The organism is Pedobacter ghigonis, from assembly GCF_903166585.1.
Lineage (GTDB): Bacteria > Bacteroidota > Bacteroidia > Sphingobacteriales > Sphingobacteriaceae > Pedobacter > Pedobacter ghigonis.
In genome coordinates this window covers 57,672-115,342 of the sequence record NZ_CAESCM010000007.1, presented here as the reverse complement: position 1 = coordinate 115,342, position 57,671 = coordinate 57,672, and the positions used below count along the sequence as shown (strand labels likewise).

The window sequence follows — 57,671 nt, the reverse complement described above, 5'->3', positions numbered from 1 at the left end:
GCGGGCCTATTGTTGGGCCGGGTGAACCTACTGTATTAATAGGGAAATTACCAGCAGCCAGGGTAGGCGATATGCTGGTTTGCGTTGGCCCACCCGATAGCATTGTTAAAGGATCTGCTACGGTAATGATTGGTGGAATGCCAGCTGCCAGATTGGGCGACCAAACCGCACATGGCGGAACAATTTTGTTAGGCGCATTTAACGTAATGATAGGAGGCTAAGCCTACCTTAAACCTGAAGTTAAATCTGCTCTTCTGAAACAGATGAGCAGATTTAAATTCTGTTTTAAAGTCTGAGATCAGAAAAACCATTTTTCTGCCGCCTGCCTGATTAATTTTTCATCAGGTTCGCCATCAGTAGCCCAGGCTACGAAACCATCCGGACGAACCAGTACAACACTTAAGCCCAATTGTACTTTTGCCTTTGCCGAAAGGTATTTCAATTGCTGGCCATAAGTTTCGGCTAAAGCCTGCAATGAAGCATGCTTACCAAAATCGAGTAAAATTCCCCTGCCATCATACATCCATTCGCCTATGGTTGTTCCATCTTCAAATTCGAAGTTGGGTACACTGTAACCTACCAGCGGGTGATCGCCACCAAGGTTGTATTGCAGGTTAAGGCCCCAAATGCGCGAAGCCATGTAAGTTGCACCGTCACGGGTGTGCATCAGATCGCGCATAATGGCGTTCAATGCCTGAGATGGGGGTTCGGGTTTCATGATAGCCACCTGTGCACGCGACCACTCCAAAACTTTTATGCCTATGGGGTGCCTTTCAGTGTAATAACTGTCCAGTAATCCTTCAGGTGCGGCATCTTTAATGGTGGCTGCAAGTTTCCAGCCCAGGTTCATGGCATCGCCCAACCCCAGGTTTAAACCCTGGCCACCCAAAGGTGCGTGGATATGGGCCGCATCGCCTGCTAAAAGCACCCTGCCATTGCGGTAAGTAGTGGTTTGGCGGGCACGATCAGTCCAGGTAGTGGCAATGTGCAGGGCGCTGATAGTTACATCGGTATCAGAAATGCGGCGGAGTACCTCCTGCAAATGTTGGGCAGTTATTGGCGCAGCTGACTGATGAAATGCACCTTGATCAAAATCTTGTATAATGAGGTAGCCGGGCTGAGATTGCAGGTACATGCCTCTGGCGGTTACATTACGGCCTGGTTTAAGTTTTTCGGGATCTAAAATATCAACCTGTGCACTGTAACCGGTAAATTCAGGTTCGGTACCTGCAAACTCAAAACCGCCAGCCTTACGCACCTGGCTACGACTTCCGTCGCAACCTACCAGCCATTTGGCTTTAAAAGATTGGGCATTTGTAAATACCGTTACCGCTTCATGCGTTTGCTGAAAATTGGTGATGGCCAGACCATGCCTGATATTTACACCTAGTGCTGTGGCACGATTGGTTAATACGGTTTCTAGTTCCTCCATTTCAGAAAGCATAATGGCAGCTGTAGCACTTGGTAAACGGTATTTCCATTTCGAAGCATCAATGTGGTCAGCATAAAATGGAATCCCGGCAAAATGCCCTGCCTGACGGTTTTCTTGTCCGGCATGAGGGTTTTTATAGCGCTTATGGATTTCCAGTCCCGACAATAATCCGCGGCGGTAAAGTGTCTCAATGGTCGGTGCCGAAAGTCCGCGCATACCAAAGGGGAGTCGTTTTAGCGGAGAATCGGAGTTTTCAGCTTTTTCGAGTATCAGCACGGTGCATTGTGCCAGGGCAAGTTCGCAGGCAAGAAAAAGACCTACCGGTCCTCCACCTGCAATAATTACATCGTAAACAGGAGGTGTAGATAAGGGTATATCATTTTGAAGTATGGTGTTCATATTGGTATTATTTGAACACAAAGTTCCGCAATGGCAGCGGATCAGGCTTGTACAAATGCGACAAAATCGCCTTCAACTATCGCTTGTCCTTGTTTCGCTTTTCGGGCAAATGCTGCTGGGGTAGTACCACTGTAGTGTTTAAAATCACGGCTCAGGTGAGCCTGATCGGTGTAGCCCCGTTGATAGGCGAGGCCTGAGAGATTGGCATTAGGGTAAAGCCACAAATGGTTGCGAACCTGTTCAAAGCGCATTAGTCCCGATACATCTTTAACCGTATAGCCCGACGATTGTTTAAACTTGCGTTCCAGTGTACGTACTGTGGTATGCGCCGCGGCAGCAACCTGGCTTACGGGCAAAGTACCCTTGGCCTCGCGCATGGCAATACCGGCTTTAAACAACAAACTGTTAGCCGCAATTTGCGATTTTGCCTTCAGAAAATATTGTTCTACCTGATTAATCGCTTCTGCTACTCTGCCGCTGCGGATATGTGCCTCCAATATGGACTGTAAATGTGCTATCGGATGTTCGAGTACATGCAGATGTTGTTTGCACGAAGGCAAGCCCAGCAAATCGAACACTGTCCATGGATAGCACCTGATAGCAATAATTTCGAAGCAATTTTGGGTATGGAAGGTAATTGGCCGATTGAGCAGTCCCATCATAAAGGGCGATGGAAGTGGTTCTAAAATTCCGTCCTGAATAGTACTGCAGGCGTTTCCAAAATGAAAGATAATTTCGGCATAACCATCGGGCAAAACCTCAAAAGTTTCAGGTGTTACCGATTCCCTTTTATTGTACCAAAAACACCTGATCGTATCGCGTAGCATTTCAGGAGGTTCATATTCACGGTGTAGCATTTCTAAAGAAAATACATTTGGTCTGTGTTTATTTGAAAGTGAACTGGATTATTACTATTAAAAAGGCCAAAATCTTCCAATACAACAATTTTTGGTCTATTGCATTGGAAGTTATTTTTTATGTTTAGTTTTAAGTCGTTCACTATTATAGTTTTATTCCAATTTTCTTCTCAAATTAAAAAATCTTTGAAAATGAAAAATAGATGAATACCTCATCTTATTCAATCCACCTTCCAATATGCATTGTCGGTGGCGTAGAACCGGAATTATTAATAAGAAACTGACGATCAATATTTAAATCGCGGGCACCAAATTGAGTAAAAATAGCAAAGCCATAAATCTGAAAGGATGCTAGATCGCTCGTGAAGCTTAACGCAATCCCACCTTTTATTTCTGCATCCTGAATCCAGATAGATGTGTTAAGGATTCCTTCACTATGTGGTTCTATTGTTACAACAGCATCTATTGGGGCGCCAGAAGGAGAAATTGCTGTAGGCCCATATACTGTTACAGCACTTTCCGTTTCGTTAACAAATCTGATACTGTACGATTTTCTCCAAGGTTCATCTTTAACTGCATAAGCACTTTTTTCTAAAACTACTTGTGGAGTTTGTTTTTGAGGAATAATACTTGTTTCTGGTTTAGCTTTCGACACAAGTAAAAGCGGTAAGAGATAAGTTAAGCTTTTCATAGTTTTTTTCAATTATAGATAAGTGAATTTAGAAATAGCAATATATTCAAGAAATATCTTAATATTAAAGTTAATAATTAGCAAATACAAGTGAATAAACATCTTGACCCTTTAAAGATCTAGATAGAAGAGAGGAATTTCTTTAAATAATTTAATATTAAAGTGATCAAATAATAAAAGAGTAATAAATCAGAATTTTTGTATTGTTTTTTTTAACTCTATTGCAAAATTCTATCCATTATTGTTTCAAATTACAAACCGTATTTCATAGTTTTGAGGTATGCAGGAGCTTTCGATGTCGTTACAGATAGATTTGATGGAACTTAAGGCCAGATATAGCTTTATTATGGAAGAGCTTGATGCGCTTTTTGCCGATGCATACTTGTCTAAAATTGGTGCAAAGCAAAAACTGGCCGATCAGATGTTGCGTGAAATCGAACGCATATTGAGCCAGACCGAATAATCCGGCAATGCCATTTAAAAATAATCCTAAATGAACTTATACAGAAAAGCACTAACCGCGGTCTTGCTTCTTGCTTGTAATTATACTTATGCTCAGGTAGAGCAGGATGGGCCTTATGTTACCCGTTCGGCAAATAAAATATTAGTAAGCTATGTGTTAAGCAACGAGGTAATAACCGATACATTGGCGGGAAATGAGGCTATACAGGTAAGGTTTGCCCAGCATAGCGATTGGGATTTTAGTTTTAAACTACATGCCGATATTGCAGTTCAGCCAGTTGCATATAAGCCGGTAGATAAGTTAATGGTGCTTTCAGATATTGAAGGCGAATTTGAGGCTTTCAGATCGCTTATGCTTGCCAATAAAGTTATTGATAAAAAATACAACTGGATCTACGGTAAAGGGCATATGATAATTTGTGGCGATCTTTTCGACCGTGGAAAAGAAGTGATGCCTTACCTTTGGCTCCTTTATAAACTAGAGGAAGATGCCCGGCGTAAAGGAGGTTTTGTACATGTATTACTCGGTAACCACGATGTAATGAACCTGGCCGGAGATCTGCGTTATGTTGCACCAAAATACCAGGCTTCAGAAAAGCTGTTGGGCTTAAGCCACGCACAGTTAATTTCGCCCGAAACCGAAATTGGTAAATGGCTAAGAAGTAAGAATGCAATAGAGAAAATAGGAGATAAGCTCTTTTTGCATGGCGGAATATCGCCCGAAATTAACGCATTAAGTCTCAACTTACAAGCCATTAACGAAAAATGCCGTAGCTATTATGGAATACCAACGAAAAAGCTTGATGAGGAAGGAAAGTTATTTATGAGTGCCAGCGGACCGTTTTGGTATCGGGGTTATTTCGGCAAAAACAGAACAAACATTGCAACGGTTGATTCGACCTTGATTAAGTTTGATGTAAAACAAATCATTGTAGGGCATACCATTACTGCGCAGAATATTGCGGCATACTATGGAGGGAAAGTGGTCGGTGTGGATGTAGATCAGCACCGTGGAAACCGCAAAGCCCTGCTTTTTAAGGGTAAGCAAACTTTTGTGGTAGATGATAAGCAACAACAAAAAATATTGACGCTCGCCGGCGATTCAGGAGAGATTGAGTAGGCTACGCGCTCTGAATTTAAGTATTCCAAATTTGTATTGAGCACCCATAATGCCCCAAAATTGCTCGGCTTTTTGGGGCTTTTAGTTATGATTTGAAATCATTTTCTGTAAGAAATACCAGAAGACAGTACCAGTGACGTTCAGCAGTTGGTCGTTTAAGGTGTACGTATGATAAATTACGGTACGATTATAATAAAGTCGGGTGCGTTAATCATAAAACCGGGTACGTTAATCATAAAGTCAGGTACGTTAATCATAAAGTCGGGTACGGTTATAATAAAATCAGGTGCAGCTTTGATAACTGAAATACGATGGATTAAATCGCTTCGGCATTAACAGGCTTGGCTAGCAGTTTATTAAGCAGGCTGTGCAATAAGCTTACCGCAAAAAAAAGTGTTGAGTTAAGTTTTTGTCAATTTCTAGTTAATAAAAACATTTTATCTTCAGATTGAAAAGTGCTCGAAAAATTAAAAATCCCCTTTTTATTAATCGTTTTCTGTCAAAAAGTGATCTAATCCGTTTGTTTTTAACTTGTTTTGGTTGAAATCACGATCAAATTTCCAATTTGTCGCTCCATTCCATTCTTTTTAGCTTAAAAGCTAATGCTGCGTAGTTCAATTCTGAAGATCAACTTCATTTAAACTTCATAAATCTGTATTTATTTCGCTATCGAATTAAATCATTGCGTAACCCTGAATTATTGATCCAATATGGTGCTGTTTAACAGTATATTAATGATAAACCGGTTGGCAAAGGAAAACTAATGAAAAAAAATAAATCAGATAACTAGTCAAAAAAACAAGATGAAGAGAAATGTAATGTGCCTCGGTTTGAGTGCTTTGCTTTACCTAACAGCGTGTACATCTAAAAAAGAAGAAAAAGAAGAAGTAGCCACTTATGCGGTAACCAGTCCGATCAGAATGGATACTTCGTTTACCAAAGAATATGTTTCGCAAATCAAATCTGTGCGGAATATTGAAGTAAGAGCCCAGGAGAAGGGTTATCTTCAGAATATATATGTGGATGAAGGTCAGCATGTAAAGGCCGGTCAGCTTTTGTTTAAAATTATGCCTAAGGCAGCACAGTCAGAACTGGCCAAAGCACAGGCAGAAACAAAATCGGCACAAATCGAACTCGAAAACACCAAATTACTCTCAGATAAAAATATTGTTTCGAAAAACGAACTGGCTATGGCCAAAGCTAAACTGCAATCGGCCAATGCCGAAACCTCTCTGGCAAAATTTCATTTATCGAATACCGAAATCAGGGCACCATTTGATGGTACCATCGATCGTATTCCTTTAAAATTAGGGAGTTTGGTTGATGAGGGGGCATTGTTAACCAGCCTTTCAGATAATAGTCAGGTGTTTGCCTATTTTAACGTATCGGAGCCCGAGTATCTTAACTACCAGAGTGCTGCCAAAGTAAAAGGCCAGCAAGAGGTTAGCCTGTTATTGGCCAATAACGAACTGCTTAAAGCCAAAGGTAAGGTAGAGCTGATCGAAAGTGAATTTGATAACGAAACCGGAAACATTGCCTTTAGGGCCAGGTTTAACAATGCAGATAACCTGCTTAGAAACGGCGAAACCGGTAAAATCCAAATGGTAGTGCCTTTAAAAAATGCATTGGTTATCCCACAAAAAGCTACCTACGATATTCAGGATAAAACCTATGTTTTTGTGATCGATAAAAACAATAAAGTACACTCCAAAGCCATTACCATAGCAGGCGATTTACCCGATTTATACATTGTAGGCGATGGCATTACGGTAGACGATAAAATCCTGCTTGAAGGTGTACAGAAAGTTAAAGATGATGATAAGATCGCTTTTAAATTCCAGCAGCCTCAGGATGTGATGAAACAATTGAGACTGAAAACAGAATAATCTAAATCCTCCATACTTATTTTATGTTTAGTAAATTCATACAAAGGCCAGTCCTTTCTATCGTAATATCGCTTGTTATTGTGTTTCTGGGGGTGTTGGCCATTAGCTACCTGCCTGTTACGCAATTCCCTTCTATTTCGCCGCCTAAAGTAAATATTACGGCCGAGTATCCCGGGGCTAACAACGAGCTCTTAATTAAATCGGTGGTTATTCCCTTAGAGCGTGCGCTTAACGGGGTACCCGGAATGAAATATATTGCATCCGATGCCGGTAATGATGGTGAGGCCTCTATTCAGGTGGTATTTAACCTGGGTACCGATCCCAATCAGGCTTCGCTTAACGTGCAAAACCGGGTAGCAGCTGTAACCAATAAACTTCCTCCTTTGGTGGTTCGCGAAGGGGTAAAGATTACGCGTGAGGAGTCTAACATGTTAATGTACATCAACCTGTACAGTAAAGACCCTAAAATGAACCAGAATTTCCTGTACAACTATGCCGATATCAACCTGCTTTCGGAGCTGAAAAGGGTAGATGGGGTAGGTTTTGCCGATATTTTGGGCGACAGGGATTATGCGATGCGCATCTGGTTAAAGCCCGATCGCATGCAGGCTTATAAAATCTCGGTTGATGAGGTAATGAAAGCACTTGATGAACAGAGTTTAGAAGCTTCGCCGGGTAAAACGGGTGAAAGCTCTGGTAAACGTTCGCAGGCATTCGAATACGTGTTGAAATATTCGGGTCGTTTCAATACCAAAGAAGGTTACGAGAATATTGTACTCAGGGCAAGTGCCAACGGCGAATTACTCCGTTTAAAAGATGTTGCCGACGTAGATTTTAGTGCAGCAGCTTATAATTTGTACTCTACTTTAAACGGAAAAGCATCTGCCGCAATCGTATTAAAGCAATCGTATGGTAGTAATGCCACCCAGGTAATTAAGGATGTAAAAGCCAAAATGGCTGAAATTAAAGCCAGTTCATTTCCAAAAGGACTGGATTACGAAATCAGTTACGACGTTTCTAAATTCCTCGATGCCTCTATAGAAAAGGTAATCCATACGCTGGTAGAAGCTTTTATTCTGGTAGGCTTAGTAGTATTCCTGTTTCTTGGCGACTGGCGTTCGACACTGATCCCGGCAATTGCGGTTCCGGTATCGTTGATTGGTACTTTCGTTTTTATGCAGTTCTTTGGTATTACGCTCAACTTAATCACTTTGTTTGCTTTGGTGCTCGCCATTGGGGTAGTAGTAGATGATGCCATTGTGGTAATTGAGGCGGTGCATGCCAAGATGGAGCACGACAGGAGGCTTTCGGTGCTAAAAGCTACACAACAGGCCATGAAAGAGATTGGCGGGGCAATTATTGCCATTACCTTCTTAATGGCATCGGTATTTATTCCGGTAGCGTTTATGTCTGGTCCTGTAGGTATATTTTATCGTCAGTTCTCTATTACCATGGCTACGGCTATTATCCTTTCGGGTATCGTAGCTTTAACGCTTACACCGGCCTTGTGTGCCATCATGCTTAAAAATAACCATGGTAAAAAAGGCAAGAAAACCATGATCGATCGCTTTTTGGATGGCTTTAACAATGGTTTCGCTAAACTTTCGGGTAAATATGAATTTGTGCTGAGCAAAGTGGTAAGCCGCAGAATATTAACCTTTGGCGTGCTGGTTGCCTTCTGTTTAGGTGTTTGGGGTTTAAGTGGTACGGTACCATCAGGCTTTATTCCGAATGAGGACCAGGGAATGGTTTATGCCATTATCCAAACGCCTCCGGGATCTACTTTAGAGCGTACCGACCAGATTGCTGAAAAACTGCAGAAAATGTGCGAAGAGATTGATGGCGTTAAGTCTGTTTCCTCGTTGGCAGGATATGAGATTCTTACCGAAGGTACGGGCTCTAACTCGGGTACCTGTTTAATTAACCTGAAAGACTGGAACGAACGTAAACATTCGGCAGTAGAGATTATCGAAGAACTGGAAGAAAAATCTAAATCTATACCAGGGGCAACTATCGAGTTTTTCCAGCCACCAGCGGTGCCGGGTTATGGTGCGGCAGGCGGTTTCGAACTTCGTTTACTGGATAAAGCGGGTAGCGGCGACTATAAAAAAATGGAAACTGTTGCTAACGATTTCGTAAAAGAGCTGAATAAACGGAAAGAACTTTCATCTGTATTTACTTTCTACAGTGCCAGTTTTCCACAGTATATGCTTAATGTAGATAACGACATTGCGCAGCAAAAAGGCGTGAGCATTGATAATGCCATGAATACGCTTTCTACTTTTGTGGGTAGTAATTACGAAACCAGTTTTATTAAATACGACAGGCAGTATAAAGTAATTGTGCAGGCTTTGCCACAATACAGGGCACTTCCGGAAGATATCCTGAAGCTATCGGTAAAGAACGACCGCGATGAAATGGTACCTTTCTCTGCCTTTATCAAGATGCAAAGGGTTTATGGTCTTTCGGAGATTACCCGACACAACATGTACAACGCTTCGGAGATCAGTGGTCAGTCGGCTCCGGGTTACAGCTCGGGCGAAGCCATTAAAGCCATTACCGAAGTAGCCAAGAAAACATTGCCAAGGGGATTTGGTATTGACTGGGCTGGTATTTCTAAAGATGAGGTATCGAGAGGTAATGAGGCGATCTACATCTTCCTGATTTGTTTGGGCTTCGTTTATCTGGTACTTGCGGCACAATATGAAAGTTTCATTTTACCACTTTCGGTAATCCTTTCTTTACCTGCGGGTATTTTCGGGGCTTTTGTATTCCTTAAATTATTGGGATTGGAAAACAACATCTACGCCCAGGTAGCCATGGTTATGCTTATTGGTTTGCTGGGTAAAAATGCAGTATTGATTGTAGAGTTCGCTACACAGCGGCATGCCCAGGGTGCATCGGTATTTAAGGCCGCTATGGAAGGTGCTACCGTGCGTTTCCGCCCAATTTTAATGACCTCTTTTGCTTTCATTGCAGGTTTAATTCCGTTAATGATTGCCAGCGGACCGGGTAAAATCGGTAACCGTACCATTGGTTCGGCTGCAGCAGGTGGTATGCTTTTCGGAACCATCTTTGGGGTAATTGTAATACCGGGCTTATACTACGTATTCGGAACAATTGCAGCTAAACACAAGCTGATTAAAATTGAAGAAGAACATCCGTTAACAGAAGAAATAGAAAACAATGTTTAGGAAAAATATATATAAAAGCGTTGGATTGGTGTTGATATGCGCTGCATATACCGCCTGTAAGTTACCAGAAGTAGCCCAACGTGCCGAAAATAAAAACGTACCTGCCGCCTTTAACAATGGCGGGCAGGATACGGTAAGCACTGCCAGTATACAGTGGCGTAAGTTTTTTACCGACCCAAATCTGATCAGCCTGATTGATACAGCCCTTAAAAATAACCAGGAGCTAAACATTACCCTTCAGGATATTGAGATTGCCAAAAACGAAATCAAAGCCAAAAAAGGAGAACTTTTACCAAGTGTAAGCTATGGTGTGGGTGCCGGTTTTGATAAAGTGGGCCGTTACACCAGTTCGGGAGCAGGCGATGCCTCTACCGAAATTACACCCGGTAAAGAAGTGCCCGAAATATTACCCGATTATAAGTTTGGTTTACAGGCCAACTGGGAAGCCGATATCTGGCATAAACTGCGCAATTCGAAAAAAGCAGCCATCAGTCACTATTTGTCGACAGTTGAAGGTAAGAATTTTGTAATCACCAATTTAATTGCCGAAGTAGCTAATTCTTATTACGAATTACTGGCCGCCGATAACCAGCTGGAGATTGTGAAAAAGAACATCGAACTACAAAGCAATGCACTGGAGCTGATGAAAATACAGAAACAGGCTACACGTGTTACCGAATTGGCTGTGCGTAAATTCGAGGCTGAGGTTTTAAGTTCTAAGAGCCTTGAATTCGAGATTCAGCAAAACATTACCGAAACTGAAAATAAGATCAATTTCCTGTTGGGCCGTTTTCCGCAAACCATCATCAGGGATAAAGCTAATTTTACTGATTTAGTGCCGCCAACTGTACAAACCGGATTGCCTGCACAGTTATTGGCTAACCGTCCGGATATTAAACAGGCAGAATACGAACTGGCAGCTGCTAAGCTTGATGTAAAGGTTGCTAAGGCGCAATTTTACCCATCGCTAGGTATTTCGGCTTCTATCGGTTACCAGGCTTTCAATCCTTCGTATTTGCTAAGAACACCCGAATCGTTGATTTACTCTTTAGCAGGAGATTTAGCAGGACCGCTAATTAACCGCAACGCCATAAAGGCAGAGTACTTAACTGCAAATGCTAAACAGTTACAAGCGGTTTTCGATTATGAAAAAACCATTTTAAACGGATACATTGAGGTAGCCAATCAAATGTCGAAAATCAGTAACCTGCAAAAAAGCTATGATCTGAAATCGAAACAGGTAACAGCCTTAACGCAGTCAATTGATATTTCTAATGATTTATTTAAGGCAGCGAGAGCAGATTATTTCGAGGTTTTAATGACCCAGCGCGATGCCTTACAATCGAAACTGGAACTGATTGAAACCAAAAAACAACAGTTAAACGCAGTAGTAGATATTTATCACGCCCTGGGTGGCGGCTGGAACTAGGCTTAGCTTTTTCCATGATAACATAATATTCAAGTCAAATCCTTATCTGTAGAGGCTACTCCAGTTCTTGGAGTAGCCTTTTTTTGTCACGCTGAGCGGAGTCGAGGTGCCTTACCCGCTTAAATCTAGCCGCGGATGCACGGAACCCACGGATTTCATGGTTTGACAATGCAGAGCGGAGTTAAGTTTGTCTATACGATTCCCTATTATAGCAGATCATTTCCCCCTTTGAAGGGGGCAGGGGGATGAAGATTATGCAGTATTTAATTTATCGAGTCGAACCGCTCAAGCCTAACCCGTCATTCCCAGCTTGACTGGGAATCGTAAAGCGATCGCTATGTTATGCTTTAAGATTCCCGTTTTCACGGGAATGACGGATTAGCGTAAAAGATCTTTGTAAATTTTATTGTGGTGTCAGCTGTTACCATCTGACACTCCCCAGCACCTCCTTTGTAAATAAGCCATGACGGGATCACTTTTATTAAAAATATTCAGTTATAAGTCTCATATTTAAACATGAAACAAATTTTCCTGGGCACCGCTATTCTATTTTCCATTATTTTTCAAAAAGCCATGGCGCAAAACAATCCTCCCGCTGTTCTAAACCACATTGCGGTTTATGTAAGCGATTTAAAGCAATCGACTGATTTTTACGAAGGTGTTTTTAACCTGAAAATCATTCCTGAGCCTTTTCACGATAACCGCCATACCTGGTTTACCCTGGGTCCGGCCGGACAGTTACATTTAATTCAGGGAGCAAAAGGCAGTCAAAACTTTGATAAGAACGAGCATTTGTGTTTCAGTGTACTTTCAGTTGATGAATTTGTAAAAAAGTTGAACACCAAAAAGATCAACTTCGAAGACTGGGCAGGTAAGGAGAAAGGTATCACTTTGCGCGTTGATGGCGTAAAACAAATTTACTTTAAAGATCCCGACGGGCATTGGCTCGAAGTAAACGACGCGAAATAATTTTAACTCTTTCATAACCTGAATCGATGAAACTGATTTTACCCAGACATATATTACAGCTGTTTTTGCTGGTGTTGATCCCTGTACTATCAAAAGCACAGAGCAGCGGGGTAGAAGCCGATTTGAAACAGATTATGGAGAAATACAGTGCCGTAGGTACTGCTGTTGCTGTGGTTAAAAAGGGTAAGGTTGTTTACACTCAGGCTTTTGGTTTAAAAGATCTGGATAACAAAATACCGCTTGCAAATAACGATATTTTCAGGATTGCCTCTATTTCAAAATCGTTTTCTACCACGGCAATCATGCAATTGGTTGAGACCGGAAAAATTAGTCTGGATGATGATTTTGGAGACCTGGTTGGTTTTAAAATCAGAAACCCCAAATTTCCTGATCAGAAAATTACCCTGAAAATGGCTTTGTCGCACACATCTGGTTTAAACGATTCGCAGGGATATTTGAACCTCGATGTGATTAATCCTGATAAAAATCCAGACTGGGCCAAATGTTATAATGATTATTTGCCGGGCACAAAATTCGATTATTGCAATCTCAATTTCAACCTCATTGGTACCATTCTCGAAAAGCAATCGGGCGAGCGGTTCGATCGTTATATCAAAAAGCAAATACTAAAGCCATTAGGCCTTTATGCGGGTTACTGTGTCGATTCGTTAGATAGCACACGTTTTGTGAAATTAGATGAGTACCATGCCGATACCAAAATCTATACCGCCTCACCAGCTGCTTATGCCCCACGAAGAACCGAAATTGCCGGTTATGTAATGGGTTACAGTACTCCTGTTTTTTCGCCAACCGGTGGAATGAAAATTTCGGCAGGTGATTTGGCTACCTATATGATCATGCACATGAATTATGGTAAAGCTAACGGTGTTCGCATCATTTCGAAAAGAAGTGCAGCGCTAATGCAAACCGCTTTAAGTGCCAACGAGGGTTATGGTTTGGCACTGCGGAGTGCTGATAATTTAATTCCAGGCATTAAATTAAAAGGACATACCGGCTCTGCTTACGGATTGTACAGCACCATGTTTTTTAATCCGAAACAAAAGTTCGGCTTTGTAATTATCACCAATGGTATTAATGCAACCTACACCGATGGTTTTCCCGACTTTAGCCGCGAAGCCATCAATTGTTTATATAAACATTTTATCAAATAAAACCCTGTAATACTGTAGGTTTAAGCCCCTTCAGTTCATAACTATGTTTTGCTAGGGTTTTGCACAAGCTTTCTAAATGCCTTCGGACTATTGCCTTTTTGCTTTCTGAAAAATTTATTGAAATGGCTTTCGTCGGTAAATCCAAATTCGTTTGCAATTTCATTTAAGCGTTTATCGCTAAACTGCAAACGGTGCTCTATAAGTTTCGTTTTGTAATTGGCAATGTACTGTTGCAAGGTTTCGTCGACATGTTTTTTAAAGTACCGGCCCAAATAGGCTTCCGAAATGCTAAAATTATTACTGATGATATCGGCCCTCAGTTTTTCTGGATAATAGATATTACGTTGTACATATTGCAGTATATACATCGCTTTTTCTTCGGTACCTACATTTGCCTGCTCAGGGAGGTATTTGGCAATATTGCGGGCAACAATAATAATCAGCGTATTAACCAGTTGTTGTACCAGTTCCTTATTGTACAGGTCTTTTTCGGCCTGCTCTTCAATAATATTTAGGATAAGCGAACGCACAATCTTCTTGTCGCGGGTGTTTTTTAAAATACAGCCAGGCTGGTGGTTGGCATTTTGGAGGATGTACTCCAGTCGTTTAATATTCTCAGTTTGTAAGCCACCATTTTTTAAATAGATATCATTAAAACGCAGGAAAAACAACTCGGAAGTTTCTTCAATTATCAGTTCATGACAATCTTCGGGGGTAATGAGGAACATGTGCTCAGCATGATAATTAAACCTGCTGTTATTGATGCATTGCTTTCCTGTGCCATTTAACACAAAAACCAGTTCAAAAAAGTTATGTTTATGTGCCTGTTTGGGGCATTCGTTTAAAATAAGATGCGCAGTTGAGAAAGGCTCGTACAGATTTTCTTTTAGCATGAAGCAAAAATACCAAATTATAGAAATTATGTACCAATATATTTAGTTTTATTGGTATAATTTTGAATTATTAATTAAAGATAAAAAATGAAAGCGATAATATTAAAAGATTTTGGTAGGGTAGAAAACCTCGAATTGACCGAAAAACAAATTCCTGTACCCTGTGCTAATGAGGTATTGATTAAGTTAAGTGCAATCAGCATTAATCCTGTTGATGTAAAAACAAGATCAGGCAAAGGCATTGCAGGTTTGATTAAAGATCAGTTGCCAGTAATTTTAGGTTGGGATATTTCGGGTACCATTACAGAAATTGGAGCAGAAGCAACCCGGTTTAAAACAGGTGATGAGGTGTTTGCTATGCTGGCTTTTCCAGGCTTGGGTAACACCTATGCCGAATATGTGGTGGCCAAAGCAGATGAACTCGCCATTAAACCCGAAAACGTAAGTCATAATGATGCTGCAGCGGCAAGTCTGGCTGCATTAACTGCATGGCAGGCACTTACCACACATGCCAATGTACAGGCCGGACAACGTGTTTTAATACATGCTGCTGCGGGCGGGGTGGGGCATTATGCCGTACAAATGGCTAAACACCTTGGTGCCTATGTAATTGGTACGGCCTCGGCTGCAAACCGCGATTTTGTACTTGAATTAGGTGCCGATGAGCACGTCGATTATCAGGCACAGCCTTTTGAAGAGGTGATTAAAGATATTGATTTTGTACTCGATTCGATGGGTGGCGACTATATCGACCGTTCATTAAAAGTAATCAAGAAAGGCGGTACCATTATCAGTATCCCTTCAGGTTTAAATGAAACCGTAACCGAAAAGGCAAAAGCCCTGGGTATAAATGGTTACACTATAAGAGTTAAGCCAGATGGTAAGGATATGGAAGAGATAGCCCGATTATTGGCTGATGGAACTATCCGTTCTCATGTATCTGCTGTTTTTCCATTTGAAGAAATGGCCGCTGCACACCAGCAAATTGAAATAGGGCGAACAGTAGGGAAAGTAGTGTTAACGTTTTAACAAACGCACATAAACCAGCAAGGCCCGGCAAATGCTGGGCTTTTCTGCATAACAATGTTTTAAAGCAGGTTAATCAGGCCGTTTTTAGGATAAAGAACACTCAAAATCCTGATACAGGCTTTAGGATTAGTAACAGCATTTCCTTTTACCTTATGGTTAAAAACCGCTTTTGTAGTGGGCAAATCAATCAGATGTGCACAATCGGTAATGGGCTTTTCGGACTTAATTTTCACAAGAACACCAATTATTGCGGGTTTACAAAACGTTGATAGGTACTGGCTTCCTTAATTTTTTCAAGCATTAAATAATCCTTCAGTTTCGAAAATTCCATACTTTGAATTGCTTTAACTACTGATTTTAGTTTTTCGCTGCTCACACCCAAACGCGTAGCCCAGTACTGGCGGTCTTGCTCGTCAGCAATGTCGATAAATTCTTTCCTGGCATTTATCGAAGTCATTTGATATTCCATTGATTTATAAATTGGTTAAGATAGAAACACCATGAAAAGGATTTGGTTTTTGCGTTTTGTCAGCTAATTTTCATTTAAGCTAAACCAATCTCAAAATATTTTTTGATAATGGTCAAATATTTCTAAAAGGAGTATTATTTTCTCTACAAAATAATTGGAAATGTGATTTTTGCTTGATATTATTGTATTGTAATGTATTTTTTACAATGACTAATTATTCTAACCTCTTTTCACCTGACGGTTTGTCCAATAAAAGATTTTATCAGCAAAACCGCTTCGTATTGTTTTTATGGGTGCTAGTTACACTCATTTTTGTAATCGATTCGTGGGTTACACACCGTTTTAATAATTACCTCATTTTCGAAAATACCTTCAGAAATCTGCTTCACGAACGTTCGTTATATGCTGCCTACCTGGCATTTCATGATGATGCAAACCATTACGGGCCCATATTTAGCGTTTTAATTGCGCCATTTGCCTTAATGCCAAACAGTATAGGCTTATTGTTCTGGAATTTATTTAACTGCTTCCTGTTGTTTAAAGCCATCCAAACCTTGCCGGTAAGCGACGAAAAAAAGGTTATTATCGGGTATATTGCCATTCCCTGCCTCATCGAATCGATGTTAAACCAGCAGTTTAATGCAGGTGCAGCAGCCTTCATTATATTAAGTTTTACGCAATTGAATAAAGGAAACAATATCTGGTCGGCCTTTTTTATTGTGCTCGGTACTTTTATTAAACTCTATGGCATAGTAGGCCTGGTTTTCTTCTTCTTTGTTAAAAAGAAACCCCAGTTTATCCTTTGGCTCATCATCTGGTCTGTCGTTATCCTGGTAGCCCCCATGTTGTTTGCTTCGCCGGGCTTTGTGCTGCATGCTTACCTCGATTGGAAAGCCTCACTCATTGGTAAAAATGATATCAATGTTTTGGGTGGTGGTATCGATATTTCGATTATGGGTTTCTTCAGACGTATTTTAAACCAGCCCGAAATCCCTAACCTGCTTTTTATTTCAGTCGGGGCATTGATATTTATGCTCCCCTTTACGCGCATTGCCCGCTTTTCGAAACCAAAGTTCCAGCTAATGATACTGGCTTCTGTACTCTTGTTTCCGGTGTTGTTTAGTACCGGGGCAGAAGATTGCACCTTTATTATTTCGATTGTAGGAGTGGGGATCTGGTATGTTTACGAAAACAATCGTGCCATGAAAAAGGTATTGCTACCGGTTTTGCTCGTAATTGCATGTAATTTTCCTTTGCTGTTGTTTCCGGTATATGCCAAAGCACATCCATTATCGCTTGCCATCATCAGCTTACCCTACTTTCTGGTATGGTTGAGGATCATTTACAATGCCACAAAAAGCAATATGGCTTATGCCGAAGATACAGGAGCTGAACTGGCTGCTGCATTAACCAAATGATGATTTACCTTAAACAGGTTTTCTGATAAAAATATTGAACTGTTGCGGCTTTCCTTATATTTGGGAAAATTTATATTATGATTGCACACCACGTTTTATTCTGGCTTAAGGCCGATACCACTGAAGAGCAAAAACAGGCTTTTCGCAACAGTTTACAAACTTTAGAAAACATTGAAGTAGTTAAAACCTTTCACCTTGGCGTACCTGCACCTATCGAGCGTGCAGTTGTAGATACTACTTATACTTTCAGTTTACTTTTGTTATTCGAAGATTTAGCCGCACACGATGTTTATCAGGTTCACCCTTTGCATAAGGCATTTTTAGATGAGTTCAGGGTTTATTTTGATAAAGTTGTGATATACGACGCAGAATAGAAAAAATGCCAGATGTAAATCTGGCATTTTTTTTACGCGGTTATGAAGTAAAATTAAACTTTATTATTTGGAATTATTCTAAATAATGTGATGTTTGTTCAATTCTATCGGCAAATATTAAAGGTTATTTTATGTGTAAAACTACGGTTCTGGCTCAAAATGAAAACATTACAATCGCACAATGCAGAAATTGCAGTGTAATAAACATCTGGCGGGCCGGCGTTTTAATGAACTTTTCATTCGACCAGTTCGATGCCTTTTATCTGGCCACCAAAAAGCTGGCTTTCGATGATTTTCTGGAACACGCACCTGACGGGAGAGAAGTGGTTATCCTGTCAACTCCGTTTCCGGATATCAGCCTGGTATTTACACGAACGGAGTGGCACGAATTTTTTGTTAAGATTGAGGAAGCTTTATATATGAAAAGGGTATATGAACTTGTTCATTACTGATTACATTTACATTCATGTAGTTTCTGTACTTATTTTTAGGTATTTTTATATCATACGAATCCAAATCTTTTGCGATTACGTAGGTATGCTAAAAGACAATCTCATGGAAAAAACCGCTACGTTAATTAAAAGGGCCGCAATCAATATACGTCAGTTAGATAGTATTAAAATAGGTGATTTTTTAGCTGATGAGTACGGGAAATCGGGTAAAGTATGCGATATTGAAATCATTAACCGAAAAGGCGAATGCCACTATTATTTTAAACTCCTCAAATCCGGAACAATTCTGATTATTGTATAATTCTTTTTTGCTGCCTAAATTAGTACTAATGAGAAGATATCTGATTACCGGCAGCTTATTGCTCCTGATGCATTGTTATGTTTCGGGGCAAACCATAAAAGGCAAGTATGCGATTAAAAATGTAGAAACCGGTATGCTTTTACGTGTTAAAGATGCCAGTAACAAAAACGGAACACCGCTGGTAGCTTATCCGCCACAAAACTGGAAATGCATGACCTGGAATTTTATTTCGGTTGAGGGCAACACCTACCAGTTAAAGAACCTGTTTACCGGTAAAACATTTCAACCCAAAGCAGGAGGCGATACCACAGCAGCTGCTTTAGAAGAACAAGTCCTTAGCACGGCAAGCAGTAATCAGCAATTTGATTTCGAACCAGCCGGTAAAAATATTTACTGGATTAAACTTAAGGGCACTGAACTTTATTTAACTTCAGGCGATAAGAAAGGCACAGTAAATTTGCCGGTTATCCTCAGCAGAAAAAGCGGGAATAAAGAGCAGCAGTGGACCATATACGCGCAGGCTCCAACTATGTGAAAATAAAAAGGGCTGGATTTGATTAAATCCAGCCCTTTCTGTTATAACTAATGTAATTAATTAGAATTTATAAGATAAAGTAGTTACGAATTGACGTGGCGCTATTGGATTAACGCTGTAGTTTTCGTGAACAAAATAGTTTAGCTCGTTGGTGATGTTCGAAACTTTAGCAAGAAGCGAGAATCTTTTCCAGCTATAGCCTGCCGAGAAATCTATCGTAGTAAAAGCGCTTAAAGGAATTAATCTTAGTGCAGTCGCATTTTTAGCATCATTCCAACCGCCATTACGTTTACCAGTGTAGAATGCTGATGCACCCAATTTAAGGCCTTTAACTGCTCCATCCTGGAAAGTATAGAATAAGGTTGCATTGGCTGTATTTTTGGTAGTACCTACTAAACGTACATCTTCAATCATTCCGGTTACATCTGCAGTATTGGTATAGCGCATAAAGTTATAGCTATAGCCTAATAAGAAGTTAAGTCCTTTAGCAATTGTTCCGTTTACATCTACTTCCAAACCATCACTTGTTGTTTCGCCGTTTAATTGCTTAAATACCGTACTTACTGTTCCGTCAGGAAGAATAGCTGCCTGAGCTACGTTGTTATTGATTATTTTGTAATAAGTTACGTTAGCTGATAACTTTCCTCCAAAGAAATCGTTTTTAACGCCAGCTTCGTATTGATTAACCATAGAAGGCTGAAGCGCATTGTTGTTGATATCCACACCAGTATTCGGAATGAAGTTATTGGCATAACTTACATACATTGAAGTACTTTTAAGGGGTTGGTAAATTAATCCCAGTTTAGGTGAAAGCGCATCATCAAATTTGGTTGCACCTCCTGCAGTAATGCCTGTTTCTAAATTTAAAGCTCTTGAGCTGGCATTTTTCTGGTCGGTATAACGCAATCCGGCTAATACCTTAAACTGTTCTGTTACTTCGATTAAATCCTGTACGAAAGCACCATATCTGTAGATAGGGGCAAGGGTCCTTGTTGTACTGAATGCTTCAGGCATTATACCAGAACCGTAATAAGTAGATTCGTCGAATACGTTAACGTTGCCATAGTTGAAAGTTGTAATGTATCCACCTTGAGCATTTTTACCATATGCGAATGCATTGCTGGTTACTCTAGATTGATCCGCATCTACACCAAACAACACAGTATGTTTAATGCTTCCAGTGCTAAAACTACCATTAATATTAATTTGCTGGTTGTAAGTATATTCTTTACTCAATGCTCTAGAAAGGTTCCGCGCCGAAATACCTGCCGTATTGGCTTGAATACGGTCTGATCCGTAATAATTACGGTTATAAGCTTGGAACGATCCGATAGCGCTTAATTTCCAGTTTTCGTTAAAGTTATGCGTTAAATTAGCTTGTGCTGTAGTAGTATTGGTTTTGTTATAAGCCCATGGTGCATTAATAAATTTATCGCGACCAAAATCTACAATCTGGCTGTTAACCGATCCTACACCAAAATCAGGGGTGTAATCGCTTTTTAAGTAATCGCCCTGAACCAAAACTTCTGTCTGATCACTTATTTTGTATAGTAATGATGGATTAATGTAAAAGCGTTTTGATTTTACATAATCCCTGAAACTACCTGCGTTTTCGTAAGTTCCGATCGCTCTGAAAGCAAGTTTCTTAGAAATTGGTCCGTAAAGGTCGATAGTGGGTTTATATTGATCGTAACTACCGGTTCTCATACTTACTTCGCCACCGTTTACAAATTTTGGCTTTTTAGTTACCATGTTCACTACAGCACCACCGGTTACACCGCCATAAAGCAAGGCAGCACTTCCCTTTAAAACTTCTACAGATTCCAGGGTACTCGCCTCCGGACTACCACCAATAGTGGTTCTTGCACCATTTTTGAAAATGTTATTGCTCCCTAAGCTGTATCCTCTGGCAAAGAAGTTCTCGCCAACAGCACCGCGATTAGCACCCAGGGCAACACCATTAACGTTTTTCATTACGTCGCCAAGACTATTAACCTGCTGATCGGTGATCACTTGATTACCGATAATCTGCACAGCTTGTGGCAAATCCATAGGTGCAATGGCGATTTTACCCAGGTTTACCGGTTTACGGTTTGGGGTTTTATAACCATTAACAGCAATTTCATCTAATTGAGAAGAAGATTGTGCTAAAGAAAAATCAGCACTGGTACTTTGACCAGCAGTAATTGTTACCTGTTTTTCTTGTGCTGATACACCAACCGCCGATGTTTTTAAGGTATAAGTGCCCGGAGCTACATTTTTAATGGTGTAGTTTCCTTTTTCGTCTGTTTGGGTAGTTTTTGTTGTATTTTTTAAACCAACGCTTACATAAGCAGCAGGGTTACCATCGCTGGTTTTTATCGATCCGGAGATAGATCCGTTTTTAGATTGGGCCATAACATTGCCAGCAAAAAGCAACACTACCACCACATAAGTTAATAGTTGGGTAATTTTTTTACTCATCTTTATTTAGATTAATTCTTAGTTGCCGCAAAGGAAATGTTTTTGTACATAATTACCAAAATTATTTTTATTTATTCTAAATAAGACTTATCAGGAATGCAGTTTTTGAAAAACAGATCGCTTCCAAATCCGTATATTTAGCCTGTTAAGCCAATTTTATGTCAGATAATACCGATCATTTTTACGCTAACCTGCCAGTTAATAAAATGGCTTTGGCCCAATTGCTGGTTCACAATAATTTGTTTAAACCAGTACCGGCCGATTGGCAGGTAATTATTACCGACATTAAAAACTCTACGGCGGCTGTAAAAGCAGGTCAGCACGAAAATGTAAACCTTATTGCCACCGGGAGTATAGTAGCTGTACTTAATATTGCTTTTAAAGCCAATATCCTTATCCCGTTTTTCTTTGGTGGCGATGGTGCAACTTTTATCGTACCGCCCGATATGGTATCGGAGGTAATGAAATCATTGTTAAAATACCGCGAAAATACCCTGAAAGGTTTCGACCTCGACTTAAGGGCGGGTATAATGGCGGTTGATGAAATTTATGAAGCTGGTCATCACCTTCAAATTAGCCGGTATAGCAGCAGCGAAACGTTTTCAATTCCCATAGTTTTAGGTGATGGACTGGCCCATGCCGAACAGCTGATTAAAGGCGAAAACTACCTGCTAGCGACACAGGACGTAGCGGCTAACGATATTGATTTGAGTGGCATGCAATGCAGGTGGGATAAAATTGAACCACCCGAGAACAGCGAAGAGGTAGTAACGTTAATTGTGGTAGCACAACAATGCGAGCATCAGGCTGAGGTATTTAGCAAGGTAGTACAACACCTCGACGAGATTTATGGTGCACCTGAAAAAAGACAACCCATTTCGGTACCCAAACTGATCTTTAAAACAAGTTTTAACAGTTTAGGCAAGGAGTTGAAACACCGTTTTGGTAAAGTCAGGATATTTGAATTTATTAAATCGTGGGCGATAAATATGTTTAGCTACATCTATCTACGTACAGCAAGCGGTAAAAAATACCTGAAACAACTGGTAGAAATGTCGGATACCCTGGTGATAGATGGCCGGATCAATACGGTAATTACCGGAACTGCGCAGCAACGCTTGGCGCTACAGGATGAACTGAATAAACTGGAACAAGATAATTCAATATTGTATGGTTTGTATGTAAGTGGCGAGTCGATTATGTCGTGCTATGTACGCGATCTGGAAGATGAGCATATTCATTTTGTGGATGGGGCAGAAGGAGGCTATACAAACGCTGCCGGTGTATTAAAACAGAAAATACGCGAAAGACTTACTCCAACTGGTAGTATTTAAGCACTTGCTCAAACATTTAAATGTATTAGTTGTCTGATTAATTGAAATACTAATCAACAATGAAATAATCTTTAACCATGAGCGCACATTCGAGAGTTTTAAATAGTACCCAGCTTTTAGAAATTCTTTCGTTATCTAAAGATGCTACGGCTATTTACACCTCTGAAGATATTGTAATAGAGATGGCCAACGATGCCATGATTGCTTTTTGGGGCAAAGACCGCTCTATTATTGGCAAGCCTTTGCAGGAAGCAGTTCCTGAACTGAAAGGCCAGCCCTTTATCAATATGCTAAAGAATGTTTTACTAACAGGGATAACCGATAGCGGAGATGCCGTTCCGGCAGAAACCATGCGAGACGGGAAATTGCAAACAGCTTACTATGCTTACGAATACCGGGCCATTAAGGATGAATCGGGCCTGCCATATTGCATCATCCACACGGCAAGCGATGTTACGGATATGGTGAAAGCCAGGCAAGCCATTAAAGAAACACAATTGCAGCGCGATGCCCTGGACCAGGAACAGGTTTTAATCAATATCAAAGAAGAGCAGCAGAAACACGATTTTATCAGTATGGTGAGTCATGAACTGAAAACGCCTTTAACTTCAATTAATGCCTATATCCAGTTGATGCAATCGAAAAGCTCCTCCGATCAGTTTATGGTTAATACTTTAGATAAAGTGCAGCTCCAGGTAAGGAAAATGAGCACCATGATCAACTCTTTTTTGAATGTTGCCCGGCTTGAATCGGGAGAAATTCATTTGCACAAAACAGATTTCGACCTTGAGCAGGTGATAACGGATGTGGTGGGGGATGCAAGATTCATTTATTCCACTAATTTTATCGATTTCACTCCTGACGGTGCTAAAATAACGCATGCTGATAAAGAGAAGTTAACTTCTGTGGTTTCAAACCTGATTAGCAATGCGATAAAGTATTCGGATCATGGGAGTACTATTGTGGTGCGATCTGCAATTGTGGGCGACAAGATACAGGTGAGCGTGACCGATAACGGTATTGGTATCAAGGAAAATGATCTGGAAAAACTTTTCGAGCGCTTTTACCGGGTAGAAAGCACACAAACCAAAACAATTTCTGGTTTCGGCATTGGCTTGTACCTGAGTGCAGAAATTATACACCGCCATAAAGGAAAAATATGGGTAGAAAGCACATACGGGAAGGGGTCTACTTTTTATTTTACGCTTCCTTTGGCCAGGTAATTTAATAAGCCCTCCAACCATTGTTTGGCTAGAGGGCTACTTAAAGGTTATTTTAATATTTCATCAATCAGCTTTATTTCTGCATCACTAAATTCAATATTATCCAAAGCTTTAATTGAATCGGTTATTTGCTCTGGTTTACTGGCACCTATTAGTACAGTAGTAATTCTTTTGTCTTTCAGAATCCACGATAAGGCCATGTGTGCAAGTTTCTGTCCGCGCGATTGCGCTACTTCATTTAGTTTACTAATTACTGCTAATTTCTCGGGCGTAATATTGCTCTCTTTTAAGAAAATACCACTTGTTGCCACACGCGAATCTGTGGGAATGCCGTGCAGGTATTTATCAGTAAGCAGGCCTTGTGCCAATGGAGAAAAAGGAATGCAACCCACACCATTGCTTTCTAAAACATCGAGCAGGCCACCTTCTACCCAACGTTCAAACATCGAGTATTTGGGCTGGTGGATTAGGCATGGTGTACCATTTTTTCTTAAAATTTTGATGGCTTCTGCCGCTTCTTCTGCCTGATAGTTCGAAATACCTACATAAAGGGCTTTTCCTTGTTGCACCAAAAGGCTTAAAGCAGCCATTGTTTCTTCGAGCGGTGTTTCCGGATCCGGGCGGTGGTGATAAAAAATATCAACATAATCCAGTTTCATCCTTTTTAAGCTCTGATCTAAACTCGAAACCAGGTATTTTTTCGAACCCCAATCGCCATAAGGGCCATCCCACATGGTGTAACCGGCTTTGCTCGAAATAATCATCTCGTCGCGATAACCTTTAAAATCCTCATGCAGTATTTTGCCAAAAACTTCTTCGGCCGAGCCTGGAGGCGGACCATAATTGTTGGCCAGGTCGAAATGGGTAATGCCGTTATTAAAGGCTGTATATATCAGGTTTTTGCTATTTTCAAAAACGTTTACATGTCCGAAATTATGCCATAAACCCAACGAAATTGCAGGTAATTTAATGCCGCTGTTTCCGCAACGGCGATATAACATTTTATCGTAACGATCGGTTGAAATGTGTTGATTCATAACTGGGATTTGATTGGTCGCAATATTAATCAGTTTTAACGGATTTTACTTCATCATGCGAAAGATTATCTGCCCACCAATGGAAATTGTGCAATGCGCAACCGTGTCGATCCGTAGGGAACCAGGATAATTTCTTCTGCTTCTTTGGCTGTTTCCAGCTGGTAGGTAATACTATATGGAACAGGGCCTGCCATTTCATTGTATAATTTCCATGAAGGGATGCGTTTGGCCATTGTTTTAATCTGGATAGGCGCATTTTCGAGGTTCCAGGGGTAATTACTTACTGGGGCTGCTTTTTCTACTGTGAATTTTTCTTCCAGCTTATTGTTCGGGACATCAAAAAGTCCAAAGTTCCATGGTGTAGTGGGGTGAATTTCATCGAAAGCATCACCGTTATCGATCGGATCGATGGTATTTTTAACCGGTTTTACAGCTTCGCCCATCTTTAAGGCGTATGTTATTGGACCTCGTTCTACAGAAACAGAATTTTCGAACCAGGTGTTTTTAAAAATGTGCATTGGTAATTGTAATTCAACTACATCGCCCGATTGCCAGTCGCGGTTAATTTTAACAATTGCATTGCCTTTTGAAGTTTCTACTGTGGTGCCATTTACTTTCACTGTAGCTTCTTTACACCAGGCCGGTATTCTTAAATGAAACGGGAAGTTAATGGCTTTTGACTTTTTAGCAAAGGTTAAAGTAAATTTGATTGCTTCCTCGAAAGGATAATTGGTTTCCTCTTTGATGATTATCTCTTTATCATCTGCTACCTTTAGTTTTACTTCACTAGGCGAATACACTAAAGCCGCCACACCTTTATCAGCCGTAGCATACCAGAGGTTCTGCGTAAACTTAGGCCAGCCCTGGTGCATATTAGAAGTACAGCAAGGGTAGCCAGAAAGCAAACCATAACATAAATCGGTACCATGGTGGTTAACATCGAAATTATGCATTTGCCTGCTGATCATTACCTGGTTGGCTTGCTGAAAATATTGCCTGGTCATATAATCATCTGATGCCTGGGCAGGCAGGGCATTAAAGGCAATTTTTTCTAAACGGTCAGCATAATCTACATCACCGGTAATTTCTAAGGCAGTTTCTAAAGTAAACATCATTTCTACCGCAGTGCATAGTTCTGAACCCTGTGTGGGGTTATTGCCGTGCAGCGATTCGTCGCCGCCAAACATGCCATTGGCAAAGCCATTGTATTTATCGAGGTCTTTAAAACCCTTTTTCAGTGCATCTAAATATTTTTGCTCAGGATGTTGCTGATAATAAACCAAAGGCTCTTTCATGCCCTGAGCCAAATTTACAGCGTGTACACTGCCAAATCGGGTAAGCATTTGTCCTTCGGCAAAGGCATTGGCAAAATCGAAGGTCTGGCGGTGGATCAGGTCGGCCAGTTCTAGTAAAAACTGGTCGTTGGTTTTATTATACAACCAATAAACCACGGCTAAATTATCGCCGGCGCGGTATCTGGCCCAGAACGACCAATGGTCGAGCGGTTTAGATGGCAACTCTTTCAGCTGATACTTAAAATAATTCGTCATCAGCGTAATCACCCGTTTATCATTGGTTGCAGTGTAGTATTGTTTTAAAATTTTAAGCATCACCATTTTTGGCCACCAATCGCGGCTATTGTCACGTTGCAGGCCGGGCTCGTTGCTATAATCTTTAATGGGGCCAAAATAACCGTCGGGCTGCTGGCTTTTTATGGCCCATTCTACCCATGGTTTGGTTTTGGCAATTAATTCCTTGTCTTGCAAAATATAAGCCAATGGCAGTAAGCCATCAACCCAGTAGGGGCCACGTTCCCATTGGTCGCCATCGCCCCCTAACCAGCCATTGCGCTGTCCCATAACCGAAGGGTAGAGTTTGTCGAGATTTCCGGTTGAGCCGGTCTTTTGCCGTACCAACATTTCTTTTAGCCAACCTTCGGCTTTAATGGCTCCAAGTGGCAATTCGAGGTAAGGATTTTTACGTAATGCAGGCTTTTGTAAAGGTGCGGTTGATTGCCCGTTTGGGTTTTGTGCAGAGCTTACTGTAGTTAAGCAGAGCAAGGCAATGTTTAGTAAGTTTTTAATCATCATTTGTGTTTTTGGTTAGAAAAATTATCGTTCTTTTTTGTGTGGTAATTTCAATATTTACCCCAGTGGTTCAAAAAAAGTAACTGATTTATACATTTTGTTATCACCAATTCTACATATCGTCTCATTGATGATGGTTCGCCTAAAATAGACTGCAATATATTGTTTTGAATTGTTCTAAATCGTTTTATTTGTAAAATTAAGTGATATACCTATATTTAAAAACTTAATTGAAACGCTAAACCAAATATTCATTTCTATGAAATTAAAATCATTAACGGGCCTGGCAGTTGTTGCTGCAATGGGAATTGTTTCCTGCCAATCTGGAACCAAAAATGCTTCATCTGCTGATAGTTTAAAAAAGGATTCGGCTGGAGTTGTTAAACTAGTTGCCGATTCGTTTAAAAAAGAAATTGATGGTAAACAAACAGCCTTGTATACCTTAAAGAACAAAAACAATGCGGAAGCCGTTTTTACCAATTACGGCGGTAGGTTAATTAGTTTACTGGTACCTGGTAAAGATGGTAAACTGGTTGATGTAGTGGTGGGATTTAAAAGTGTGAGCGATTATGAAAAATCAACTGAACCTTATTTTGGGGCAACCATCGGCAGGTACGGAAACCGCATTGCGAAGGGGAAATTTACTTTAGAAGGTAAAACCTATTCGTTATTTACCAATAATGGCCAAAATACGCTTCATGGCGGTAAAAAAGGTTACCAGTATGTGGTTTGGGATGCAGAACAACCCAATGCCAATACCTTGGTACTGCACTATTTATCAAAAGATGGCGATGAAAATTTTCCGGGCAATTTAGATGTTAAAGTAACTTATACATTAACAGACGATAATGAGCTTAAAATGGATTACGAGGCTAAAACCGATAAAACTACAGTGGTAAACTTAACCAACCATGCCTTTTTTAACCTGAATGGTGATGGAAGCGGTGAAATTTTAAACCACGAAGTACAAATTTATGCTGATGAGTACACGCCGGTAGATTCGACACTGATCCCGACCGGAAAGCTGGAAAAGGTAGCTGGCACACCTTTCGATTTTACCAAAGCAACTACCATTGGTGCCCGTATCAATGATAAAAACGAACAGTTAACTTTTGGTAAAGGTTACGACCATAATTATGTGCTGAATAAAACCAAAGGCTTAGGCATGTACCATGCAGCTACAGTTAAGGGCGATAAATCTGGTGTGGTAATGGATATTTATACGCAGGAGCCAGGTTTGCAGTTTTACAGCGGTAATTTTATGCAAAGCAAAAATACTTTTAAAACGGGTGCAAAAGACGATTTTAGAACGGCAATTGCTTTGGAAACACAGCATTTTCCCGATTCTCCAAATCAACCGGCATTCCCTTCAACGGTATTAAAGCCGGGGCAGCTTTATAAAACAAGCTCTATTTATAAATTCAGTAAATAGTTGACGCAGCATACAATTGTGCTCGTCATTCCGATAGCTATCGGAATGACGAGCATTTTTTTTATTGGATTATCTATAACTCGCAACACCTGAGCAATCATTCATAGTAATGTTTAAATGCGCCAGATTTAAAAAAGCTGCTGTAATGCGGGGTCGGTATAATCTTTTACAAAAGCAATAATGTTCGGGTAATTGCCAAATTCTTCCCGGGTATGCATGGTGGTTAGTACTACGCAAGGCATGCCTGCATTAAACGCCGCTTCAACACCTTTTGGGGCATCTTCAAATACCACACATTCATCTGCATTAACGCCTAAAATTTCGGCACCTTTGGTAAAGGTTTCTGGATCGGGTTTGCTGTTAACCACATCTTCTGCGCTTACAATGGCTTTAAAATATTGGCGGATTTTTAAATTATCCAACACAAAATTAATGTTGAACGGAATAGCCGCCGAACCAATAGCCATTTGAATACCGGCAGACTCCGCCTGATTGAGGAAATCTCCTAGTCCGGCAATCAGCGTTAAATGCTTTTTATAAGCGGCCTGATAGCGATATTCTTTTTCTATCGATATTTGATCAATCTGTTCCTGAGAAAAATGACCTGTCCCAAAAACGCGTTCCAACAAATCCTGGTTCTTGCCGTACATTTGTTTTTTAACAGCTTCGAAGCTAATTTTTGCACCTAAATCCTGCGTTAAAATATTATGCCAGGCATGATTATGAAAGGCCATGTCGTCAATCATCGTTCCGTTAAGATCGAAAAGAAAAGCTTTGGGTTTGTGATTCGTCATGGTGGCAAAAATATCAGATTTTTTTTAGCATTATGTTAAAATGCAGCCACGAAGCAGAAAATTAACAAATCGGAAACAATGGTGGTAACTGACCTTAATGGTTAAAAAATAAAAATGACCTCCATTGTAATTTTTTTGCTATTTGATACGTTTTGGTATTTGGAAATGCGGACGGCATGCAATACATTGCATACTATTAAAAATCCGAATAAATGATTATGACTACTGCTAGTCACGAAAGCGATCCGCTTATTCAGTTCTTAAGCGAGCTGCAGCCGCTTAGTGCTGAATTGATTGAGGGCGCAAGAAAGGAAACATTCAAAATTTCTGTGCGGAAGAATAATGTGTTGTCGTGCTTTGCAGAACTGGTTACCGAAGGATGTTTGTTTTTCGTTGTTAAAGGGCTGGTAAGGGCTTTTGTAGTGGATGATGGAAAGGATATTACTACCTGGTTAACTGATGAAAATGATTTTATTGGCAATATCAGAAATCCGGGTACTTTTAAACCTACTTTCGAAGAGCAATATCAGGCTTTGGAAGATTCGGAGCTACTGGTATTACCTTATCGCATTATTGATGATATGTATACCCAGTTTCAGGAGGCGAATGTTCTGGCCCGAAAATTACTGGCGATACAATATCACATGTCGCAAGAGCGCTCAATCCTGTCGCGAATTCCCTCAGCTGAAGCGCGTTACAAACAATTTCAAATAGGCCATCCAACCATTAAATCTAGGGTTCCGCTAAAATTTTTGGCGAGCTATCTGGGCATGCGGATCGAAACCCTGAGTAGGATCAGAAAAAAAGCAAAAATTGAAGCATCGACCGGAATTTAAGCTGCTTTATTTCTGAAATAATAATAGCATAGCGGAAACAAGCAGATTAAGCCTAATAAAAATCCACCAACGGTATCGGTAAACCAATGTGCACCCAGATAAATCCGGGATGGGGCAATGGTAATGATTAAAAATGCCGACAGGTAAGTGAAAGTGATGCGTGTTGCTTTCGGAATGCCTCTTAAAGTATTCATTAAAATGATCAGGAAACCGAAAAAGAGGGTGTAAGAAAGTACATGCCCGCTCGGATAACTCTGAAATCTGTTTACTTCTACAAGGCGTACATAAAATGTTGTTGGCCTTGGCCGGTTGATGATGTTTTTAATACCCAAAATAATCAGTCCCGAAAGTAGGACAGAGGCCATATATAATCCTTCACGCTTGTATTTTTTCCAATAGAATATAGCCGCTACAATAACTACAGAAAGCAGTGAGTAAGGCAGTTCTCCAAAAAAGCTAATGGCCAGCATCAGTTTATCTAACCAGTTTGCCTGAAATGTCTGAATTAGTAATGAGGTTTTGATATCAAAATCCCAAACCGGGTGTTGCGCTACAAAGAAACTAAGGAAGCTAAAAGCTGCAATCAGGGCAATGAGTATAAAGATTAAGGTGTTTCGTTTTAAAAGAGTAGACATAGGCTGATGGGAAAAATCAAAACTAGAAATTTTATGCGAATAGCGGTAAAAATATTAGACATTTAATGCTTGTTCTATCGGTAAATAGGATGAAAACGCGCATTTTTCTCACTATTATGAGAGAAAAATAATGTGCTCCGAATCATATTTAAACAATGTTTTTTACGCCTAAACATTAAGTTCATCACGGAATTAAAACGATTCATCAAGGAAATATGCCTTTATGTGTAACCTGCTTTGAAAAGTTAAAATGAATTGCAATCTTCGACCTAGATAATAAGGATATCTATGCTTATGAGGTTGGCAGGATTTATTCCTGCCGACTGAAAAGGCAACCTCAACGACAATTTATTTACAAATTATACGCTTTGTATTAACGCTCCAACCGAAGCTATCCTCCTTTAATTCAGGAGGCAGCTTGGTTGATTCAAAAATATCTTTTTTCTGATCCCCATAAGGTTTTAAAAGTACATCCACAATGGCTAAAATGATGTAGCCTGGGCATGATGCAGCAAACTAAGCTGAAACCTGCTTAGGTTATAATGCTTTTTTAGTTGTTGGAATAAGAAGACTTGTTGTAGCTATATACAGCTGGCCAAGTGAAGTTATAAACAGGCAGCCTATATTGCTGATTTATGCTTTTTTACTTAACAACAATCTGTTTTGGATCGGTAACCACAATTTGCTTTTTCCCTTTAAATTCAGATACAATTCCGGTAACGCAAATTTTATTACCCATAAACATGCTTGAAGGCTCAGAGGGGAACTTGGCCTGATCTTCTTTATTAATGACTACTGTAAGCAGTTCTTTAGGATAAGCGCCACCTAAATTAATCAGCGTTAACTTATCTAATGCCTTTGCGCTGTAAACCGAATCGCAGATGGTTACATTTTTTCCAATATACTGTGCCGCATCTTTGGCAAGAACCAAAGTTTGACTTTTTGCATAAAATGCCGGAGCAATTAGCAATAAGAGCAGAGCTAGTTTTTTCATGATGCGGGGATGATTGGTGAACTTAAAGTAGCCGGTTTAAAAATAGACCGAGTATATCAAAGGTAGGATGAATTTTGGTCTGCACAATACATATAGCCAAAAAAGCATAAATATTACACAAACTAGATTTTATCTTAACACGAATATTCGCTAAATTGTAGTGTAAAAAAACTAACCAAATTATATCTTTTTCCTCCTCATGAAAGTAGACTACATTGCATTGTCTGTACCCGTTTTTTTTATCCTTATTGGTATAGAGCTTGCCTATAATTTTTATAAAAAATTAAACTATTATCGGCTAAACGATAGTATTGCCAATTTGAGTCAGGGGATAGGGCAGCAACTTACCGGAATATTTATGAAAACGGCGTTGTTTTTTGGTTACAAGTATATTTTTGAGCACTGGCGCTTTTTCGAAATGCCTAAAACCATATGGGTATGGATACTCTTATTTATCGGTGTCGATTTTTTTTATTATTGGTTTCACAGGATGAGCCATGAGGTAAATGCACTATGGGCGGCACATATTGTGCATCACCAGTCGGAGGAGTATAATTTAACGGTAGCCCTGCGCCAGAGCTGGTTTCAGGGATGGTTTAGCTGGGTATTTTATCTGCCTCTTGCCTTTATTGGTTTCGATCCGATTATGTTTCTGACGCTGAGTTCTTTTAATACTTTATATCAGTTCTGGATCCACACCCGGGCCATTAAAAACATGGGCTTTTTAGAATATATTATCAATACGCCCTCGCATCACCGTGTACACCATGGTTCTAATCCTAAATACATCGACAAAAACCATGCGGGTACTTTAATTATCTGGGATAGGCTGTTTGGTACTTTTCAGAAAGAAGAGGAAGAAGTTTATTATGGCATTACCAAGCCCCTGGCTAGCTGGAACCCTGTTTGGGCAAACCTGCATTATTGGGATGACCTGGTTAAAACAGCCAGGAAATCGCCAAAAATAGCCGATAAAATTAAAGTGTTTCTTAAACCACCGGGTTGGTTTCCTGATCATTTGGGTGGTTTTCAGCATGCACCGGAAATAGATGTAGCCAGGTATAGCAAGTATGATCCGGTATATCAATCAAAGCTTACCGGCTATGTTTTAGTTCAGTTTATAGTGGCTTTGGCCGCTGGATCGGCAATCTTATTTTCGTACCATAAGATGGAAACTGTGGCACTAATATCAGGTTCGGTATTTACCATATTTACATTAATTACCTGTGGAGCACTATTGGAGCAGAAGCAGTGGTTGGTAAAGTTCGAATATTTCAGGTTGATACTTGGCGCGTTGTTGGTTCTGTTTTTAAAATTTCCGGTCGGATATCAGGTAATTTTTGTGGCCATTCAGTTAATATCCGTAATTTGGTTCTTTAATTTGCAAAAGGAAAATCCCATCACAGATGAAAACTAAACTATTCTCTTTCATTTTTGCACTTGTTTATATTGTTCAGCTGTTTGCAGAAACATCTGGCAATATGACACTGCTTAATTTTTCCAAGCCTTTAATTACCATTACCCTGATGGTTTGGCTTTATAGCAGTACAGATTTAAGAGGAAGGTTCCACAAACGCATATTTACAGGATTAATTTTTGCTTTAGCAGGCGATGTATTGCTGATGCTGCAAGCCGGCAGAACGCTTTTCTTTATCTACGGTTTGGCTGCCTTTCTGGTTTGCCACATATTTTATATCAGGGCTTTTATTTTAGATCATAAATCTAATCCAAAGCACAGAACTCCTTATTTTTTATGGGTGGTAGGCGTATTTGCCATATTCTGTTCGGGTTTGTTTTTTTATCTGCAGCCTAAATTAGGGGTTATGCAGTTCCCGGTTTTGATGTATGCCATTATCATTTGTGTAATGGCTATTATGGCGGTGAACCGCTACGGGAAGGTTAACATTTTCAGTTTTAAGCTGATTTTATATGGAGCACTTTTCTTTTTATTATCGGATAGCGTACTGGCCGTAAATAAATTCTCGCAACCCATTCCGCAAGCTGGCGTATTGATTATGGCTACTTATATGATTGCCCAGTATTTAATCGTTTACGGAACCATTTCACGGCAATTGGTGGTAACCAGAACAGAGGTATAAATAAGCACTTATTTCTTTTCCTTATCTAAAACGGTAAAAACCTGAACCAGCCTTTCTCCGTTTTCATCGACAAGGGTTAGCGTATGCTTTCCCGGTGGCGGACTAATGGCCAGCTGATGGAAATTTGTTGTTGTAGCTACATATTCATTGTCAATGTGCCAGTATATCCTCGAGTGCGGGTTTCTGTGCGCAGCATTAACAACAATTTTCCCCCTTGTTCCATCCAGTTCTAAAGGGATATAAACGGTAGCATTGTTCTTTGGGTAAATAAGTTCCATCACACTGTTGCCACCCGAAATATCGCAGCCGCTTTTAAAAGGAGGTAAGGTTTTATAATCGCTGTTTTTAATTTTGTAGTAATATTCCATTGCTGGTGGCAATATAAACCAGCTTTTGTGCTGCATGTTAGCTACACTCTCGCATAAATCGGTAACCCGGTAAGCACCGGTTTTATCTAAATGGATTAATTTATGAAAGGGACAAACAGCTGTTTTTTCACCAGCAACCGGTACCAGCTCTTCCACAACGTTTTCGCAATATTCGCCTGCTTTGTAGCCGCTTTGTTTGCATACTTTAAGTTTTTTCAATTTGGTTGCAGGTGTTTCAAACCACTTTCCGTTGGGTAAGAGCCTGAAAATATCGAACAAAACCGGAGCAGCAGCCTCGATGCCCACCAGGCCAGGCCTGCCTTCGCCATCGGCATTGCCAACCCAAACACATACCACATAATTGGGGGTTAAGCCCACAGCCCAGGCATCGCGGAAGCCAAAACTAGTTCCGGTTTTCCAGGCGATGCGTTGCGATGAGGAGAATTGTTCCCATAAACCCTCGTCGCCGGGACGCATTACTTCTTCCATAGCATTAAAAGTAGCCCATATCGAAGCATGATCTAAAAAGGAATTGCGTTGATAGTCTGTTTCGTCTTTGTGGCTATTTTTGACATAGCTTGCCTGACGATAATCGTTCGGATTATACAAACCTTTATAGGTGTTAAAATGGTTCAATGTACGCGCCATGCCCATGTAGGTATTTGCGAGATCCCACATGGTTACTTCGCTTCCCCCCAGAATAAGCGATAAACCGTAATGATCGGCAGGTTGGTTGAGGGTACTAATGCCTATTTTCCTGAGCTTATCGTAAAATCTTTCATATTTGTACTGCTGCAACATTTTAACTGCCGGAATGTTGAGCGAGCGGCTGAGTGCTTTATCTGCAGCAATGGCACCATCATAGCCCAAATCGTAGTTTTGCGGCGAATAACCTGCAATTTGTGTGGGGATATCCGCAACTAGCGTATGTGGCAGTATAAAACCATCATTCATCATACTGGCATAAAGCAATGGTTTTAGCGTACTTCCGGGGCTGCGTAAAGCTTTAATCATATCTACATGACTCTGCAGATCAGTATTTTCGGGTTGATAAATATTACCTGCATAACTTACCACCTCGCGGGTTTTGATATTTAAAATTAAGGCCGAAATATTGTTAATGTCGTTAGCCCGGTACCGGTTGTTGTAGCGCTTTAAAATGGCATTTACTTTTATCTGGATGTTTTCATCAAGTGTAGATGTAATGCGGCTTGAGCTAACCTCCAGGCTTTTCCTTTCTGCCTTAAAGCGATTTAATAAATGTGGTGCGTTTTGTGGCAGGGGTAAAGGTTTACCCGGAACAGGTTCGAGTTTGGATAAATTAGCCGTAGTTTGATCAATATATTTTAACCTAACCAGTTTGTCTAATAAATCGTTTCTTTTCTTGATCAGTTTACCTGAATTTTTACCGGGATGCACCAGTGAAGGGCTATTGGGCAACACTGCAAGCGTGGCCATTTCGCCCCAGGAAAGGGTTTTGGCATCGCGACCATAATAACGCCAGCTGGCAGCTTCCAAGCCTACTACGTTACTGCCAAAGGGCGCATTGGCCGCATACAATCCGATAATTTCGTCTTTGTTATATTTAATTTCCAGTCGTATGGCCAGAATCACTTCCAGCAGCTTTTGCCAAAGGGTCCGATCTTGCTTACGCGAAAGGCGGATCACCTGCATGCTGAGCGTACTGCCGCCACTCACCACACTTTTAGCTTTCAGATTTTGTTTCATGGCCCTGCTCATGGCCAAAAAGTCGACTCCAATGTGATGATAAAAGCGCTTATCTTCAAAAGCAATAATGCAATCTTTAAATTTTACCGGTACCGAATCGGCAACTGGGAAACGCCATTGTCCGTCGCTGGCTATAGCTGCGCTTAGTAAATTGCCGTTGCTGGCTTCGATAACAAATGAGGTTGGAGATTTAAAAAGTTTTGATGGTAAAGCAAAGAGAAATACCAAAAGCAGCGCTGCACATACGAAATCGGAAATCAGGAATGCTTTTGGTATTTTGTTCATTTGGGTTTTATGTGGTTTATCACCATTCGTCGATTCGTGGTGACACGAACCGAGGCTGATAGTTTGTCATTTTTACCGTCGCGATGGTTCGTGTCACCACGAACCATACGATTTATTATTTTTACCTGTTGCCATGGTTTGTGTCACCGCTAACCATACGGTTTATTATTTTACCTGTCGCCGTGGTTCGTGTCTTCACGAACCATACGCTAGTTGTTAAAACTCCAATCTTAAATCCTTCAAAAAAGAATACCGTATTTCATCTTTTTCGTAAAAGGAAGCTGAGGAGTATTCGTAATCTTCGGGTTCGTTTGCTAGCTGCCAAAACTCCGTGCAAGGATTATTATGCAAATAGTCGAGTTTTTGATAAGCCACTTCAGGTGTATATAAATGTATTGCCAGCGAATCTCTCTTCCAAAATTCATAATTCTTATTAACGGCGCTAACATAATAATTCAATAACTGGCTCGGATCTAATAATTTTTTAAATTCATGGGCTGTATATTTTAGAAAAGAACCCTGTGCTGTTTCTTTTCCATTTAATTCTTTTGTTCGCCAAATTGTATGGATATGGTTAGGCATAATTACAAAAGCAAAAATATCAATCTTGTTTAGCCAGCTTAGATAATCAAATGAATTTAATATTACATGTTTAAATTCAGTAGTTAGTAACAGTTTTTGCCAATTGTTTATGGTTGCTGTCCAAAAGTAAATTTGACCAATTTCAATATGGCTTTTTCTTTTCTGTTCGAATAATTTGTCCATAGCATTTGGTTAATTATTTAAATTTCGGTTCGTGGTGACACGAACCGAGGGTTCAAAGTAAGAAGTGGTTCGTGTCATCACGAACCACTATGATTTTCTACTTCACCACCTGCACCCATTTGCCCGGCTGAGTCGCCGAAATATCATTGTTGTACATGGCTTCGCACTGCACGGCCGACAGGTAATATTTACCCAGATAAGAGGCGTTTAGTAATACCTTATAAACCAGACTTTCGCCTTCTCTCACATTGAAATAAGTGAAAACGCGGTCGTCGCGGATATCCTGATAATTAAAAGGAGAGGAGGCCAGCATACTCTGGTTATCGTTTACGCGGGTATTGATAATCTCCCAACCCGAAGGGAAAATCTGCGTTAAAGCCATTTGCTCGTATAAGCCCATTTTACCAGGATTTTTAACAGTAACTTCGGCATAAAAATCAGTTCCCTGTTTTATCGTGGTTGGATCGATCACCGTTCCGTTTAAGCGTTTGTAGGTTACATTCATATCCAAAACATCAGGTCGGTTAGGCAGGAAGTTGTTCCGGCCGGCAATAGGCTGGCCCGCTAAAACTAAACGAACAAACAGTACATTATTACCATTATTGGTAACTGAGGCTGTGCTGCCTTTAAAGTTTACCGGCGTACTGTTTATGTACTGGTTGCTGTTAACGGGGGCTGATTTTCCATCTAATACATATTGGTACTGCAATTTGCTCGACGACTGGTTTGTACCACAGAATTTGGCAATGGCCAATAAGCTATATGCGGTGGTTTGGGTACTGTACCAGGTATTCTCGCCTAATTTTGCCGCTAAAGGCTGTAGCAGGCTTGCTGCTTTAGCTTTTTGGCCAAGTAGGGTAAGGGTTTCTAAAATCATCGCCTGATCGCGGATATCTGAGCCATAGGTGCCGCCCAGTTGTTTATAGGCCTGCACGGAGGTATCTAATCCGCGGATCATGTTTTGTGCCACCTCGTTTTGCCCGGCCAGTTTATAAGCTGCAGCCAAACGCCATTTGGCAGCTACCGATAAATATTCAAAAGCTTTTAATCGGTTCATAGCTGCCATTTCAGGTTTTTTAGCCAGGGCAAGCATATATAAACGATAAGCCTGCGATAAATCGCCACCGTAAAAATTATTACTGTTAGGTGCCCAGTTTGCTGCTTTTGATTTTTGGTAGCGTAAAAGGTCTTCGAGCAGGCCAACCGGAAGCGTGTAACCTGCGTTTTGTGCCTCAACCAGGAAGTGACCTGCATAGTTACTTCCCCATTCGTCGGCACTGCCTTCGCCAGGCCAGTATGAGAGGCCACCTTCGGTAGTCTGAAAACCTTTAAGCCTGTTAATGCCTGCTTTAATGTTTTTCTCTGTGGAGGCCTTTTGCTGTTCATTAAGCGCAGTCAACCTATCGAGATACAATTGCGGGAAAATGCCTGAAGTAGTTTGCTCAATACAGCCGTGAGGATATTGAATGAGGTAGCTTAACCGTTTGCTGAGGCTAATGGCAGGGATCGATGACACTTCTAGTGCGCCGGAATTGGTTCCGGTCATTCCGATTGGCTGGTAGTTTACCGCCCATTTGGTGTGCGGTTGAACCGTTGCCGATACCACATTGGTTACATAAGGATTCGGATTTCTGATATCCATTTCCACATCGTAATCGGTACGTTCGCCGGCACTCGTTGCAATAACCTTTACTTTCGCAATGCCCACAGTATTCGGCGCTTTAACTTCAAAGTAAGCCATCTGTTCGCCCGTTTGCTTGTAATAGAGCTGCTGCTTATTGGTTCCCTGCACAATTAAGTTACTGGCCTGCAACTGTACCGAAACATTTTTGAGGTTAGCTTCGGTAGCAAAAACAGTTACCGGAAGTGTAAAAGTTTCACCAGGGCCAATTACCCGGGGTAAAGTGGCCAACACCATTAAAGGTTTTTTAACCTGAACAGCTTTCTCGGCAAACCCATAAGCGGCATCCTGACCAGCTACTCCCATCGCCCTTACCGAGCCGATATATTGTGGCAATTTAAATTTATGGGATTTGTTTTCGCCTTTGCCAATGGTAAATGGTCCCATAAATTTAACTACGGCTTTAAAACGGTTTGCTTTGGCCGGGTTGAGGTTTTTATTGATGCTTCCATCACCACCTATGCTTAAAATCCGTTCTAAATTTCCTCCCCAGGCTCCTAAAACATAGTCAAATAAATCCCAGGTTTTAACGCCTAAACCTTCGCGGGCATAAAAGGCGCTGTGCGGATCGGGTGTTTTGAAACGGGTAAGATCGAGCAAACCTTCATCTACCAAAGCAATGGTATAAGTCATGGCTTTACCGTTTTGCTCACCTACAGTAATGGTATTTTCAGTCTCCGGCTTAATTTTATCTGCCATTTTAATGGTTGGCTTTAAAATGGTTTGCGGATCTTCAACCGAAAGCGGAATGGCTCCATACATGCGAATTGGCAAGTCGTTTACCGTTTGGGCATGCGGCTGCAGGAGCGTAATGTTAGCGAAAACATTTGGTGCCATTTCTTTCTCTGCTTTAAATTTGAACTGGGTTTGTCCGGCTTTGGTATCTACCCAGAAGGTTTTAAGCACTCGGCTACCATTTTCAATTGAAATCAACGCCCTTCCATCTTTTCCGGTAGGGATGGTGAGTGTAATATCTTCACCCACTGTAAATTTCTCTTTGTTGGCGGTGAAAGAAAGCATAGAGGCTTCGGTTGGGTTGCTTCCCTGCTCGCGTTGTGCCCAGCCCGGCCAATCAATATAAACAGATTTACCGGTAACATGGCCACCATTGATATCGCGTACCAAAATCAGATAGCGGCCCCATTCGGGCTCATTAACCCGTAAATTCCAGCTTCCTTTGCCGTTGGTAAGGTTAACCTGATGACTTTCTACCAGTTTGTTGTACTGGTTTTGGGTAAAGTTGGCATAAGTGTACTGATCGTCTTGTTCCCACCACCAGCGCCATTGCGTTTTATACAATTCTACCTGAACAGTTTTGTTGCCGCTTAGCAATTTGCCATCGGTATTTACATTTACAATTTCTATTTTATGATCCTGCCCGGTAACCAGCATGCCGCTTAAGCGGTCGCCTTTTGGCGGACGAACACCCAGATAGCTGCTATACACATGGTAGGGAATACTGAAGTTATCGATACTGAAATTGCCTCCGGGTTCGAAAACTTTTGTGGTAAAGTTAGCCCTGAGTACGCCTGGTGCGGTGTTATTTTCGTTTAGGTTAGTGTTAACCTGTGCCAAACCATTTTGATTTAAGGTGCCTTCGAATATCGTTTTAACCTGCGATTCGAAATTAACTGTAGGGTTATCGAAGCTAAAGTCCTCAAAGCCTTTAAATTTAGTTTCGGTAGTGTTTAAGTTAACGTCGACTTTGGCTTTCAGGTTTTGGGCAACAGCGCCGAAAAGCCACTTGGCCGAGAGGGTAGCAGCAGAGGTACCGGCAGTTAAATAGGGGCGGTTACCTACATTGAAATCAATTTTAAGGCGGTTAGGCATTACCGTCTCAATTTTGAGCGTTTTCGTAAAGGTTGCTCCACCTGCTTTTACTTTCGCCATCCAATTACCAGTAGGCGCGGTATTATCGGTTGCCGTTTTAAAAGTATAGAAGCCGTTGAGCGGTTTACCATTAATCAGCCGTTTATACAATTGACCTTTCGGGTTGTAAAATTCCATGGTTACGGGGTAGTTGGCCGGCAGTTTCTTTAGCTTATCTTCTAAAACAAAGGAAACAAACAGACTATCGCCCGGCCGCCAAACGCCACGTTCGCCATAAATAAAGCCTTTTAACCCACTTTGCACTACATCGCCACCAACATCGAAGCGGCTTAGCGGTAGGGAACTACCATCATCGAGTTTTAAATAACCACGTTCTGAACCATTTTTGGCAATCAGTAAAAACGGCTGGCGTTTTAAATCAAACCTGGCTAATCCATCTCCATCGGTTTTGGTGGTGAAGATGATCTGTTTCTGGTAATCCATCAATTCCAGGTTTACGCCGCTTAATGGTTTGGCCGTTAATAAATCGGTAGCTACCACCAGCATCGAATTGTCGTTGCCTCGTTTGGCAACCAAACCAATGTTCGAAGCAATTAAATTCCTGCTCGCCCAGCGCTGGTTGGTGTAAAATGACGGGGTACAAGGATTGTCCTTATCGTTCCACCTGTAGTTTGATGGGTAATAGTTGTTATAGCGTTGCCAGAAATCGTCGTCTTCATCAATTTTTTCGCCATAGCCTTCATAATCTCCATATTCGGCTCCATCTTCACCCTCATCGGCCTTTTCTTCGCCAGCTTTGCAGTTGTATGCATTGTATTCCTGCCTGAAAGCAATGGTAACGCGATACATGGCCCCAGGCTCGGTGCGGATCATTTTATCCAGATCGAGTGTAAAACGGTTCTTTTTGTGCAGATTGAGCGCTTTATCCTCATCTAAACGTACTGTTTTTTGCAAAATAGGCTTGGCCACCCTGCGCAGTTCGTTGCCATCTTTATAGCTGTTCGTCTGGAAGAATTGCGGGATATTATTTTCGTAAATCTTAATAACAGTTACATCTACTGCTTTCAGGTTAATGGCTTCGAAAGGTAAAACCAGTTTGCCCGAATTAGGTAAAATAGATCCACCGCCTGCAATGGTTACCGCAGGTAGCTTATCTTCGAAAACCAGATTGGCCATTTTACCGGTTGCCAGTTTTTTGCCATTGATGTTTTCGATACCGGCGTTTGCATTCAACGCATAATTGCCTTTCAGTTCTTCAGCAGCGTAAACTTTAACCTGACTGGCATCAATGGTGTAGCGTAAATCGCTTAAATTACCAAGTGAGATCATACCGGTTAGATCTTGACCAACGCCAATGGGCTCAGAAAACTGTACCAGGGCATAATCTTCTTCCCCTTGAATGGCTTTAATGTCAAGAACTTCAAACTTGTTCAGCGCCGGAACCCTGATTTCTTCGCTGCCTTTTTGCTCTGCATCAATAGCATCACCATCCCAGTCTATTTTTAAAGTCTGGTCGCTGCCGGTTTTTTTAATGCTGTCGATCGTAAATTTTGAGGTGTTTTTAGCGGGATCATGCTGCCATTTCACCTTTAATTTCTGGTCGAAATCCAGTTCTATCGTTTTTTCTATCTTACTGGTTTCTTCTACATCGGCTGTAGCCACTTCACCAGTTAATTTCATGTAATCGAGTGCGGTATTGTTTTGCGAAACCAAGCCGTTTTGCGTGAGCATAATCCCCGGCGTGATTACTTTAAACTCAAAGTCGAAATCTTCGAAGCCCTTTTCCGTTGCCGAAACTTCGGATAGTTTAAAGGTGGCTTCGTAGTTTTTGCCTGGTTTAAGGTTTTCGTCAGGCCTGAATTCTATGGTTTGCGGGTCAATCCAATAGGCTTTTCCAGAAATTGAGGGCGAGAAATCGAACAGATCGCGCGAATCGGCTTTGCCCAGATCCTGCATACCCGTTGCTGCATTGGCCAGGTGCACACGGATAAAACTTTTTTTGGAGATCGTGCCCGAGGTATAGGCCTCAATGTATTTGGCATAAGCCTGGTTTTCTTCGTTAGTTTTTTTCTTCTTGTTAAAATACACAAAAAGAATAGCGGCAATTGAAACAAGGAGCAAGCCGCCGAAGATAATTTTTTTCTTTGTTGATGATCGGTAACTAGATGGATTTTCCATAGGTGCTTTAGGTAATTTGAATGAAAAATAACTAAAATTCACGTTAAATAGCATAATGTGGAAAATTAGCCCCGGCTAACTTGTTCCTTTCCATTCAATTGGATAAGTTTACAGCTGTTAACCAAAATAATCCCTTATGATCAAGAAAATATTTGTTTTATCTGCTTTACTTTTAGGTACTGTACATTTTTCTTTCGCACAAAAAACTGAAGTGGAAGCAGCTGTAACGAAATTAACTAAGCTGATGGTTACACCGGATAGTTCGGCCCTGGATAAGTTAATTTTAACCAATTTAAGTTACGGACACTCGAGTGGAAAAATCCAGACCAAGCAGGAATTTCTGCACTCGTTGCTTTCGGGCGAATCTGATTTTGTCGATATTAATTTAACCGACCAAACGGTTATCCTTCAAAATAAAACGGCCCTGGTTCGTCACACTTTAAGCGCGAAAACCAATGATAAAAATGTACCGGGAAATGTGAAATTGTATATCCTGCTGATTTGGAGCAAAGAAAAGGCAGGGTGGAAGTTGCTTGGCAGACAAGCGGTTAAGGTACCTTAGTTTAGTTCGGAGTTGGGAGCTTGGAGTTTGGAGTTTGGAGTTTTCAGTTCTGGATGCAGAAATAGTGATATTGCGAAGATTCTAAACTTAGTTTGGAGTTTTCAGTTTTAGATGTAGCATTAGCTACATGCCTGGAAACTCCAAACTCACCACCCCAAACTCCCAACTTATTTAATCATCACCCCAGGCCGATTTACCAGCGGGATTTTAATCAAATTAGAATCGATAATACTTTCGGGTAGGAAAATGAATTTCTTGTCGTAAATAGTGCCATCGATATAATAGCTAAGCCAGTATTCGTTGGTTAAGCCAAAAACTTCAGGATCAATTGCTTCTACGCCGGAAAAAGATTGTGCATCCATATCGCCAATAAAATGCCTTAAAACAGAAGTTTTAACCTGTTTTCCATCCTTTTCACCATAACCTTTCGAGCTGATTAATACGTTAGTAATGGCCTCGTTTTTTAAGTTAACAAGGTAAACGGTCCAGTTTTTTACCTCTGGTGTTTCGCTCATCAGCACAACGGCCATGGCAATATCTTCAACTGTATTTTCTGGTAAGTCTGCTTTCAAGTGGGTTAACTGTTTAAGCTGGTTAATCGGTTAATTGTATAATTATAGAATTTTGAATGATAGTATTACTTATCCTATCATCCAAAAATCCTTTCATCTAAAACTTATTTCTTCTTAGCTACAGCTTTTTTAGCGGGAGCCTTTTTCTTTGCAGGTGCTTTTTTCTTCGTTTCGAAGGCATTTGGCACTTGTTCTACAATCATCTTTTTAACTACTTCCAAATCAATATCAGCCAGCTCTTCTGGTGTATATTTTTGTTTGGTAGCCTCGTTGTTTCTCAGTTTCAGCATCAGTTTGCCAAAACGGATAAACGGTCCCCAACGGCCATTTTCGATCGATATTTTTTCAGCATCCCAGGTTTTAATGTACCTGTTCGCCTCTTTTTCTACTTTTTTACCAATTAAGGTTTCAATATCGGCTTGTGTAAGATTGTCGAAATCGTAACCTTTAGCCGGGATATTGATAAATAAATCGTTCCATTTAATAAAAGGACCAAAGCGCCCCTTTCCTTTGGTTACACCTAAACCTTCGTAATAGGCGATAGGTGCATCATCATCCATTTTCTGACGGATAATTTCAACAGCCCTTTCGTAAGTAACCGACAGCGGCTCCTCGTTTTTAGGCAATGAAATGAAACTTTCGCCCCACTTTACATAAGGTCCGAAGCGGCCAACACCAATTACGACTTCCTTACCCTCAAAATCAGGCAACTGGAATGGTAATTTAAACAATTCTAAAGCATCTGCTAATGCAATGGTGGCTACCGATTGGTTGCGCATTAAGCTTGCATAACGCGGTTTTTCTTCCTCATCAAGCTCGCCAATTTGAACCAGCGGACCAAATTTGCCCACTTTGGTATAAACGTTTTTACCAGTAGCCGGATCAACGCCCAATAAACGTTCGCCAGTGGCGCGTTCAGCCGTTTCCAGCGTTGTTTCTACTTCAGTATGGAAAGGGTTGTAGAAAGAATGGAGCATTTTAGTCCACTCTTGCAAGCCCTGTGCAATCTCATCGAACTCTTTTTCTACTTTGGCCGTGAAATTAAAATCAACAATTCCTTTAAAATGTGCTACCAGGAAATCGTTTACCACCTCACCAATATCGGTAGGGAAGAGTTTAGACTTTTCCGCTCCGGTAATTTCTGATTTGGTTTCTTTTTTAACTTCGCCATTGGCTAAAGTAATGGCTGTAAACTTACGTTGTTTACCATCGCGGTCTTCTTTTACCACATAACCACGGTTTTGAACCGTAGAAATGGTAGGTGCGTAGGTAGACGGACGGCCAATACCCAGTTCTTCTAATTTTTTAACCAGACTGGCCTCTGTATATCTTGCTGGCGGACGTGAGTAACGTTCTGTAGCCTGCATTTCTCTTAAAAATAATTCCTGTCCTTTAGCTAAAGGAGGTAAAATAGCTCCGCCTTCTTTTTCTTCGCCCTCTTCATCATCGGTTGATTCGAGATAAACTTTTAAGAAACCGTCAAATTTCAATACCTCACCCTCGGCAACTAAATGCTCTTTACGGGTTGAAGCGGTAATCTGTGCGGTGGTTTTCTCAAATAAGGCCTCGCTCATTTGTGAGGCGATTGAACGTTTCCAGATCAAATCGTATAAACGTTTCTCGGAAATGTCGCCATCAACAGTATGTCTGTCGAAATAAGTTGGACGGATGGCTTCGTGAGCTTCCTGTGCACCGGCCGATTTGGTTTTATAAACCCTTGGTTGGTGATATTTTTCGCCATAGGCCGATTTTATTTCGGCTGCTGCAGCATTTATAGCGGTTTCTGACAAGTTTACCGAGTCAGTTCTCATGTAAGTAATCTTACCCGCTTCGTATAATCTTTGGGCAACCTGCATGGTTCTGGCCACCGAAAAACCTAATTTTCGTGAAGCTTCCTGTTGTAGGGTTGAAGTGGTAAAAGGTGCTGCCGGATTACGTTTCGCCGGTTTGGTTTCCAAACTGCTAATGGCGAAGGTTGCATTGGCACAATCCTGAAGGTATTTTTCAGCATCAGCTTCGCTTTCGAAACGTTGTGGCAATTCGGCTTTAACCAGTTCTCTTCCTTTGCCTGTAGTAAACTGGGCAGTTATTTTATAGGCTGCAGCAGCATTAAAGTTTAAAACTTCTCTTTCTCTATCTACAATTAAACGTACGGCAACAGATTGAACACGGCCTGCTGACAAAGATGGCTTTACCTTTTTCCATAATACCGGCGAAAGCTCAAAACCAACCAGGCGATCTAAAACACGACGGGCTTGTTGGGCATTTACCAGATTATAATCGATGCCGCGCGGACTATCGATGGCTTTTAAAATGGCAGGTTTGGTGATTTCATGAAAAACGATACGCTTGGTTTTTTCTACTTTAAGGCCTAAAGTTTCGAATAAGTGCCACGAAATGGCTTCTCCCTCGCGGTCCTCATCTGATGCTAGCCATACCATTTCGGCATCCTTGGCAAGCTTTTTCAATTCGGCAACCACATTCTTCTTATCGGCGGGTACCTCGTAGGTTTGGGCAAAATTATTTTTAATATCAATTGCCATATCGCCCTTCACTAAATCACGGATATGGCCATAGCTAGACTTCACCAGGAAATCTTTGCCTAAATAGCCTTCAATAGTTTTAGCTTTTGCGGGTGACTCGACGATTAGTAAATTTTTTGCCATGAAATACGTTTTTGTGCAAATAAAGCTATAATTAAAGCATAAATCAAAACCTGATTAAAATTTAATACAAATTTTTTGCTGTTTTTTTTAGTGATCGTGGTCATTTTTTTGAAAAAACGGCTATAAACGAGTGGTTTTAATCCCTTTTTTAGAAAGCAATAACCGGGGCGCTTGGATTGCTTTAGCTGCTTATGGAGATGAAACACCGGACCGATGTTTTTTGCAATCTCCCTGGTTTATAAACCCGATTAGACGGATGCTCCCGATTTTTCTATCGGAGCAGGAGGGAAAGCGGGGCTGTTGCCGCCGAAATGTTGCTGGCTTTCCTTTTCAAAATATCCTGTTTATGGGTGAACGATTACTCTTTTTAGCCATCCATCTTACATTTTACACGAACTTTACCCGGGTCGAAACTATTTGTAGCTATATTCGTATATAAAATAAAAAACGATGATAAGCACAATTTTAATTCTACTCAACTTTTTGGTGCCGAACCCGCCAAAAAATGTTTACGATTTCAGCTTTAAAACCATTGATGGTAAGGAAATTAAACTATCGAAGTTTAAGGGCAAGAAAATAATGATCGTAAATACAGCTTCTAAATGTGGATATACCCCACAGTATGAAGACCTCGAGAAACTTCAGAAACAGTACGGTAAAAAGGTGGTATTAATCGGATTTCCGGCTGGAAACTTTGGCGGTCAGGAATTTTCGACCAATGCCGAAATTAAAGAATTTTGCACTGGCAAGTACAATGTTTCATTTTTATTGGCCGAGAAAAGCAGCGTAAAAGGCGATGATATTAGCCCATTGTTTAAATACCTGACTTCGCAAACCAATACAGAGGAGCAAGGCGACATTAAATGGAATTTTGAGAAATTTCTGATTAATGAAAAAGGAGAATTGGTACACCGTTTCCGTTCTAAAACAAAACCTACTGATGAGGTGATTACTAAGAACCTTTAAAGGAGGGATGAGGTAAGATGGAAGATGGATGATGTGAGATGGAATGATTTAACCTTACATTAAGATCGCAAAAGAAAAGGTAAAATGAAATTTGGCGTTATTCCATCTTTCATTTTACCTTTTTCATTTATATTAGTTTCGTTCAAGAACGGTTTTCCAAACAATTCCGCTCAAAACTGCTCCTGCAATTGGTGTTACAATGAATAACCAAACCTGGCTTAGGGCTTGTCCGCCAACCAATATTGCCGGGCCGATACTACGCGCCGGATTTACCGATACCCCTGTTACTGGTATGCCTACAATGTGTATAAGCACCAAACTTAAGCCAATGGCTAAGCCGGCAAAACCACCATTGATGTTTTTGGTAGAGGTAGAACCAAAAATTACCAGTAAGAAGATAAAAGTCAATACCACTTCGGCAATTAAGCCAGCCTGTAAGCTATAGTGCTGAGGCGAAAGGGCATCGAAACCATTTTGGCCAAGGCCATTTGCCGATAGCGAATATTCGGGTTTGCCAGAGGCAATAAGCATGAGGATAAAAGCACCCGCAATGCCACCCAGAATTTGGGCCACAATGTAATATGCTGCTTCTGAAGCTTTCATGCGACCGGTTACAACCATACCTATGGATATGGCCGGATTAATGTGGCAACCGGAAATATGACCAATAGCATAAGCCATAGCCACCACCGAAAGGCCGAACGCAAATGAAATGCCCAACAAACCAACGCCTGTTGTACCATTGGCACCTGCTATTACTGCACTGCCGCAACCCATTAAAACCAATACTAATGTGCCCAGAAACTCGGCACTGAATTTTGAGATTTTGCTTGTCTCCATATAATTATTATTTAAGGTTTACACATTATATTGGGGACGACAATGTATTCGAATATAGAAAAAAATAAACATATATGGAATAAAATTTTGTTGGGCTTTTTTTGCTTAATTGGATTTATAGCAAAAAATAAGGGGCTTAAATCCTTAAGCCCCCTAATAAACCAAACAAACTATTTATGAAGTATAGATATAACCCCAATTTGGCCTAAATGTTTTATGGAAGAAATGAATTAAATCATGATTTATTATGTCGTTGCCTGTTTTTAAACGGTATGTGTTTATATTACAGGTATCTAAGACTTAGCACGCAGAAAACGCCTTGTTTTTTTTGACTTTAAGATGTTAAAATAGGTTTAACTGGTCGGGCTGGTAAAGTTCGGGGCGAAAAACATAAGCTTGTGCCGCGTTTTGGTCGGCGCTTACATAATACACTTCTGTTTCCTCGTATCTCGAAGCCACTTTAACAAAAGTATCGCCCGCTACGTTTTTAAAAAGATTTTCTACCAGTTCAGGATCGTTGTTGTCTTTTGATAAATGGCTCAACAATAAATGGCTCATATACGCCGGTTTATGGTTTGTAAACAGCTCGAGTGCCTGAGTATTGCTTAAGTGACCACGGCCGCCCATGATTCTTTGTTTCAAAAAATAAGGGTACCTGCCGTTTTGCAGCATCTGTGTATCGTAATTGGCCTCCAGAAATGCGGCATGGCAATCTTTGAAGTGGTGAATCAGCCGATCGCAAACCGCGCCAATATCGGTAAAAACCCCAACTTTAACCGTGTTGCATTCAATAGTGAAGCTGTACGGATCTGCTGCATCGTGGAATTTAGAAAAGGCTTCGATTCTTAAATCGCCTATCTGGATAGTTTGCAGGTGGCTTAACGAAAAGGTATTACCTGCATCGAGTAAGAGGCGGCTGCTTTTTAACGTTGGCGCACTAATGTATACCGGAAGTTTGTGTTTTTTAGCGAAAACGGTCAGGCCTTTGATGTGATCGCTGTGCTCGTGTGAAATAAAAATGGCTTTTATTTTGTCTACCGCCAGGCCTAAACGTGCCATTCGTTTTTCAACTTCCTTGCAGGTGAGGCCTACATCAACCAAAACAGCTTCGTTATCGTTACCTATATAGTAACAATTACCATTGCTGCCCGAATTGATGGAAGTGAAATATAGTGCCATTTGAGGCTTGCAAGATACGGCTTATTTGCCGAAGGAAAAAAGAAAACTATACACGGCTACCGTTATGCTCTACCAATCGGGAAAGCAAGGGCAGGAAAGCCTGGATGAGGTTAATCTCTTCTGAAGAGAAAATTTTTTCCATGGTTTGCACCAGCCATTCTTCTTTAATTTTACGGGTAGCGATGATGTGCTTTTGGCCCAGTTTGGTTAATCCGATAAATACCTTGCGTTTATCTTCTTCACTAGGAAAACGCTCCACGCATTTGGCCTCATGCAGGCGGTTAATGATTTGCGAAATGGCTTGCTTAGATACCCTTTCCAGATCGGCCAGCTCGGTAGATAGCATTTTACCATGCTGCTCCAGTAGCGACATGGTAAGCAGTTCGGCGTTGCTAAACTCAGAGCTTACGTTCTGTTTGCGCAACTGCCGGGTTAAACGGGTAACGGTACTTCTTAAACGGGCAGCAATATCTTGTGTTTGCGTTGGCATATTAATGGTAAATAAACTTTACAAATATAAGCTTTAAAATTTATACATGAATGCATTGTTTTTGAAAAGAGCTTTGTTTTATGATGTTGCTGTGATAAAACGGGGCGGATTTGATTTTATACTTTAGTCGAAAAATTCTATTTTTGTAAAGTTACTTTACTATTTTAAACATGAGTATTTTTCGTTCACTAAGGCATTATAATTACAGGTTATTTTTTACAGGACAGGCTATTTCGTTAATTGGAACGTGGATGCAGCGTGTAGCCATTAGCTGGTTGGTTTACCGCTTAACAGGTTCGGCGTTTCTTTTAGGGTTGATTACTTTTCTAAGTCTGATTCCCTCATTGGTACTGGCACCTTATGCGGGCAGCTATGTAGACAGGCATAATAAATATAAAATTCTGGTCATCACGCAGGTGATTTTAATGCTCCAGGCAGGGGCCCTGGCCTTAATGATCTGGTTTAAGGTGTACGATATGTTCTGGATTGCGGCACTCTCGCTGGTGCAGGGTTTGGTAAATGCTTTCGATGTAACGGCACGCCAATCGTTAATGGTAAATTTAATTGATGATAAAGAAGATTTACCAAATGCAATCGCTTTAAACTCTTCGATGTTTAACGCAGCAAGGTTAATTGGGCCAGCTTTGGCCGGGGTAATTTTAAGTACGCTCGGCGAAGACATCTGTTTTCTGATCAACTTTGTGAGTTTTATAGCCGTTTTGGGATGTATGGTGATGATGAAGCTCAAATTAACGGAGCACAAAAAATCGGCAGAAAATATATGGATCGACTTAAAAAAAGGTTACGATTATTTAAAAGCATCGCCTGATCTGGCTTCGATGGTTTTAATGATGGCCGCATCGAGCTTGTTGGTTATTCCGTTTACCACTTTGTTACCCGTATTTGCAAAGGATATTTTTAATGGAAACGCCACCACTTTTGGCTGGTTTGAAAGTGCAGCGGGCTTTGGTGCTTTCTTTGGTGCTATTTATATGGCTACTTTAAGGGCAGGGCAAAATCTGCAAAAAATAGTGATGATGTCGGGGATTTTATTGGCCATATCGGTAGTGGCACTGGCTATTTCGCCATCATTAATTCTGGCTTTAATTTGTACCGGTTTAGCTGCTTTGGGTTTAATGGCGCAAACCTCATCTATAAACACTTACTTGCAAACCCACGCCGATGATTTAATGCGTGGCAGAACGCTCAGTTATTACATTATGGCATACCAAGGTGTATTGCCTATCGGGAGTTTGTTAATGGGCTATTTGGCACACCTCTTCGGAACCCAGGTGGTGGTAGCCTTTGAGGGGATAGCCGGCTTGCTTATTGTCGCCGCTTTTTCTTATAATGAAAAGCACAGAAACCAAATTAATTTTTCACCATATAAGGCACGTTAAAACATTTAGGTTGTTCTTTCTTAATGGTCTTAACTTCTTAATGATGACTTTTTAGCCTCTTAGACACCTAAGGACATTTAAGGGGAGCATAGGCGTGCAGTCTTCTGACTCCGGACTTTTTACCATGTAAGGTATATAAGCGCATTTAAGCTGTTGTTTTTTAATGATGGCTTTTTCACCACCTTAGACACGTAAGGGCATTTAAGGCGAGGAGCGTAGGTGTGCAGTCTTCCGACTCAGGACCTCTGACTTTTAACCATATAAGGCATGTAAGAACATTTAAGCCGTTGTTTTTATGATGGCTTTTTCACCACCTTAGACACCTAAGGGCATTTAAGGGGGAGCATGGGTTTGCAGTCTTCCGACTCCGGAGCTCTGACCCCGGACTTTTAAGGTATTAAGGGTATTAAGTTTTGTGCAGGCATCTTATCGCATTTATACTTTTATGACCTTTTATGTCTTATATGGTTAAATTATAAGATAGATCTCAGGAAATCAATCACCTAATCATGCACAATCAGTTTGCAATCGACCATAACTTTCTGATAGTTTTCCATATCAATTTCCTTGTTGATGAGCTGAAGCAAAAGTTTGATGGCATTTTCACCAACCGATTCGGGGTTTTCTTCAACTGAGGCAATTGGAGGTGAATCTAAATAGCTGATAAAAGAAGTATTGCCAAAACCGATGCATTCAATCTTGTCTAAATTGGGATGGTTTATCGATCTCAGGTATTTAATGGCATCGAACAAAATGGGTTCCTTGAATGCAACCAGGGCAGTAGGTGTATCTTGTGGGTTGGCAAAAAGGTTCTGGATAGCCGAAATTGTATTTTCCTTATCGAAATCGGTATAGGCAACCAAGTCAGCCGAAAAAGGCACGCCATTATCTTTCAGGGCATTAATATAGCCATTAAAACGATCGTGGGTAAAATTGATCATTTTTGGTCCGCCCAGATAAGCTATTTTTTTATGCCCACGGTTAATTAAAAACTGAGTGGCTTTATAGCAGCCCTGAAAGGTGTTACCTAAAACTTTATGACAGCTTAAATTAAAACTCGGGTTGCGGGTATAGTAAACCACCGGTATACCCATGTTTTCGAACTGATCGAGGTGGGCGAAATCCTGCGTATGTTTAGAAATGGCTACAATAAGCCCGTCAACGCGGCTGCGCAGTAACATGTTGGCCGATTGGATTTCCTTCTCAAGGTCATCGTGCGATTGGCTGATGATTACATTGTATCCGTTCTGGGTAGCAAATTGCTCTACACCATAAATACTGCGGGTAAAAAAGTGGTCTAAAAGATTGGGTAAGATAATACCAATAATGCGCGATTTTTTTTCCTTTAAATTAATGGCCGATTTATTGGGTGTAAAATGTAATTCGCGAGCCATCTCCTGAACACGTTTTTTAGTGTATTCATTTATTGTAGGATAGTTATTAAGGGCTTTTGATACTGTTGATACTGACATCTTTAACTTTTCAGCCAGGAACTTCAGGGTAACAGGGGTATTGTTCGTCATCTTTTCCAATCTCAATGCATAGTTAAGAAAAAAAACGCAATTATTTCAAACGTTTGAAATGAGTTTCAATTGATTTTATGGCCTTTTAGGCTATTTTAAAAGACTTTTATCATTTTACCTTTTCTACATTCGTTACCACTAACACAAACTAACCAAGTAAATATGATGAAATCATCCCACATTTATTTTTGTACGGTAAGGGCAGGCACCAAAGCCCCGAATTTAGCGGAACAAGTTCATGCTCATTTATCTCAAAAATGTTACGATTTGAAGATAAGATTGTACCATCCGCAAGACGCATAATTTTAACAAAACAAAAGTTATTTCCTGGCTACCGGCCCTGATTTAAAGTTGGTAGTATAACGCATTAACTGGTTGTTTCCATGCAGGTTGTAAGCATGCGAATTTAACCGGCAGGGACTTGCTATGCATTAAATTTTAACCAAATAGATTTAATATTTATAATAATTATGGATAGACTTTACAATTTAAAAAGGACTTTTACTGCAATTGGAATAAAGCGTTTCCAATGCACTAAAGTGCTATATACTTTTACCTTACTGTTACTGATGGGTGCATCGTTTACTGCATTTGCACAAAGCACAGTAAATGGTACTGTAAAAGATACAAAAGGAGTTACCTTACCCGGCGTAAGCGTTAGGGTTAAAGGCACTACACAGGGTGCTGTTACCGATAACGATGGTAAATTTTCGATTAAGGCAGCTGCCAATGCTACCTTAACTTTTACTTATGTGGGTTACATCATTAAGGATGTGGCCATAAACAACAAAACGTTACTAAACATAGTTTTAGAAGACGATACGCAGGGACTTGATGAGGTGATTGTTGTGGGCTATGGCGTGCAGAAAAAATCTACTTTAACAGGTGCCGTAGCACAGATTGGTGCCGAAGAGGTAATGAAATCGCCTACACCAAGTCCAACCAATGCCCTGATTGGTCGCTTGCCGGGTTTACTGGCGGTACAAACCAGTGGTCAGCCTGGTGCCGATGGTGCCCAGTTAAAGGTTAGGGGAGTAGCTACTTACGGATCGAACAACGCAGCAATTGTTGTGGTAGATGGTGTAGAACGCCCGAGTTTTTCGGATGTGGATGCCAGCGAGATAGAATCGGTAACAGTTTTAAAAGATGCGGCTTCAACAGCGATTTACGGGATCAGGGGAGCGAATGGTATTATCGTTATTACCACCAAACAGGGGAAAATCGGCAAACCCAAAGTAACTTATACCGGTAATTTCGCTTTGCAAACTTATACTGGTTTAGCCGTTGGTTTACCCGCATTTGAAAATGCTTCCTTGTTAAATCAGTCGTATGTAAACGATGGTAAAGCACCTTTTTTCTCAGATGCAGAGTTGCAAAAGTTTAAAGACGGCTCAGACCCGATCGGTTATCCGGATGTGCAGTGGTTCGATTATTTAACCAAAAAATATTACGCGCAAACCCAGCATAACATCAATATTAATGGCGGGACAAAAATTGCAAAATATTTTGTTTCTGCAGGTTATGCCTTTCAGGATGGTATTTTTAAGAAATTCGATTCGCCTTATGGCATCAATACCGTACCCAATTACAACCGTTATAACTTCCGTTCGAATGTAGATTTAACGCTGAACAAAGATTTTACGGTAGGAATTAAACTGGGTGGTCGTTTTGCCAACCGTTATCAGCCAGCCGGATTATTATCTTCTTCAGCTTTCTCGTATGATACCATTGAAGGGATGATTTCACGTATTTTGCAGGTGCCGGCTTATGCTTATCCGGTAACACTCCCTGATGGCAGAATAACCGCTAACCCGAATATTGGTACCAACATCTGGAACCCGTTTGCGGTATTAACCCGTTTCGGAACCCGTAACGATGATAACAACACCATCGAAAGTACTTTTAACCTTAACTATAAACTGGGTTTTATTACCAAAGGTTTAGGCTTTAAAACAGTATTTGGATACGATTCTTACTACAATAATACCGAAAGAAGAAACGCCAACTGGGCGGCTTATGTTTACAATCCGGCAACCGGTCAGGCTACTTTATCAACCGATACCCGTAACCGTGATGAGCCTTTAGGAGCAGTGCAGGATGGGGGTGTAACCGGTGGAAGTACCAATATGAACCTGCAAACCGGTTTTGATTATAACCGCGATTTTGGCAGGCACAATGTTGGCGGATTGTTACTGGCTACCCGTCAGCTTATCCGTACAACCGGAGGATCGCCTTTTACTGCACCGCCAAGAGCATCGCAAGGTATTGTTGGTCGTGTTACCTATAATTATGGCGAAAGATATTTTGCCGAATTTAATGGTTCGTACAACGGATCGGAAAACTTTGCAGAAGGTTTGCGTTACGGTTTCTTCCCTGCAGTATCGGCTGGCTGGACACTTACCAACGAGCCTTTTTGGAAAAAGAACAATGTGCTCACTTATTTAAAAATCAGGGGAAGTTACGGACAGGTAGGTAACGACAGGATTTCGGATAACCGTTTCTTGTTCTTAACTACTTATACAGCCAATTCAGGCGCTCCGTTTGGTAATCCGCTGGCATTGGTTAATTATCCAACCCTTTATATTGGCGATACTGCTTTAGGAAATGATAAAGTAACCTGGGAAACCGGTACCAAAAGAAATATCGGTATGGAAGCCCGCTTCCTGAGCGATAACCTGAAATTAACGGTCGATCTTTTTGACGAAACCCGTAAAGATATTTTAACACCAACGCTAAGTGGTTCTGCATTATTCGGCCACGCTTACCCTAACTTAAATAAAGGTATTGTGTACAACAAGGGGTACGAAGTTGAGCTCGATTATCAGCGTGCTGTAGGTAGCGTAACCCTGGGCCTTAATGCGCAGTTGAGTTACAATAAAAACAAAATCCTGGAGAACGACGAACCAGATGGTATGCCTTTTTCGCTGGCCAGAAAAGGAACAAGTGTCGGGCAGTTTTTTGGATATAAAACCGATGGCTTTTTTCAGTCAGCGGCAGATATTGCAGCTTCACCTAAATTATCGGGTTACAACCCAATTCCGGGCGACTTAAAGTTTAAAGACCTTGATGGCGATGGCGTAATCACCAATTTAGATCAGGATGCCATCGGGTACACCAATACACCACAATACATTTACAGTTTTAGTCCGCGGGTTAGCTACAAAGGATTTTCACTTTCGGCCCTGTTTCAGGGAGTAGCGAATGTAAGCTCGAATGTGATCTTGAATGAGCAGAACAATGGTCAGCAGATGTATCCGTTCATGCTCGATGCCTGGACACCGGCAACTGCAGCAACTGCAACCTGGCCGGCCCTGCATGCCCGCGGTACGGCATCATTAAACTATGCCTTAAACGATTTTACCTTACAAAACTCGGCTTATTTAAAAATCAGGAACATTGAACTGGCCTGGACCCTTCCAAAATCGTGGATGAGTACTTTAAAACTAAGCAATGTGCGGGTTTTCTTACAGGGACAGAATATTTACACCTGGACCAAGTATAAATTCTACATCGATCCGGAGAATGTAAACACCATTAACACGGCTTTCCCTTTACAGGCGCTTTATCCAACATCGAGGATTTACAATTTTGGTTTAAACGTTCAATTTTAAGATCATGAAAAACTACAAAATATATACAGCTATTCTTTTATTAACGCTGTTTTCTGTTTCCTGCAAAAAAGACTACCTGGAAAGAACACCTGGTGTGGCTTTGAGCGAGGATGAGATTTTTGCAGATCCGGCACAGGCGGCCAGATTTGCCGATAACGCTTATAATTATGTAATCAACAAATATGTACGCTTTAACGATCACCGCGGCTGTGTGGCCCAGGCCTCAGATGAAGCCGTTTCGGGTAACTCGGAAGGTACCGTAACCACTTTAAACCGTGGCTTGTACCACGATCACAGTAACGGAGCTTCGTTAAACGATATTTACGATATCTGGAAAAGAATGTATGCCGGTATCGCCATCGAAACCAAAATGCTTTCGCGCCTGGCCGATGTGCCACCTGCACCACCTGCAACTGTGCCGATTTTTCAACCGGTTAGGGTAGAAGGCGAGATGCGTTTTTTACGTGCTATGTCTTATTTCGAGTTAACCAAAAGGTTTGGTGGCGTGCCTATCGTAGATAAAGTTTATACCGTAAATGATGAACTGAACCTGCCGCGCAGCTCGTTTGATGACGTAACCAAATACATCCTAGCAGATCTGGCTATTGCCGAAAACAAACTGGGCAATGATGCCGATTATACTACTGCAGATTATGGCCGCCCGACAAAAGGTGCAGTACAGGCTTTAAGAACCCGTGTGCTTTTATATGCAGCAAGTCCGCTAAATAACCCAACAGGCGATAAAAGTAAATGGGCTGCTGCAGCCGCTGCTGCGCAAAGATTAATGAACGGTGAGTTTGGACCATATGCTTTACAATTAACTTATGGCGATATCTTAAACGTACCTACTTCATCAGAATATATCATGATCCGCATTAAAGGCAATACACCTTTGGCCGGAGAGATGATGCAGGATTTTTCAATGTCGCCAGGCTCTGGTGGTGCCCAGGGACAAATGAACCCTACACAGAACCATGTAGATATGTACGAAATGGCCAACGGAAAAGCGAT

46 protein-coding genes (2 of these 46 cut by a window edge) are annotated in these 57,671 nt (G+C 40.9%); 25 read left to right on the top strand and 21 right to left on the bottom strand.

The features are described from left to right. A protein-coding gene (locus HWV58_RS12040) for a PAAR domain-containing protein (protein WP_175634337.1) crosses the window boundary here: on the top strand, positions 1 to 221 show its 3' portion. 79 nt of this gene lie to the left of the window's left edge; the window shows 221 of its 300 coding nt (coding positions 80-300); its start codon lies beyond the left edge, outside the window; the stop codon is at positions 219 to 221. Between the two features lie 77 nt (positions 222 to 298). On the opposite strand, the gene HWV58_RS12035 is transcribed toward HWV58_RS12040, so the two are convergent. The 3 genes from HWV58_RS12035 to HWV58_RS12025 form a co-directional block, all read right to left on the bottom strand. After that, entirely contained in the window at positions 299 to 1,831 is a 1,533-nt protein-coding gene (locus HWV58_RS12035) for an FAD-dependent monooxygenase (protein WP_175634336.1), read from the bottom strand. 41 nt (positions 1,832 to 1,872) lie between these two features. Then, the gene (locus HWV58_RS12030; RefSeq protein WP_175634335.1) at positions 1,873 to 2,688 is read right to left on the bottom strand and encodes a helix-turn-helix domain-containing protein; all 816 of its coding nucleotides are present in this window, start codon (positions 2,686 to 2,688) and stop codon (positions 1,873 to 1,875) included. Positions 2,689 to 2,905: 217 nt separating this feature from the next. Further along, positions 2,906 to 3,379 (bottom strand): hypothetical protein, encoded by a 474-nt coding sequence (locus HWV58_RS12025; RefSeq protein WP_175634334.1) that lies wholly within the window; start codon positions 3,377 to 3,379, stop codon positions 2,906 to 2,908. A gap of 280 nt (positions 3,380 to 3,659) precedes the next feature. Between HWV58_RS12025 and HWV58_RS12020 the strand changes: the two genes are divergently transcribed. From HWV58_RS12020 to HWV58_RS11990, 7 genes are all read left to right on the top strand, one after another. After that, positions 3,660 to 3,842, top strand: a complete 183-nt coding sequence (locus tag HWV58_RS12020; protein WP_175634333.1) for a hypothetical protein — start codon at positions 3,660 to 3,662, stop codon at positions 3,840 to 3,842. Between the two features lie 30 nt (positions 3,843 to 3,872). Continuing rightward, positions 3,873 to 4,961 (top strand): metallophosphoesterase, encoded by a 1,089-nt coding sequence (locus HWV58_RS12015; RefSeq protein WP_175634332.1) that lies wholly within the window; start codon positions 3,873 to 3,875, stop codon positions 4,959 to 4,961. Positions 4,962 to 5,764: 803 nt separating this feature from the next. Then, positions 5,765 to 6,847 carry an efflux RND transporter periplasmic adaptor subunit gene (locus HWV58_RS12010; RefSeq protein ID WP_175634331.1) on the top strand — a complete coding sequence of 361 codons (1,083 nt, stop codon included), beginning with the start codon at positions 5,765 to 5,767 and terminating at the stop codon, positions 6,845 to 6,847. Positions 6,848 to 6,870: 23 nt separating this feature from the next. Then, positions 6,871 to 10,041 (top strand): efflux RND transporter permease subunit, encoded by a 3,171-nt coding sequence (locus HWV58_RS12005; RefSeq protein ID WP_175634330.1) that lies wholly within the window; start codon positions 6,871 to 6,873, stop codon positions 10,039 to 10,041. Next, positions 10,034 to 11,470, top strand: coding sequence for a TolC family protein (locus HWV58_RS12000; protein ID WP_175634329.1), 1,437 nt, complete (start codon positions 10,034 to 10,036; stop codon positions 11,468 to 11,470). Before HWV58_RS12005 ends, HWV58_RS12000 begins: the two co-directional genes overlap by 8 nt. A 516-nt stretch (positions 11,471 to 11,986) precedes the next feature. Further along, complete coding sequence (locus HWV58_RS11995) at positions 11,987 to 12,439, top strand: VOC family protein (protein ID WP_235972721.1); 453 nt, start codon at positions 11,987 to 11,989, stop codon at positions 12,437 to 12,439. Positions 12,440 to 12,465: 26 nt separating this feature from the next. Then, entirely contained in the window at positions 12,466 to 13,611 is a 1,146-nt protein-coding gene (locus HWV58_RS11990) for a serine hydrolase domain-containing protein (RefSeq protein WP_175634328.1), read from the top strand. Positions 13,612 to 13,652: 41 nt separating this feature from the next. On the opposite strand, the gene HWV58_RS11985 is transcribed toward HWV58_RS11990, so the two are convergent. Beyond that, positions 13,653 to 14,504 carry an AraC family transcriptional regulator gene (locus HWV58_RS11985; RefSeq protein WP_175634327.1) on the bottom strand — a complete coding sequence of 284 codons (852 nt, stop codon included), beginning with the start codon at positions 14,502 to 14,504 and terminating at the stop codon, positions 13,653 to 13,655. Between the two features lie 87 nt (positions 14,505 to 14,591). Here HWV58_RS11985 and HWV58_RS11980 point away from each other — a divergent pair, with 87 nt between their 5' ends. Beyond that, complete coding sequence (locus HWV58_RS11980) at positions 14,592 to 15,533, top strand: NADP-dependent oxidoreductase (protein WP_175634326.1); 942 nt, start codon at positions 14,592 to 14,594, stop codon at positions 15,531 to 15,533. A gap of 59 nt (positions 15,534 to 15,592) precedes the next feature. On the opposite strand, the gene HWV58_RS11975 is transcribed toward HWV58_RS11980, so the two are convergent. Both HWV58_RS11975 and HWV58_RS11970 read right to left on the bottom strand, forming a co-directional pair. Next, positions 15,593 to 15,766, bottom strand: coding sequence for a hypothetical protein (locus HWV58_RS11975; RefSeq protein ID WP_175634325.1), 174 nt, complete (start codon positions 15,764 to 15,766; stop codon positions 15,593 to 15,595). 11 nt (positions 15,767 to 15,777) lie between these two features. Continuing rightward, positions 15,778 to 16,002: a DUF3606 domain-containing protein gene (locus HWV58_RS11970; RefSeq protein WP_175634324.1), complete on the bottom strand. Its 225-nt coding sequence runs from the start codon at positions 16,000 to 16,002 to the stop codon at positions 15,778 to 15,780. Positions 16,003 to 16,208: 206 nt separating this feature from the next. Between HWV58_RS11970 and HWV58_RS11965 the strand changes: the two genes are divergently transcribed. The 5 genes from HWV58_RS11965 to HWV58_RS11945 all read left to right on the top strand — a co-directional run bounded on the left by HWV58_RS11965 (position 16,209) and on the right by HWV58_RS11945 (position 19,082). Further along, the gene (locus HWV58_RS11965) at positions 16,209 to 17,420 is read left to right on the top strand and encodes a glycosyltransferase family 87 protein (protein ID WP_175634323.1); all 1,212 of its coding nucleotides are present in this window, start codon (positions 16,209 to 16,211) and stop codon (positions 17,418 to 17,420) included. A 77-nt stretch (positions 17,421 to 17,497) separates the two neighbouring features. Beyond that, positions 17,498 to 17,794 (top strand): Dabb family protein, encoded by a 297-nt coding sequence (locus HWV58_RS11960; RefSeq protein ID WP_175634322.1) that lies wholly within the window; start codon positions 17,498 to 17,500, stop codon positions 17,792 to 17,794. A 131-nt stretch (positions 17,795 to 17,925) separates the two neighbouring features. Continuing rightward, entirely contained in the window at positions 17,926 to 18,246 is a 321-nt protein-coding gene (locus tag HWV58_RS11955; protein WP_175634321.1) for a hypothetical protein, read from the top strand. A 103-nt stretch (positions 18,247 to 18,349) separates the two neighbouring features. Continuing rightward, on the top strand, positions 18,350 to 18,547 hold the full coding sequence (locus HWV58_RS11950) for a hypothetical protein (RefSeq protein WP_175634320.1): 198 nt from the start codon (positions 18,350 to 18,352) through the stop codon (positions 18,545 to 18,547). A 28-nt stretch (positions 18,548 to 18,575) separates the two neighbouring features. Then, positions 18,576 to 19,082, top strand: coding sequence for an RICIN domain-containing protein (locus HWV58_RS11945; protein WP_175634319.1), 507 nt, complete (start codon positions 18,576 to 18,578; stop codon positions 19,080 to 19,082). Between the two features lie 60 nt (positions 19,083 to 19,142). Here HWV58_RS11945 and HWV58_RS11940 read toward each other — a convergent pair whose 3' ends face one another. Next, positions 19,143 to 21,545: a TonB-dependent receptor gene (locus tag HWV58_RS11940; protein ID WP_175634318.1), complete on the bottom strand. Its 2,403-nt coding sequence runs from the start codon at positions 21,543 to 21,545 to the stop codon at positions 19,143 to 19,145. Positions 21,546 to 21,703: 158 nt separating this feature from the next. Here HWV58_RS11940 and HWV58_RS11935 point away from each other — a divergent pair, with 158 nt between their 5' ends. Together HWV58_RS11935 and HWV58_RS11930 are read left to right on the top strand one after the other, a co-directional pair. Continuing rightward, positions 21,704 to 22,879, top strand: a complete 1,176-nt coding sequence (locus HWV58_RS11935) for a DUF3095 domain-containing protein (protein WP_175634317.1) — start codon at positions 21,704 to 21,706, stop codon at positions 22,877 to 22,879. A gap of 77 nt (positions 22,880 to 22,956) precedes the next feature. Next, on the top strand, positions 22,957 to 24,102 hold the full coding sequence (locus tag HWV58_RS11930) for a PAS domain-containing sensor histidine kinase (protein ID WP_175634316.1): 1,146 nt from the start codon (positions 22,957 to 22,959) through the stop codon (positions 24,100 to 24,102). 47 nt (positions 24,103 to 24,149) lie between these two features. On the opposite strand, the gene mgrA is transcribed toward HWV58_RS11930, so the two are convergent. Together mgrA and HWV58_RS11920 are read right to left on the bottom strand one after the other, a co-directional pair. Continuing rightward, positions 24,150 to 25,139, bottom strand: a complete 990-nt coding sequence (mgrA, locus tag HWV58_RS11925) for an L-glyceraldehyde 3-phosphate reductase (protein ID WP_175634315.1) — start codon at positions 25,137 to 25,139, stop codon at positions 24,150 to 24,152. A 65-nt stretch (positions 25,140 to 25,204) separates the two neighbouring features. After that, on the bottom strand, positions 25,205 to 27,229 hold the full coding sequence (locus tag HWV58_RS11920) for a beta-L-arabinofuranosidase domain-containing protein (protein ID WP_235972720.1): 2,025 nt from the start codon (positions 27,227 to 27,229) through the stop codon (positions 25,205 to 25,207). 256 nt (positions 27,230 to 27,485) lie between these two features. On the opposite strand from HWV58_RS11920, the gene HWV58_RS11915 reads away from it, so the two are divergent. After that, positions 27,486 to 28,658, top strand: a complete 1,173-nt coding sequence (locus tag HWV58_RS11915; RefSeq protein ID WP_175634314.1) for an aldose epimerase family protein — start codon at positions 27,486 to 27,488, stop codon at positions 28,656 to 28,658. Positions 28,659 to 28,786: 128 nt separating this feature from the next. On the opposite strand, the gene HWV58_RS11910 is transcribed toward HWV58_RS11915, so the two are convergent. After that, on the bottom strand, positions 28,787 to 29,452 hold the full coding sequence (locus HWV58_RS11910) for an HAD family hydrolase (protein WP_175634313.1): 666 nt from the start codon (positions 29,450 to 29,452) through the stop codon (positions 28,787 to 28,789). A 212-nt stretch (positions 29,453 to 29,664) separates the two neighbouring features. On the opposite strand from HWV58_RS11910, the gene HWV58_RS11905 reads away from it, so the two are divergent. Continuing rightward, positions 29,665 to 30,288: a Crp/Fnr family transcriptional regulator gene (locus HWV58_RS11905; RefSeq protein ID WP_175634312.1), complete on the top strand. Its 624-nt coding sequence runs from the start codon at positions 29,665 to 29,667 to the stop codon at positions 30,286 to 30,288. Here the strand turns inward: HWV58_RS11905 and HWV58_RS11900 are convergent. Next, positions 30,285 to 30,923, bottom strand: coding sequence for a phosphatase PAP2 family protein (locus HWV58_RS11900; RefSeq protein WP_175634311.1), 639 nt, complete (start codon positions 30,921 to 30,923; stop codon positions 30,285 to 30,287). The two genes, HWV58_RS11905 and HWV58_RS11900, sit on opposite strands and share 4 nt — an antisense overlap. Positions 30,924 to 31,566: 643 nt before the next feature. Beyond that, positions 31,567 to 31,917, bottom strand: coding sequence for a single stranded DNA-binding domain-containing protein (locus tag HWV58_RS11895; RefSeq protein ID WP_175634310.1), 351 nt, complete (start codon positions 31,915 to 31,917; stop codon positions 31,567 to 31,569). Between the two features lie 199 nt (positions 31,918 to 32,116). On the opposite strand from HWV58_RS11895, the gene HWV58_RS11890 reads away from it, so the two are divergent. Continuing rightward, the gene (locus tag HWV58_RS11890) at positions 32,117 to 33,334 is read left to right on the top strand and encodes a sterol desaturase family protein (RefSeq protein WP_175634309.1); all 1,218 of its coding nucleotides are present in this window, start codon (positions 32,117 to 32,119) and stop codon (positions 33,332 to 33,334) included. Then, positions 33,324 to 34,016, top strand: a complete 693-nt coding sequence (locus HWV58_RS11885; RefSeq protein ID WP_175634308.1) for a lysoplasmalogenase — start codon at positions 33,324 to 33,326, stop codon at positions 34,014 to 34,016. The genes HWV58_RS11890 and HWV58_RS11885 overlap by 11 nt, the downstream gene beginning before the upstream one ends. 8 nt (positions 34,017 to 34,024) lie before the next feature. Here the strand turns inward: HWV58_RS11885 and pbpC are convergent, their stop codons facing one another. The 3 genes from pbpC to HWV58_RS11870 all read right to left on the bottom strand — a co-directional run bounded on the left by pbpC (position 34,025) and on the right by HWV58_RS11870 (position 42,851). Continuing rightward, positions 34,025 to 36,397 carry a penicillin-binding protein 1C gene (gene pbpC / locus HWV58_RS11880; RefSeq protein WP_175634307.1) on the bottom strand — a complete coding sequence of 791 codons (2,373 nt, stop codon included), beginning with the start codon at positions 36,395 to 36,397 and terminating at the stop codon, positions 34,025 to 34,027. A 216-nt stretch (positions 36,398 to 36,613) separates the two neighbouring features. After that, positions 36,614 to 37,162 carry a transposase gene (locus HWV58_RS11875; protein WP_217706986.1) on the bottom strand — a complete coding sequence of 183 codons (549 nt, stop codon included), beginning with the start codon at positions 37,160 to 37,162 and terminating at the stop codon, positions 36,614 to 36,616. A 97-nt stretch (positions 37,163 to 37,259) separates the two neighbouring features. Then, positions 37,260 to 42,851, bottom strand: a complete 5,592-nt coding sequence (locus HWV58_RS11870) for an alpha-2-macroglobulin family protein (RefSeq protein ID WP_175634306.1) — start codon at positions 42,849 to 42,851, stop codon at positions 37,260 to 37,262. Between the two features lie 136 nt (positions 42,852 to 42,987). Between HWV58_RS11870 and HWV58_RS11865 the strand changes: the two genes are divergently transcribed. Beyond that, complete coding sequence (locus HWV58_RS11865) at positions 42,988 to 43,413, top strand: nuclear transport factor 2 family protein (protein WP_175634305.1); 426 nt, start codon at positions 42,988 to 42,990, stop codon at positions 43,411 to 43,413. Between the two features lie 167 nt (positions 43,414 to 43,580). Here the strand turns inward: HWV58_RS11865 and HWV58_RS11860 are convergent, their stop codons facing one another. Then, the gene (locus tag HWV58_RS11860) at positions 43,581 to 43,985 is read right to left on the bottom strand and encodes a hypothetical protein (protein ID WP_175634304.1); all 405 of its coding nucleotides are present in this window, start codon (positions 43,983 to 43,985) and stop codon (positions 43,581 to 43,583) included. A 104-nt stretch (positions 43,986 to 44,089) separates the two neighbouring features. Further along, a complete protein-coding gene (topA, locus tag HWV58_RS11855; protein ID WP_175634303.1) occupies positions 44,090 to 46,651 on the bottom strand; it encodes a type I DNA topoisomerase in 2,562 nt (853 codons plus the stop codon). Positions 46,652 to 47,101: 450 nt separating this feature from the next. Between topA and HWV58_RS11850 the strand changes: the two genes are divergently transcribed. Beyond that, a complete protein-coding gene (locus tag HWV58_RS11850; protein ID WP_175634302.1) occupies positions 47,102 to 47,617 on the top strand; it encodes a glutathione peroxidase in 516 nt (171 codons plus the stop codon). Positions 47,618 to 47,749: 132 nt separating this feature from the next. Here the strand turns inward: HWV58_RS11850 and aqpZ are convergent, their stop codons facing one another. The 3 genes from aqpZ to HWV58_RS11835 form a co-directional block, all read right to left on the bottom strand. Continuing rightward, complete coding sequence (gene aqpZ / locus HWV58_RS11845) at positions 47,750 to 48,457, bottom strand: aquaporin Z (RefSeq protein ID WP_175634301.1); 708 nt, start codon at positions 48,455 to 48,457, stop codon at positions 47,750 to 47,752. 342 nt (positions 48,458 to 48,799) lie between these two features. After that, the gene (locus tag HWV58_RS11840) at positions 48,800 to 49,636 is read right to left on the bottom strand and encodes an MBL fold metallo-hydrolase (protein WP_175634300.1); all 837 of its coding nucleotides are present in this window, start codon (positions 49,634 to 49,636) and stop codon (positions 48,800 to 48,802) included. Between the two features lie 46 nt (positions 49,637 to 49,682). Further along, positions 49,683 to 50,126 carry a MarR family winged helix-turn-helix transcriptional regulator gene (locus HWV58_RS11835; RefSeq protein WP_175634299.1) on the bottom strand — a complete coding sequence of 148 codons (444 nt, stop codon included), beginning with the start codon at positions 50,124 to 50,126 and terminating at the stop codon, positions 49,683 to 49,685. Positions 50,127 to 50,296: 170 nt separating this feature from the next. On the opposite strand from HWV58_RS11835, the gene HWV58_RS11830 reads away from it, so the two are divergent. Beyond that, the gene (locus HWV58_RS11830) at positions 50,297 to 51,526 is read left to right on the top strand and encodes an MFS transporter (RefSeq protein WP_175634298.1); all 1,230 of its coding nucleotides are present in this window, start codon (positions 50,297 to 50,299) and stop codon (positions 51,524 to 51,526) included. A 503-nt stretch (positions 51,527 to 52,029) separates the two neighbouring features. On the opposite strand, the gene HWV58_RS24285 is transcribed toward HWV58_RS11830, so the two are convergent. Further along, complete coding sequence (locus HWV58_RS24285; protein ID WP_262890327.1) at positions 52,030 to 53,049, bottom strand: LacI family DNA-binding transcriptional regulator; 1,020 nt, start codon at positions 53,047 to 53,049, stop codon at positions 52,030 to 52,032. Positions 53,050 to 53,519: 470 nt separating this feature from the next. Between HWV58_RS24285 and HWV58_RS11820 the strand changes: the two genes are divergently transcribed. Continuing rightward, complete coding sequence (locus tag HWV58_RS11820) at positions 53,520 to 56,660, top strand: SusC/RagA family TonB-linked outer membrane protein (RefSeq protein ID WP_175634297.1); 3,141 nt, start codon at positions 53,520 to 53,522, stop codon at positions 56,658 to 56,660. A 4-nt stretch (positions 56,661 to 56,664) separates the two neighbouring features. Beyond that, positions 56,665 to 57,671, top strand: partial view of a RagB/SusD family nutrient uptake outer membrane protein gene (locus tag HWV58_RS11815; protein WP_175634296.1) — the 5' portion only. Its footprint extends 706 nt past the window's final position; only the first 1,007 of its 1,713 coding nucleotides appear in the window; its start codon is at positions 56,665 to 56,667; its stop codon lies off the right edge, out of view.

Bases quoted from the DNA above. Each gene is read 5' to 3' on its own strand.
- HWV58_RS12035 (WP_175634336.1), bottom strand. From the start codon at position 1,831: ATGAACACCATACTTCAAAATGATATACCCTTATCTACACCTCCTGTT.
- HWV58_RS12030 (WP_175634335.1), bottom strand. From the start codon at position 2,688: ATGCTACACCGTGAATATGAACCTCCTGAAATGCTACGCGATACGATC.
- HWV58_RS12025 (WP_175634334.1), bottom strand. From the start codon at position 3,379: ATGAAAAGCTTAACTTATCTCTTACCGCTTTTACTTGTGTCGAAAGCT.
- HWV58_RS12020 (WP_175634333.1), top strand. From the start codon at position 3,660: ATGCAGGAGCTTTCGATGTCGTTACAGATAGATTTGATGGAACTTAAG.
- HWV58_RS12015 (WP_175634332.1), top strand. From the start codon at position 3,873: ATGAACTTATACAGAAAAGCACTAACCGCGGTCTTGCTTCTTGCTTGT.
- HWV58_RS12010 (WP_175634331.1), top strand. From the start codon at position 5,765: ATGAAGAGAAATGTAATGTGCCTCGGTTTGAGTGCTTTGCTTTACCTA.
- HWV58_RS12005 (WP_175634330.1), top strand. From the start codon at position 6,871: ATGTTTAGTAAATTCATACAAAGGCCAGTCCTTTCTATCGTAATATCG.
- HWV58_RS12000 (WP_175634329.1), top strand. From the start codon at position 10,034: ATGTTTAGGAAAAATATATATAAAAGCGTTGGATTGGTGTTGATATGC.
- HWV58_RS11995 (WP_235972721.1), top strand. From the start codon at position 11,987: ATGAAACAAATTTTCCTGGGCACCGCTATTCTATTTTCCATTATTTTT.
- HWV58_RS11990 (WP_175634328.1), top strand. From the start codon at position 12,466: ATGAAACTGATTTTACCCAGACATATATTACAGCTGTTTTTGCTGGTG.
- HWV58_RS11985 (WP_175634327.1), bottom strand. From the start codon at position 14,504: ATGCTAAAAGAAAATCTGTACGAGCCTTTCTCAACTGCGCATCTTATT.
- HWV58_RS11980 (WP_175634326.1), top strand. From the start codon at position 14,592: ATGAAAGCGATAATATTAAAAGATTTTGGTAGGGTAGAAAACCTCGAA.
- HWV58_RS11970 (WP_175634324.1), bottom strand. From the start codon at position 16,002: ATGGAATATCAAATGACTTCGATAAATGCCAGGAAAGAATTTATCGAC.
- HWV58_RS11965 (WP_175634323.1), top strand. From the start codon at position 16,209: ATGACTAATTATTCTAACCTCTTTTCACCTGACGGTTTGTCCAATAAA.
- HWV58_RS11960 (WP_175634322.1), top strand. From the start codon at position 17,498: ATGATTGCACACCACGTTTTATTCTGGCTTAAGGCCGATACCACTGAA.
- HWV58_RS11955 (WP_175634321.1), top strand. From the start codon at position 17,926: ATGTGTAAAACTACGGTTCTGGCTCAAAATGAAAACATTACAATCGCA.
- HWV58_RS11950 (WP_175634320.1), top strand. From the start codon at position 18,350: ATGGAAAAAACCGCTACGTTAATTAAAAGGGCCGCAATCAATATACGT.
- HWV58_RS11945 (WP_175634319.1), top strand. From the start codon at position 18,576: ATGAGAAGATATCTGATTACCGGCAGCTTATTGCTCCTGATGCATTGT.
- HWV58_RS11940 (WP_175634318.1), bottom strand. From the start codon at position 21,545: ATGAGTAAAAAAATTACCCAACTATTAACTTATGTGGTGGTAGTGTTG.
- HWV58_RS11935 (WP_175634317.1), top strand. From the start codon at position 21,704: ATGTCAGATAATACCGATCATTTTTACGCTAACCTGCCAGTTAATAAA.
- HWV58_RS11930 (WP_175634316.1), top strand. From the start codon at position 22,957: ATGAGCGCACATTCGAGAGTTTTAAATAGTACCCAGCTTTTAGAAATT.
- mgrA (WP_175634315.1), bottom strand. From the start codon at position 25,139: ATGAATCAACACATTTCAACCGATCGTTACGATAAAATGTTATATCGC.
- HWV58_RS11920 (WP_235972720.1), bottom strand. From the start codon at position 27,229: ATGATGATTAAAAACTTACTAAACATTGCCTTGCTCTGCTTAACTACA.
- HWV58_RS11915 (WP_175634314.1), top strand. From the start codon at position 27,486: ATGAAATTAAAATCATTAACGGGCCTGGCAGTTGTTGCTGCAATGGGA.
- HWV58_RS11910 (WP_175634313.1), bottom strand. From the start codon at position 29,452: ATGACGAATCACAAACCCAAAGCTTTTCTTTTCGATCTTAACGGAACG.
- HWV58_RS11905 (WP_175634312.1), top strand. From the start codon at position 29,665: ATGATTATGACTACTGCTAGTCACGAAAGCGATCCGCTTATTCAGTTC.
- HWV58_RS11900 (WP_175634311.1), bottom strand. From the start codon at position 30,923: ATGTCTACTCTTTTAAAACGAAACACCTTAATCTTTATACTCATTGCC.
- HWV58_RS11895 (WP_175634310.1), bottom strand. From the start codon at position 31,917: ATGAAAAAACTAGCTCTGCTCTTATTGCTAATTGCTCCGGCATTTTAT.
- HWV58_RS11890 (WP_175634309.1), top strand. From the start codon at position 32,117: ATGAAAGTAGACTACATTGCATTGTCTGTACCCGTTTTTTTTATCCTT.
- HWV58_RS11885 (WP_175634308.1), top strand. From the start codon at position 33,324: ATGAAAACTAAACTATTCTCTTTCATTTTTGCACTTGTTTATATTGTT.
- pbpC (WP_175634307.1), bottom strand. From the start codon at position 36,397: ATGAACAAAATACCAAAAGCATTCCTGATTTCCGATTTCGTATGTGCA.
- HWV58_RS11875 (WP_217706986.1), bottom strand. From the start codon at position 37,162: ATGGACAAATTATTCGAACAGAAAAGAAAAAGCCATATTGAAATTGGT.
- HWV58_RS11870 (WP_175634306.1), bottom strand. From the start codon at position 42,851: ATGGAAAATCCATCTAGTTACCGATCATCAACAAAGAAAAAAATTATC.
- HWV58_RS11865 (WP_175634305.1), top strand. From the start codon at position 42,988: ATGATCAAGAAAATATTTGTTTTATCTGCTTTACTTTTAGGTACTGTA.
- topA (WP_175634303.1), bottom strand. From the start codon at position 46,651: ATGGCAAAAAATTTACTAATCGTCGAGTCACCCGCAAAAGCTAAAACT.
- HWV58_RS11850 (WP_175634302.1), top strand. From the start codon at position 47,102: ATGATAAGCACAATTTTAATTCTACTCAACTTTTTGGTGCCGAACCCG.
- aqpZ (WP_175634301.1), bottom strand. From the start codon at position 48,457: ATGGAGACAAGCAAAATCTCAAAATTCAGTGCCGAGTTTCTGGGCACA.
- HWV58_RS11840 (WP_175634300.1), bottom strand. From the start codon at position 49,636: ATGGCACTATATTTCACTTCCATCAATTCGGGCAGCAATGGTAATTGT.
- HWV58_RS11835 (WP_175634299.1), bottom strand. From the start codon at position 50,126: ATGCCAACGCAAACACAAGATATTGCTGCCCGTTTAAGAAGTACCGTT.
- HWV58_RS11830 (WP_175634298.1), top strand. From the start codon at position 50,297: ATGAGTATTTTTCGTTCACTAAGGCATTATAATTACAGGTTATTTTTT.
- HWV58_RS24285 (WP_262890327.1), bottom strand. From the start codon at position 53,049: ATGACGAACAATACCCCTGTTACCCTGAAGTTCCTGGCTGAAAAGTTA.
- HWV58_RS11820 (WP_175634297.1), top strand. From the start codon at position 53,520: ATGGATAGACTTTACAATTTAAAAAGGACTTTTACTGCAATTGGAATA.